The sequence below is a fragment of the Rhodococcus sp. P3_B8 genome, from assembly GCF_056402775.1.
In genome coordinates, this window is the sequence record NZ_JBFUGT010000024.1 from 1 (window position 1) to 57,671 (window position 57,671).

Consider the following 57,671-nt stretch of genomic DNA (forward strand, 5'->3'; position numbering starts at 1 on the left):
CCCGAAGCAGAATGCCGCTACCGACGACAGTGGCACGAACGCCGCGACAGGATCTCCGGGTTCGAGGCCGACCGCCTCGATCGTGCACCGGCAGGCGTACCGGATTGCAGATTCGGACTGCACCACGCACTTGGGATGTCCGGTCGACCCGGACGTCATCGCGATCGCGATCCCGCCGTTCCACCGCTCGATGTCGCTGACCGGTGATCGCGACCAGCGCATCACCCAGCCTGCCGTCGCGACCGCCTCCTCGCAGAACCGGTCCTCCGGTACACCCCAGTGCGAGAGCGACTGCCGGTCGGCGATCACCACGTCGGGTGCGATGTCGTTCAGGGCCACGGCGAACTCCGACGGGGTGGCATGTCGGCTGAACACCGCGATCAGGCCGCCGCGCAGTCCGACGGCGATGGCCGCGGCGAGTGTGCGCCACGTGTTGTCAGCCTGCACCAGCACCGTCGGTGAGCCACCCGTCGCGGCGTCCAGCTGGGCGGCGAGCCCGGTTGCCGCCGCGACAACCTCCGCCACCGTGTGCTCCCCCGTTGCATCGACGACTGCGATGTCATCCGGAGAATTCGCTGCGCGAGCAACGAATTCGCGTGCCAGCTCCCACATTCCGCCGACCTTTCATTGAAGTGAACTAGTTTCATTATTGACTACAATGCGCACCGCACCCAGCTTTTCGTCCGTTACGGGATCACGACGGCCCTCCCGGTGATCTCGCCGCGCCGCAACTTCGAATAGACGTCGAGAACGTCGTCCAACGGGTACGCGGTCGCTTCGACGGCCAGCAGGCCTCGGTTCGCGAGGTCGACCACGGCCTCGAGGTCTGCTCGCGTTCCCCAGAACGGCGCAGTCACCTGCCACCCCGTCGCGAGTCCCACGTCTTTGCCCACCGTGAGCCGACCGCCGGCGCTGCCGACGGTGACCAGTCGGCCGCCGGGGGCGAGCAACTGCGCCGCCGATTCCATCGTGTCCGGCGCTCCCACGAAATCGAAGACCACATCAGCGCAGTGACGCCGGGCGACACCGGACCGAGAGGCCGCAACCTCCGCGATGTCCGACACCGCCACGTCCGCCCCCAGTCGACGCGCGAGGTCGCGCGAACTCTCACGCGGATCGACCGCGATGATCGTTCCCGCGCCCAGTGCGCGAAGAACCTGGATCGCGATGTGGCCCAGTCCCCCGACCCCGACCACCACGGAAACGGAGTCGGCGTCGACGACGTCCCGGTTGGTACGGATTGCGTGATAGGCCGTCAGGGCGGCATCGGCGAGTGGGGCGGCGCTCTCGGGGGCGAGCCCGTGGGTACGGACCAGGCACCGCTCCGATGGAACGATCATGGTGTCGGCCAGACCGCCGTCATGGCCGATGCCGTTGCCGATCGCGGTGAGACGGCCGTCCTCGCGTGCGCTCAGTTCGAAGCAATAGTTCTCACGGTTTCGGCGGCAGTTGCGGCATTGCCCGCACGACCAGACACCATGGACGACGACGGACTCGCCGATCCAGGACGTGTCCGCCGCCGGGCCCGCACCGACGACGGTTCCCGCCACCTCGTGTCCGAGCGTGAACGGGAGGGGATAGTCGAATACTCCCGCGGGTGCGTCCATCACGTGCAGATCGGATCTGCACAGCCCGGCGGCCTCGACTCGGAGGAGCAGCTGATGCCCCTGTGGTTCGGGAACCGGGATGCGCACAACCCGTGCACCGTCGCCCCAGCCGGTCAGGCGTACTGCGCGCATTGTCGGAACTGCCATGAGTGTCACCTTTGCCTACCGGGCGGTCCAGCCGCCATCGACCACCAGAGTCTGGCCTGTGACGTAGGACGACGCGTCCGACGCCAGAAAGAGCACGGCGCCGTCCACTTCGCCGGGACGTCCACCGCGGGCGAGCATCGTGTTGCGGCGCACCCAGTCCGCCGAACGCTGGTTGCTGAACAATCCATCGGTCATTTCCGTGTCGAACCAGCCCGGCACGATGGCGTTCACGCGGATCCCACGTCTGCCCCACTGCCCGGCCAGCTCACGGGTCAGCCCGAGCACGCCGGCTTTCGATGCCGCGTAGCTCGCCCCGCCGATGGGTGCCGTCGACACGAGCCCGACGACCGAGGAGATATTGATGATCGACGCGGCCTCGCCTGCCGGTGTGGTCGAGGCTACGGACGTGGCGAGATGAAATCCCGCGGCCAGATTGACGTCGAGAATCGAGGAGAATTCCTCCGGGCTCTCGTCCTCGGCGTTCGGCCTGCCGGGTCTGCCCGCGTTGTTGACGAGGACGTCGATCCGCCCGGCCTGCGCGAGTGCCCGATCCACGAGCGAGCGCCGGTCCGCGTCCACGGTGATGTCGCACTCGACGGGGACGACGCCATCGACCTCGCCTGCCAGCGCCGCGAGCCGCTCGACACGGCGGGCGGCCGCGAAGACCGTCGCGCCCGCCGACGCCAGTGTCCGCGCGAATCCCATTCCCAGTCCGGACGACGCACCCGTGACGACGGCGACGCGACCGCTCAACTGGAACAGCTCGGGTACCTGCATGTGGTTGGCTCCTACTCGTGTTCGTGGCACGCGCGCGTCAGTAGACGGCGGTGCGTCCGCCGTCGACCGGGATGACGGCACCCGTGGTGTAACCGGCACGGTCGCCCGCCAGATGCACGACGAGACCAGCGATTTCGTCCGGGTGCCCCAGGCGCCCGGCAGGGAGTCGGTCGATGATCTTGCCGACGAACTCGTCGTCCCAGTCCGCCGCCATGTCTGTCGCGAATCCGCCCGGCATGATGCAGTTCACCCGAACCCGGGGCGCGTATTCCTGGGCGAAGGCCATCGTCAGCGCGTTGAGGCCGTTCTTCGATGCCGCGTACATCGCCTCCGGCGGGCTGGGCCGCAGTGCGCCGATGCTCGAGATGTTGATGATCGAACCGCCTCCGGCCGCGCTCATCCTGGCGCCGGCTACCGCCATGAGCCGGAACGGGCCCTTGAGGTTGACCTCGATCGTCTTGTCGAAGAGCGACTCGGAGACCGACTCGAGGTTGGGCGACAGCGGTGCGATGCCTGCGTTGTTGACGACGATGTCGAGGCTCCCGAACTGCGCGAGAATGTGGTCGACGGCGAGTTCGATCGCGTCCCACTTGCCGACGTGCAGTGCGAGCGGTTCGGCGATGCCACCGGTGTCCCTCGTGATCGCGAGGGCCGCGGAGATGCATGCGTCCTCCTTGCGACTCGACACGATCACGGTGGCTCCCGCGGCGGCCAGTCCGCTGGCGATGGCGTATCCGAGCCCTCGGGTGGCCCCCGTGACGAGTGCGACCTTGCCTGTCAGTTCTCGCGGTGCGTTCATGCGTACTTCTTCAGTTCGAGGCGCGCGATGGTGCGCAGATGGACTTCGTTCGGACCGTCGGCGATCTGCAGTGCCCGGGTGATCGCATACAGCCGGGCCAGGATCGTGTCGTCACTCACCCCTGCCGCGCCGTAGGTCTGGACGGCATGGTCGACCACCCGATGAGCGACCTCCATGGCCGCGACCTTGATCGCGGCGACTTCCGAGCGGGCCGCGGCGTTGCCCCGGGTGTCCATCAGCCACGACGACTGGAGAACCAGCAGCCGGATCTGGTCGATCTCCATCCGGCTGCGCGCGATCCACTCCCGTACCACACCGCGGTCGGCGAGCGGCGCACCGAAGGCATTGCGCTGCAGAGCTCGTCGGCACATCAGCTCGAGGGCGCGCTCGGCCATGCCGATCGCGCGCATCGCGTAGTGCATGCGGCCCGGCCCCAGCCTGCCCTGCGCTATCGCGAAACCGTCGCCCTCGGCGCCGAGCATGTGATCGGCAGGCACCCGGACGTCGGTGAACTGGACCTCGCCGTGACCGAGCCGGTCGCGGTACCCGAACATGGGCAGATCGCGAAGGATTTCGATACCGGGAGAATCCGCCGGCACCAGGATCATGCTCTGCTGCCGGTAGGTCGGAGCGTCGGGATCGGACTTTCCCATGAAGATGACGAGCTTGCAGTCGGGGTCGAGAATGCCTGAGGTGTACCACTTCCGGCCGTTCAGGACGTATTCGTCGCCGTCCCGGCGGATGGTCGACGTGATATTGGTGGCGTCCGAGCTCGCCACATCCGGTTCCGTCATGGCGAACGCCGACCGGATCGTGCAGTCGAGGAGCGGCGCGAGCCACCGGGACTGCTGTTGCTCGGTGCCGTACATGGCGAGGATCTCCATGTTGCCGGTGTCGGGTGCCGAACAGTTGATGGCTTCGTTGCCGATCACCGAGCGTCCGACCAGCTCGGCGAGCGGGGCGTACTCGAGGTTGGTGAGACCGGCGCCCCACTCGCCGTGCGTCATGAAGAGATTCCACAGTCCGAGCTCGCGCGCCTTCGCCTGCAGGTCCAGCATGACCTTGGGCTGCTCGTGTGGGTTGTCGTTCGACTTGATCTGCTCGTCGTACACGGCCTCGGCCGGATAGACGTGCTCTTCCATGAAGTTCCGCAGCTGCTCGAGCAGTCGCTCGGTGCGCGCGGAGTATTCGAAGTCCACGTGAGGTCCTCTCTGTTCCGTCATCGCGTCACGCGGTGATCGGAGGTTGATCAGGCAAGTAGCGCGGTTCCGCTGCGGATGAGCTGCGAGATGGTGTCGGGCAGCCGTTCCTGGTCGGGGTCGTGGTGGCGGCCCTCACGGTGCCGGCGCAGGTTGTGGCCCATGATCGCCGCCATCTTCAGACGGCCGAGCGCGTTGAACCAGTTCATGTCCGGCAGCGCCGGGTGGTCCCCGGTGTAGAGGTCGATCAGTTCGTCCGCGGACGGCAGGTCCGGCACGGCGCGTCCAACCCCGGGAAAGTTCGCACCGTCGGCGAATACGAGGAACCAGCCCAATTCGACCCGCGGATCGCCCAGGCTCCAGATCTCCCAGTCGATCAACGCCGCCGGCTCGGTGTCACGCGCGATTATGTTGCCGAGCCGGTAGTCCCCGTGCACCAACGTCGGTGGCAGCGCGTCGGGGAGATCGGCGGCGAGGAGGCGCAGGAGTTCGTCGCCGCCGCTGACGAGGTCGGGGGGAACGGCGTCCAGGGTTCGTTTCCACCGCGCCAGCTCCGCAGCGGGTGACAACGGCTCCCCGGCAGCCGGGATCGTGTCGACCGGCACCGCGTGCAGCCGCGGCAGCACCGCGGCCGCACGGCGCATCCGCGCCGCCGCGACGGCCGGTTCGACCGGAGGGGAATCGAGCACCGGCTCGAGTGATTCCCCGGCCACGCACTCCATCGCGAACCACGCCGGCCCGTCCTCGTCGACGGCGACGATCCGAGGCACGGGAACCTCTGTCGCACCGAGTGTTTCCATGATCCGCGCCTGACGCACCATGTCGTGCCGCCCGATGGGGCGTTGCCCCTCGGGAACCGCCTTGACCACGAGGTCGCCGTCGCTGGTCGGCACTTTGTACGTCAGCCCGGAATGCCCACCGAGGAGCGGCTCGAGTGCGCCGACATCGAGGCCGGGGCTCTGCTCGCGCAGGCGCTGGGCCACCCGGACGCCGAGCGCGCTGTTCGTGGTCATCGGCGCGGCTCCCTCGGCAGACCGAGAACACGCTCGGCGAGGATGTTGCGCTGGATCTCGTCGGTGCCGCCCGCGATCCGGTACCCGGGTGCGCCGAGCACATGCTCCGTCCACGCGAACGTTCCCCACTCGCCCGAGTCGGCAATCAGATCGCGTCCCAGCAACAGCCGGACCACCTCCGACGTGCGCGCCATGGTGTCCGTGGCAAGCAACTTGCCCACCGAAGCCTCGGGGCCGGGGTCCTTGTCGGCGACCACTGCCGCGGCCACCCGCATTCCGGTCACGCGCTGGACATAGCTGCGGGTCACGAGGTCCGCGACCTTGTCACGCTCGATCTCGGTGAGCGGCCGGTCGAGGTGACGGGCGAGTTCGACGGCGTGATCGGCGTTGGCCAGACCCAGGTTCCCGGCGTCGAGTCGTTCGGCCGCCAGCACCGTCAAGGCGACCGGCCACCCCTCCCCCACGGGCCCCAACCGGTGGTCGTCCGACAGTTCGACACCGTCCAGATAGACCTCATTGAAGGAACTGCCCCCGGTCATCTGGCGGATCGGGCGGACGGTGACCCCGGGAGCATCCATCGGGACCAGGAACACCGTGAGGCCTGCGTGTTTGGGCGCGTCGGGGTCGGTGCGGCACACCGCCACCCCCACGTCGGCGACGCGGGCGCCGGACGTCCAGACCTTGTGCCCGGTGATCGTCCAGCGGCCATTCCGTTCGACTGCCCTCGTCCGGACGGCGGCAAGGTCGGATCCGGCTTCGGTCTCCGAAAAAAGCTGACAGGCAATGATATCGGTCCGGAGCATCGAGCGCACATACCGCTCGCACTGTTCCGGTGTTCCCCACTGGGCGATCGCCGGGGCTACCAGTTGCTGAGTCACCGAGAACATTTCGGTCCGGCGCGGCACGTCGAATGCGTTCTCCTCCCGCCGGAACGCGAGGACGTAGGACATCGGCAGGCCGCGGCCACCGTACTCGGCCGGCCAGTTCATCGAGCCCCAGCCGGCGTCGAACTTCGTCTGCTCGTACGCGCGGATATGGTCGGTCTCGTCGCGCTCCTGCTCCGCTGTCCAATTCTCGAAGACGGCGACCGAGTCGGATCCCACTCCCCATTTGATCTGGGTGCGCGGTTCGGCGACAGTTCTCAGCCATGCCCGCGCTTCATCCACGAACTGGTCCAGGTCGGGCATCGTTGCTTGATTCATGGCTCTTCCTCAGACGGACAGGACGGTGCAGGCGCTGATTCCGGGCGCACCGTAGACATGGGTGAATCCGATGCGCGGGTGTCCGGGAACCTGTCGGGCACCGGCCTCCCCGCGTAACTGCGTGACGATCTCGTGTATCTGCCGGAGGCCGGAGGCGCCGATCGGTTCCCCGTTGGCGATGCATCCGCCGTCGGTGTTGATCGGGATCCGGCCGCCGATCTCCGTCTCGCCGGCCGCGATCAGTTTCTCCTGTTCGCCGTGCTCACAGAATCCGCACTCGGCCATGTGCATGATCTCGGCACCGCTCTCCGTGTCCTGGAGTTGCGCGACGTCCACATCCGAGGGACCGAGTCCGGCCTGCTCGAATGCGGCGGCGGCGGTGGACGTGCTCACGCTGGGTGGGGTTCCCCGGCCCTGTATCGACGGACCGAACACCTCGAAGGAACCGAACCGGCGGGTGCCCGCCGAGATTCCGCGCAAGTGCACCGGCCTTCCGCCGAGGCGCCGGGCGGCGGCCTCACTCGCCACGACGACGGCGGCACCGCCCTCACCGGGAGAGCAGAACATGTATCGCGTCAGCGGGTCGTTGACCATGTCGGCTGCGGCGATTGCCTCGGCGGACATCGGTTCGCGGCGCCAGGCATTCGGGTTCAGCGAGCCGTTGCGGTACGCCTTCTCCGCCACGGCGGTCAGAGTCGGTGCACTGATTGCGTGCTCGCGCATGTACCGCGCGATCTTGATGCCGAAGAACTGGGTGGTGACCATCAGGCCCGCCTCGCCGTAGCCGACGGGCAGACCCCAATCCTCCGGTGCCGGGTCGAAGGCGCCGCGCGGATGTTTGTCGAATCCGACCGCGAGTGCGATGTCGGCGGCACCCGCACGAATCGCGTTGACGGCCGACACCAGCGCGCTACCGCCGGTCGCGCAACCGTTCCTGACGTTGGTGAAGGGTATTCCCGTGAGCCCGAGTTCGGCGACGAGGGTGTCGGCGAGCCCGGAACCGTCACTGCCACCGAATGCGACCTGAACATCGGTCCACCCGATGCCGGCGTCCGTCAACGCGGACGCGATCGCATCCAGCGCCAGCCGGCGACCACTCCTGCCCGGCTGACGTCCGAACTTCGACAGTCCGGCCCCGATGATCGACACGGTGGACATCAGCGGATCTCCTTCAGATAGGCATCGGTGGCGAACCGGGGCACCGGCGCCGTGGCGATCAAGGTCACCGGCGCCCCGTCGTCCAACTCGTCGAAGTCGTGGCATTCGAGCACGGCTTCGATCTTGATTCCCTCGGGGAGTTCGACGTATCCGACGGCGAACGGCGCGAAACCGTTCGGCGGCGGGACGTACGGCGGGGATTTCGGGGCGAACCGCTGGACCGTGTACGCCCAGACCGTTCCGCGTGCGCTCAGGGTGAACGGCGACATCGCCGGTCGTGAGCACTGCGAGCACAGGCCGGTGGCCGGGAACGCGACAGTCGAGCAGTGGGAGCACCGGCTCGCGCCGAGCGCAGGCGCGGTATGTGTCTCGCCCATCCTCATTCTCTCCTCGGGATTCGTCGTCGGCGTCGGATCAGCGACCGACCCAGACCGGCTCACGCTTTTCGAGGAAGGCGTTCACGCCTTCTCGTGCGTCCTCGGACTGCAGCGCGTTGCCGACGGCGAGGTGCTCCATCACCATCAGCGACTGGATGTCTGCGTCGAGACCGCGGTCGATGCACATCTTGGTGAGCTTCATCATGAACGGGCTCTTGTCGACGATCGGGGCGATGAACTCGGCGAGAAGCTTGTCGAGGTCTTCGGCCGGCGCCGACGCGTTGATCAGGTCGAAGGCCTCCGCCTCCTTGCCGGTCAGGAGTTTGCCGGTCAGCATGAGCTCCTTGGTCTTTCGAATTCCGATCATCCGCGGGAGCCGGTAGATCGGGCCTGCCCCACCGAACAGCGCGCGACGGATGTGGAAGTCGCCGATCCGGGCGTCCTCGGCTGCGATGGCGAAGTCGCAGGAGATCATGAGCTCGAAACCGCCTGCGGTGACGAAGCCTTCGAGAACCGCGACGGACGGTGTGTTCATCGAGTACAGGCGGTCGCACACCTTGGCGGACAGCACGGCGACGTCCATCGCGGTGGTGGAGCCGACGTACTTCTCCCGCAGTTCGTCGAGATCGAAGCCCGAGCAGAAGGTGCCGTCACGTCCACGCAGGACGAGCACCTTGAGGCTGGGGTCGTTGTCGACCTCCACGATGATCTCGTCGAGGCGATGCAGCAGCTCGACGGTGACCGCGTTCTTCTTGTGCGGGCGGTTGAGCCACACACGGGCGACGTCGCCGTCCTTCTCGAGCACGATGTGGTCGGTGTCCACCATGTCGGTGTCCTTTCGAGGGAGAAACTGAACTGGATTCACTTCAGTTCTACTGGGTGGGAGATGGTCCGTCAATAGGCCGGGGCAAGAGGTTTCGATTCAGCCGCGGGCAGGCGCCAGGATTCAGAGCCCGACGAGATCCGCGACGCGACTGCGGTGTGCCCGTGAATCACCGAGAAGCGGTTCGTCGCCGAGCGCGCGGCGAACGTAGGAATGCGCCGCATGTTCCCAGGTGAAACCGACACCGCCATGCAATTGCACGGCCTCGAGGGCGGTGCCGATCGCCGCCTCGGTGCAGATCGCCCCCGCGACCGCGGCCGGGAGCGCCGCGGATTCCGGGTCTTCCGAGAACGCGGCGGCGGCATACCGCGCCGCCGATCGAGCCTTCTCCAACTCGACCAAAGTGTTCGCCAATCGATGCTTGACGGCCTGGAAGGAGCCGATCGCTCGCCCGAACTGGTGTCGCTGCATCGTGTATTCCGTTGTGCTTTCGAGTAAACGATCGACGATTCCCACATGTTCGCAGGCCAGCCCGATCACTCCCAGGCTGTGCAGCGATGCGACCGTCCGCAGTGCGTCGCCGGGTCCGACGAGACGCACCGCGGCCGCGTCGTCGAAGAGCAGATTCGCCTGCCGCCGACTGGGATCTATGACCGGAAGCTCCGTGCGCCGCACCGGGGCGGTACGCAGATCGACCACATAGAGGCCGGGCCCCTCGTCACAGCGTCCGAGTAACACGACGATATCGGCCGCGCCGCCCTGCACGACATTGGTCGAGCGGCCGGACACCGACCAGCGGTCTCCGGTTCGGGTGGCGTCGACGAAATCGGTCTCCGCGCTCAGAGCTGTCACGGTTGCGACGAGTTCGCCCTGGACGACTCGCCCCAGCAGTTCGTCGACCTGCGGGCACCTGTCGGCGGCGAGCAGGGCGTGCACTCCCAGCATCGCCGACGTGAGTACGGGTTCGCTGACCAGCGCGCGCCCGCATTCTTCGAGAACGATCCCGAGTTCGACCACGCCGTAACCCAGGCCGCCCCGATCCTCCGGCACCGTCAGGGCGGCGACGTTCATCTCCTTGACGAGAAGCGACCACAACTCGGGGGAATATCCGATTTCCGACTCGGCGGCGAGTCGGCCGGCCTCGAGCGTCGAGTGCCGATCCAGCAATTGGCGGACCACCGCCCGGATATCGTCGTGCTCGGCGACAGGCGTCATCGCCGGGGGTTCGGTCTCGGGCCAGGGATGGGAATGGGGGGTCGGCATGGAACTCTCCTCAAATTGACGTGAGTTCAGTTTAGTTTCGCCGGAGCCGTCGCGGCAAGGACTCTCGACAAGCGGCGTTGGGTTGAACTAAGTTCATTTCATGACCGATGCACTCGTGATCGAGCGGTACTACGCGATCCTCGACAGCGGCCGGATCGACGACGCAGTTGCCCTGCTCGACGAATCGATCGAGTTCGCCATAGTCCTCCCGGGTACCGTCCGCAGGGGGTACAGCCGCTCCGACATGCTCGACTACCTGAGGGGACGGCCCCCGGTCGATCGACGACACGTGCTTCTCCGAACGAGCAGCGCCGGCGACGTCCAGTTCGCCTACGGCTCCGTCGTCGAGAACGACGTGAAGACAACCGGCTACTTCCTCGCCGCGATGCACCTCGACAGCGATGGCGCCATCGACGCGTACGAGGTGTCCTTCGACACGGAATTCAGCATTCTCACAAAGGAGTTGGCCCATGGGAAGCGTGACTGACCTGACCGAGACGGCCTCTCCGACTCCCGTGCTGATCGCGTGGTTCGCGATCATGGATTCGGACGATCCCGATCGCGTCCTGAACATGATCACCGACGATTTCCGGATGTCGGTTCAATTCTCCACCGGCGGTGGGAATGCCGCCGAATTCGTCGGGGATCGCGCCGGACTCGTCGAGTACCTGCAGCAACGCGAGAAGAGTGTGCTCGTACACGAAATCCTCGCGGGATCTCGTGTGGGAGAGGTCGAGCTGGCGCTGGGACGCACCACACGGAACGGCGATTTCGAGGCCTCGTTCAACACCTCTGCGCAGCTCGACGGTTCGGGCCGCGTACGGAGGTTGCTGATCTGCCGCACACCCGAGATCTCGTTCCCCCTCTGAAACAGCTGTGAGTACTTGTTAACCGCGGGCGGTTAACAAGTACTCACAGCCGGTGTCGGTCAGGACGTGAGGTCGTACAGGGTCACGCCGTCGACGGTGGCGGCGGTGAAGTTCTCCTGCACCCAGGTGGAGATCTCCGATGCCGTTCCGTCTCCACCCATTCCGCCTCGACCGCCGGCGATGAAGTAGTGGATCTTGCCGTCCGCCACGTACTGCTGGAACTGCTCCAGCGTGGGTGACGGATCGCTGCCGTTGAATCCGCCGATCGGCATGACCGGATCCTCGGTGGCCAGCTGGTAGCCGGACGCACTGTTCGATCCGATGGCCGCTGCCACCCAGGTGTAGTTGCCGGAGTCCTGTTCGAGCAACGCCACCAGTTCCGCGCCCGGATCGCTGCCGGAGAGCAGCCCCCCGGCGGCGCCGCCGCCCATGGCACCCATACCGCCCATGCCGTCGGTGGCTCCTGCCGCCGCGCCGTCCGTTGCGCCGGCAACGGCACCGCCCGGCAAGGTGGGCGCCGCGGCACCGTCGGTGCGGCCGCCCATGCGTCCGGCACCGTCCATGCCGGCGGGGCCACCCATCCCGCCGGGGCCTCCGCGGGCGCCTTCGACGTTGGGTCCGGCCGAGACGATCGAACCGGTGTGCGGCGTCGCGATGGTGTCGACGGCGTAGGCCGTCGGACCGGCGAGCCCGGTGAACAGCGCGGCCAGCGTGACCACGGCAGCGATCCGGCCTCGGGTCAGCGCCGGGATCAGCACGGCAACCGCGGCGACGACGCCGACGACGACCACGGCCCACTTCAGCCACGGCACGAACGACGCGCTGCGTCCGAGCAGAACCCAGGACATGGCAGCGGTGGCCAGCAGTGTCACCGCGAGAACCGCCCGCACCCACAGCGTGTCCCGTCGACGCCACAGCGTCACCGAGCCGATCGCCACCAGCGCGGCCGCGGCCGGTGCGAGTGCCATGGTGTAGTACGCGTGGAAGATGCCCGCCATGAAGCTGAACGTCAGTCCGGTCACGAGCAGCCACAGACCCCACACGAGGAACGACGCACGCTGGGTGTCGACGCGAGGTGCCCTGCCGCGCAGTGCGAGACCGGCGGCCAGCAGGATCAGTGCGGCCGGGATGAGCCAGGCGATCTGACCGCCCTGTGCCGCCTCGAACATCCGCGTGATGCCGGTGCTACCCCACATACCGCCACCGCCGGGGGCGCCTCCTCCGGGGAAGCCGCCGCCCGCCATGGCCTCGCCGGCACCGCCCATGGCCGCTGCGGCATCCCCGCGACCACCGCCGCCGGGCGTGACACTGCCGGTCTCCTCACCGTTCAACCGGCCGAGACCGTTGTAGCCCAGCGTGAGTTCGAGGATCGAATTGTTCTGCGAACCGCCGATCCAGGGCCGCGACGACGCCGGCCACAGTTCGACGATCAGCAACCACCAGCCCGCGGAGACGATCATCGCGCCGAGCGCCGCGAAGCACTGGGCGAGGCGTTTGCCGAACTTCGGCGGTCCCGCGACGAGATAGGTCAAAGCAAGCGGCGGGACGACGAGCATCACCTGAAGCTGCTTGGTCAGGAACCCCAAACCGACGAACACGCCGGTCAGCACCATCCACCGGGTGCGTCCGTCCTCCACGGCCCGCAGCGTCGCCCACACGGAGGCGATCATCAGCAGCACCAGCAGGGCGTCGGGGTTGTTGAACCGGAACATCAGCACCGCGATCGGCGTCAGCGACAGCACGAGACCCGCGAGCAGACCCGCCGGGGCGCCGAACCACCGCTTCACCGTGGCGTACAGCAGCGCGACGGAACCGACCCCGAGCAGAGCCTGCGGTACCAGCATCGCCCACGAGCTGAGCCCGAAGACCCGGACCGACAACGCCATCAGCCACAGCGACATCGGAGGCTTGTCGACGGTGATGGAGTTGGCGGCATCGGAGGATCCGAAGAAGAACGCCTTCCACGACTCCGAACCCGCCTGGACCGCGGCGGCGTAGAACGAGTTGGCCCAGCCGGAGGCGCCGAGCCCCCAGATGTACGCGACCGCGGTCCCGACCAGGAGTGCGGCGAGCGCCCACGGCTCCCACCGCCTGCGGGCGGGAGGTGGTTCGGCCGCGTCGACCTTCGGTTGTTCGAGGGTCGTCGTCATGCGTGAGCTCCTTCGGGGCGTGCGTTCCTGAACACCCAGCGAAGGGCTATGAAACGACTAATGGTGGCAACGAGATTGGCGAGGACGAGGACGGCGAGTTCGACGTGCTTGGACACGTCCGGGGCCGCCGAGTGGAGGACGTACAGCGAACCGCTGGTGAGCAGCAGCCCGAAGGCGAACACGAGCAGGCCCTGCATCTGATGCCGGGCGGCACCCTCGGACCCGCGGACACCGAAGGTGAACGCGCGGTTCGCGGCCGTGTTGAGCACGGCGGTGACGAGCAGTGAGACGGCGTTGGCCCACTGCGCGCCCATGATCGGATGCAGGATCAGGTAGAGCAGCGCGTACGCGACGGTCGACGCGACGCCGATCACGGCGAACCGGGCCAGCTGCCCGACCATGCCGCGGGGAACTCCGGGCACCAGCGGCTCGCGGCCGAAACTGTCGCGCAGGCTGCCGATCGGCAGCGATCCGGTGGACAGGGCCCGGCCCACCCGCCACACGCCCTCGAGGTCGGCGACGGCGGTCGCGACGATGTCGACGCGACTGTCCGGGTCGTCGACCCAGTCGACGGGGACCTCGTGGATGCGGAGGCCTGCGCGTTCCGCGAGCACCAGCAACTCGGTGTCGAAGAACCACCCGGTGTCCTCGACCAGCGGCAGCAGGCGCTGCGCGACGTCCGCCCGCATCGCCTTGAACCCGCACTGCGCGTCGGAGAACCGCGCGTGCAGTGCGCTGCGGAGGATGAGGTTGTAGCTGCGGGAGATGAACTCGCGCTTCGGTCCCCGGACCACCCGCGACGAGCGGGCGAGGCGGGAGCCGATCGCGAGGTCCGAGTGTCCCGACAGCAAGGGCGCGATGAGCGGCATCAGGGCGTTGAGGTCCGTCGACAGGTCGACGTCCATGTACGCCACCACCTCGGCGTCGGAGGCACTCCACACCGCACGCAGAGCGCGGCCTCGCCCCTTCTCGTCGAGGTGCACGACGTGGACGCCGTCGATCTCGGCGGCCAGCCGGTGCGCCACTGCGAGGGTGGCGTCGACGCTGGCATTGTCGGCGATGGTGATCCGGGCGGAGTAGGGAACGTTCTCGTCGAGGTGCCGCCGCAGCCGGCGCACGCAACGTTCGAGTCCGGCTTCCTCGTTGTAGACCGGCACGACAACGTCGAGCACGGGCGCGGTCTCGGCGGTTTCGGGGGTCTCGAGTCGTCCCATGGCGCCCGGTGCGCGGGAGAGGGAATTCGTCGTCATGCGTCTTAGATTCGGCCCGTACGCTCCGATGACTCTGGACGGAGGCTGGGAGTTTCCTGTGCGCTTCGCCCCCGTGAGTACTTATTAACCGCGGGAGGTTAATAAGTACTCACGGGGGGCGAAGCCGCATAATAGCGGCCATGGGATCTGTATTCAGCGCCATCATCAACGGAGATCTGCCCGGACGTTTCGTGTGGGAGGACGAGGACGTCGTCGCGTTCCTCACCATCGCCCCGGTCACCCAGGGCCATGCGCTCGTCGTACCCCGCAAGGAGGTGGACCAGTGGCAGGACGTCGACGGTGAGATCTGGACGAAGGTCATGGACGTCGCCCGCACGATCGGGCAGGCCGTCCGCCCCGCTTTCGACGCACCGCGGGCAGGACTGCTGATCGCGGGCCTCGAGGTGCCGCACCTGCACGTGCACGTCTTCCCGGCCTACGACCTCGGCGATTTCAACATCAGCAACGCCGAGCAGAATCCGTCCCAGGAATCGCTCGACGAGGCGCAGGCGAAGCTCAAGGCTGCGCTGCGCGAACTCGGTCACGGGGAGAACGTCCCCGACTGACGGTCAGTTCGACCGCGGCAGTTCCACCCGGAACGTGGCGCCCTCGCCGGGCCGGCTGTCGACGGTCACCGACCCGCGGTGGGCGGCGACCAGGGCGGCCACGATCGACAGGCCGAGGCCGCTGCCACCGCTCTCCCGGGTGCGGGACGCGTCGGTGCGGTAGAACCTCTCGAACACCCGGGCCGCGTCCTCCTCGCTGAGTCCCGGTCCGGTATCGGCCACCTCGAGCACGACGCTGTGTTCGGTGGTGCTCAGCCGCACCGTCACGTCCGCGGTGGCGGGGGTGTGTTTGACGGCGTTGGCGAGCAGGTTGCCGAGGACCTGCCGCAGCCGGGCCTCGTCACCGATCACCTCAAGCGTCCCGGGTCCGGGGCGGACGTCGAGTGCGATGGACCGATCGGGGGCGACGGCGCGTGCCCCGTGCACGGCGTCCGACGCCACCGACAGCAGGTCGACGGGCCGGGTCTCGAGGGGACGCTGGGCATCGAGCCGGGCGAGCATGAGGAGATCCTCGACGAGGAGCCCCATCCGCGACGCCTCGCCTTCGATGCGACTCATCAGGGTTTCCGTGTCGGTCATCGCGCCTTGTCGATACAGCTCGGCGAAGCCGCGGATCGTGGTGAGCGGGGTGCGCAACTCGTGGCTCGCGTCGGCGACGAATCGCCGCATCTTCTCCTCGGAGCGGCGCGCCGATTCCTCCGACGCCTCGGTGGCGGCGAACGCGTGCTGGATCTGGGCGAGCATTCCGTTGAGCGCCACGGACAGTCGACCGATCTCGGTACGGTCGTCCCGTTCCGGGACACGCCGGTGCAAGTCACCCGATGCGATCGCCGCGGCGGTCTCCTCCACTTCGACGAGGGGACGCAGACTGCGCCGGACCACGAAGTACGCGACCACTCCGAGCGCTATCAGCACGACCACACCGATGATGAGTTGCAGCACGATCAGCCGGTTCACCGTTTCGTCGTTCTCGGTGAGTGTCATCGCGACGGTGGTCTCGGTTCCGTCCGGCGCGGTCGTCGTCAGCACCCGCCACCGCACGTCGGAGTTGTCGGTCGAGCCGACCGTCTCGGGCCCCGACGCGGGGTCCTCGGGCAGTGCGGGGGAGGCGGATTCGTCGTTGATCTCACGCAGGACCGTTCCGTTCGGCAGCGTCGTGCGGACGTAGAACGGGCTCGGTGGGCGGCCGAGGTTCGGTTCGACCGGCGGCGGCAGCGGGCGCAATTTGCCGGGCTTCGCCCACCCCTGAGCCGCGTCGTGCAGCTGGTGATCGACACGGTTGGTCAGCGAATTCTCCAGCGCCGACGTCACCGCGACACCGGACGCGAGGAGTCCGAGCGCAGAGAGCAGAAGCACGGCGCCGACGAGGGTGATGCGCAGCGGCATCGCGCGAATCCACCGTCGCGCAGGCCCGTTCGGGACAGCGGCGACCGCCTCGGCCGGCTCCCGCGGAGCCGCAGGCGCGGTCATCGCCGCGGTTCTCGCATCACGTAGCCGACTCCGCGGAGGGTGTGGATCAGCGGCGTCTCGCCCGTGTCGACCTTCCGGCGGAGGTAGGACACGTACGACTCGACCACCCCGACCTCACCGCCGAAGTCGTAGTTCCAGACGTGGTCGAGGATCCGCGGCTTGCTCAGCACGGTGCCGGCGTTGACCATGAAGTACCGCAGCAGGGTGAACTCCGTCGGCGACAGCGATACCAGGTCGCCCGCCTTCCAGACCTCCCGCGTGTCGTCGTCGAGTTCGATGTCGGCGAACTTGATGCGGGCGGACTGCTCCTCCACCGACACCTTGCCTGCCCGCCGCAGGATGACGCGCAGCCGGGTCACCACTTCTTCGAGGCTGAACGGCTTGGTGACGTAGTCGTCCGCACCGAGGGTGAGGCCGCTGATCTTGTCCTCCACCGCGTCCTTCGCGGTGAGGAACAGCACCGGAGCGTCCACACCGTCGGCGCGCAGCCGCTTGAGCAGGCCGAACCCGTCCATTCCCGGCATCATGACATCGAGGATCACGGCGTCGGGGCGGAACGTGCGCGCCGTGTCGAGTCCCTCGGCCCCGGTCGACGCCGTCGCCACCTCGAATCCCTGAAAACGCAGGCTCACGGAGAGCAACTCGACGATGTTCGGTTCGTCGTCGACGACGAGGACGCGGGCTTCGACAGGCTTCTCATTCACGCAACCCATCATCACTCGTGACGCTGGATCGTCGCTGCACGTTTCCTGCGAGGTTGCTGTGAGCCGGTACCGCCTGCTTGTGCGGGTGGGATTCCGGTCGTCAGTTCACCACGATGTTGAGGTTGAGTACTACTCCGCCGAACGTCAGGATCGTGTTGGCCAATCCGAGGGTGACACCGCTGTTGAGTGCCCCGAGCAGTCCGAGCATCATGACCTCCATCGTCGCCCCTGGGGAAGGGGTGGTTGCGCGCTGTCCGTGCGCGTTGCGGATGACACTAGGTCAACTCGGAAGAATTCGCGGCGACACACGCAAGCAAACTCGCTGAATAAAATCACCCATTCTTCTTTACCGAAAAAGGGGGAAATTCTCGGTACATGAGCAAGGATGGGAAAGTTGCGCTCCGCGTGCCGGCGCCTCCGGCCGTCGCACCCGAGACAACCCCGCCGTCGATCCGACAGCGGGGTTGCGGGAGCGGAGTTGTCTTGACAGGCAGGAAGTTCAGGCTACGACGTTCAGGTTGAACACCACTCCACCGAACGTCCCGATCGTGTTGGCGAGTCCGAGGGTGAAAGCGCTGTTGATTGCGGCGAGCAGTCCGAGCATCATGATGTGCCTCGTTATCTTCCGTGGTATATGCACAGAATTCACTGTTTCGCTCGACAATAAATGAGGCGACCTCGATCTGCGAGATAATCGGCGCATTCGCGACCCGTGCGCGTTCGAGGAGTGTGTGTACTCGCTCACCACTCACGGGCGCGGAGTGCCCCGTTGGGTACCGTGGAAATCGTCGACACGACATCCGGACGAGCGCACCGTACCCGGCCAGCGACAAGACGGTGCCCGGAGGTTTGTCATGGCGTGGATCGTGCTTGTGCTGTCGGGAATCCTGGAGGCCGTCTGGGCCACCGCCCTCGGCCGATCGGAAGGGTTCACCAAACTCGGACCCAGTGTCGTATTCGGCGTCGCGTTGATTCTCAGCATGGCGGGTCTGGCGTTCGCGATGCGCAGTCTCCCCATCGGAACGTCGTACGCGGTCTGGGTCGGCATCGGCGCAGCCCTCACGGTCGGGTTCGCGATGGTGACCGGCTCCGAGAGTTCCTCACTGGTGAAGATCCTGCTGATCCTGGGCATCGTGGGATGCGTCGTCGGGCTGAAGGTCCTGCACTGACCGGATCGTGACACTCGATGCTTGTGTGTCGCGGGTTACAGTAATTCCATGAACCTGGTGTCGTTGATGACCCTCCCGGTGCGCGTCGGCCTCGCGGCGGCCGATGTCGGTCTCGGAATCGCCGAAGCCAGCCTGATGACCGTCCGGACGGCGGTCGCCGGGACCGGTGTCGTCACGGGGATGGGCACCCAGGGCAGCCCGTTGCAGGTGATCAGCCAGCTGTCGTCGCTCGCGGCCAACGACCGCCCGCTCGGGCAGGCCCTCCAGCCGGGTGGTCCGCTCGACCGCCTCCTCGCTCCCGGCGGTCCCGTCGACCGTCTCACGTCGGAGGGCGGCACCCTCGAACGCCTGCTCGAGCCGGGCGGCCCGCTCGAGCGGGTGCTCGCCAAGGACGGCCCGCTCGACCGGGTGCTCGCCGAGGACGGCACCCTGGAACGGCTTCTCGCGAAGGACGGTCTCCTCGACCGCCTCACCGCGGAGCAGGGGCCGCTCGAACGACTGACCGCGCGGGACGGTGCGGTCGAGCGGCTCACGGCGCCGGGCGGAATCGTGGACCGGGCGCTCGCCGAGAACGGCATCCTCGAGACCCTGCTGTCGGAGGGCGGCGCGTTCGAACGGCTCATCGCCGAGGGTGGCCCGCTCGACCAGATCGTGGCGCTGTCCGAGACGTTGACGGCCCTGGCGCCCAACCTCGAGCGGATGAGCGCCAGCATCGACCTGTTGCAGGAAACCGTGGGCATTCTCAGCGCCGCGGTCGGGCCGCTCGGCGACCTCGCCGGCAAGTTGCCGGGACGCTGGCTCAAGGGCAAGGGCGACCGCCCGGGCGTCGACTACACACTCGGGCCCGCCTGACACTTGACCTGAACGCAACTCGAGGTTTTACGGTCGGGTCATGACTCGCATCGAAGGCCTCGGACCTGTCGGCATCACCCTGAACATCTCACCGGACGAGACGTACCTCGACGACGCGGCCCGGCTGGAATCCCTCGGCTATTCGGCGATCTGGCTGCGGGGCGGTCAGATCGACAGCCTGGACCGGATCTCGGCCGTCGTCCGGGCGACCGACTCGATCCCCGTCGCGACCGGCATCATCCCGGTCGGCGTGTACGACTCGGACGCCGTCGCTCAGCTCTTTGCGGATCTGCAGACCACGGCGCCGGACCGGTTCGTCGTCGGGCTGGGCGGCCCGCAGGTCCCCCGGCCGCTCCGGGCGTTGAACGAGTATCTCGACAGGCTCGACCGGTCCGATCCGCCGGTGCCTGCGGAGCGACGGATTCTGGCCGCGCTGGGCCCACGCAAGCTGGAACTCGCGCGGGACAGGACCGCGGGGGCCGTCGTGCTCCTCGTCACCCCCGACTACACCGCCGAGGCGCGGCGCATCCTCGGCCCGGACGCCACGCTGGTCGTCTCGCTGATGACAGTGCTCGGCACCGACGCCGCGCGGGCCCGCGACACCGCCCGCGTTCCGCTCCGATTCCTGTCCGGGGTGGGCGGCTATGCCACGAATTTCGAGCGGATGGGTTTCGGCGCCGACGACATCTCGGGGCTGAGCGACCGGCTCGTCGACGACCTGGTCGCCTGGGGTGATGCGGACGCGATCGTCGCGCGGGTACACAGCCACCTCGCGGCCGGCGCCGATCATGTCGTCGTGAGCGAACTGGGTGAGCGGCCGGGCGAGGTGGCCCGGCAGCTCGCGACACGGTTGCCACTTCGCGCATAGGACGACCGGCCGACAGCCCCCGACCCGTGCCTCTGGTATGTATTTCGCATGACACGAACCATCGTTGCGCTGTTGATCCCTGCCGCCCTGCTGCTCGGGGCGTGCAGTTCCGAATCGACCACCACCGAGGCCGAGTCCCCGGCGAGCGCAACGACCGAGGCCACCGAGGCATCCTCCGCAGACCTGCCCGCTGTCGCGGACCTGTGCAAGGGCCTGCTCCAGTACACGAACGGAGCGGAGGCTCGCGCGCAGCAGAGCGGCGAGACGTTCGACCGCACGAAGGCCCTCGACGACCTCTTCACCCAGTCGGCCGAGACGCCGGAGTGGAAGGACGCTCCGCAGGAGCGCAAGGATCAGATGATCCAGGCCTACGACGCCGCCAAGACCGGGGCCTGCTGACCCGGATTCGCAATCGAGGACCGAAACTGTCCTCAATTCTTCGTAGCGTGCCCGGTATGACCGACACGACCAAGTCCATCCGTCCGTTTCGCATCGACATCGCGCAGGAGCAACTCGACGATCTTGCCGATCGTCTCGCACGCACCCGGTTCGGCACACCCCTTCCGGGTGACGACTGGGCGAGCGGTGTGCCCACGTCCTACCTGGTCGAACTCGTCACGTACTGGCGCGACGAGTTCGACTGGCGGGCGCAGGAGAAATCGCTCAACACCATCCCGCAGTTCGTCACCGAGATCGACGGGCAGAACATCCACTTCCTCCACGTGCGCTCCCCCGAACCGAACGCACTGCCCCTCGTCCTCACCCATGGCTGGCCGGGTTCGTTCGTCGAGTTCCTCGACGTGATCGGCCCGCTCACCGATCCCGCAGGGCACGGGGGCGACCCCGCCGACGCGTTCGATGTGGTCGTGCCGTCGCTGCCCGGATTCGGATTCTCCGGACCGGTCCGCGAATCGGGCTGGGACACTACCCGTATCGCCGCGGCGTGGGCAGAGCTGATGACCCGGCTCGGCTACCACCGCTACGGGGTCCAGGGCGGGGACATCGGTGCGGACGTCTCACCCGAGGTCGCCCGCATCGCCCCGGACGCGGTGGTCGGGGTGCATCTCAACGGCAACGTCGGGGTTCCGTTCCACGAGCTGGACGAGGCGGAGCAGGCGAGCCTGTCACCGCTGGAACAGGACCGACGCGACCGGGTGTCACGGTTCATGTCCGAGGAGTTCGGCTACATCGCCATCCAGTCCACCAGGCCCGCGACTCTCGGTGCCGCCCTTGCCGATTCGCCGGTGGGTCAGCTCGCGTGGATCGTCGACAAGTTTCGCGAGTGGACACATCCCCGCGAGGCGCTCCCCCACGACGTCGTCGGCATCGACCGACTTCTCACCAACGTCATGCTGTACTGGCTCACCGACACCGCGTCTTCGTCCGCGTATGTCGGCTACATGCAATCATCCTGGGGCGCCGTCAAATCCGCGTCCGGGGTTCCGACCGCGGTCATCGTGTTCGCCCACGACGTCGGTATCCGCCGCTACGCCGAACAGGAACACGCGATCACGCGGTGGACCGACGTCGAGGACAGTGGCGGTCACTTCGCCGCACTCGAAGAACCCGAGACCCTGACCGCGGACATCCGGGAGTTCTTCGCCGGACTCCGCTGAGCGCGATACGACGAACCACCGGCCCGGGCGGGGGTCCGGCGGTTCGTCGACGGCGTTGCGTCAGTTGCCGATACCGGCAACCTCCTGGGCGATACCGGCCAGTCGCGTCTGGGCCGCGGAGACCACGCCCTGGCGATCCTTGTGGGCTTCCTCGTAGGCGACGACGGTGCGCACGTCGGAGGGATCGGTCAGTTCCTTGACCGCGGCGACCGCCTGGGACACGTTGAGGTCGTCGTAGTCGGCGATCGGGAGTTCGCCCGCCTCCAGGACGCCACCGGCGGCGCGTGCGGAATGGATCGCGTCGGCGATTCCGTCGGCGCCTTCGTTGCGAGTGACCTGCTCCGCCGTTTCGAGGGCGGCATCACGCGAGGCGGCAAGCGTCTTCACGGCGACATCGCCCGCGTGGGCGCCTCGACCGAGCAACGCGCTCAGCATCGGCGGGGTGGTGCGGGCCGTGTCGAGAGCACGGTCGATGCCACGCGCGGACCACGAGACCGGGACGTTGATCAGCCGGATCGTGGCACCGGTCGCCGCCTGGAACGGGGTGCGTCGCAGGGCCGCCGGCCCACCGAGCGCCTCCTCCGCGAGCACCGTGGTCAACCAGTCGACGGTCGCGGCGTGCGCGGTGACCAGTCGATCGGCCAACCGGACGACGTCCTGCTTCCCGGCCGCGGTCGCGAGGGCCTTCACGTACCGCGCCCGGTCGAGCAACTGGTGTTCGAGGGCGAGGTCGCCGAGCAGGGCCTCGTCGAACGGCTGCGCCTGCTCCGCCATCGCCTTCAGCGCCGCTGCCAGCCTGCCGAACAGCGGGCCGACGATCTCGGGCACTCCCCCGAGATCGCGGATGGCGCGTTCGACCGCCTCTGCGCGGAGGCGTCCGTTCTCGGCGTTCTCGGTGAGCTCTCGGCGCACGGCCTCGGTGCGCGCTTGCGCGACGCGGGTTTCGGCGACCTGGATCTCGGTGTTGGTCAGATCGAGTACGGCGTGCAGCTGGGTGATCAGTGTGGGGACGGTCATGTTGTGTCCTTTCCCGTTCTTGGGTGCGGTCAGATCAGGCGTGCGGTCAGATCAGGCTGGAGATGAGATACGCCGCGAGTAGGACACCGGCGAGAACGGCCGCGGCGGTGACGGCCGCGAGGACCGCCGATCCGGTCACGGACATCGCGGGCACGGCGGCGACGAGCGCAGCGACGAGAGCGGTCCCGAGCGAGAAACGACGGTCGGGCTCGTCCTGCTGGTTCTTCGCGTGCCGGGGTGTGCTTGTGCGGAGTGCATGGTGGGCAAGGGTCATGGTTCGATTTCCCGTCTGGAGTCGAATGCGGACCAGAGTCGGGACCACACGAGAGGGCGTTCGCCGGACGACGCTGTCGGCGCCTTCATGCAGATCCCGGGTTTCGCGATTTACAGCGTCAGTTCGCTGACGACATCGACTGCACGGGCAGTGTGGGGTTCGGCCATTGCGTGTTCTCTCCCTACCGCAACGTCACATGCTCGAATGCGTGCGGCTCGTTCGGATCGTCAACTTATCTGCTCTGGCTGATACAGATTTCATCTTATCTACTTGGCAGTAAAGTTCAACCCATCCGAGCAAGAGAATCGGCCGATGCCGGGATGGCGGCACCAAAAAACCGCCGGGACCAGCACAGATGACACACACAGAATCTTCAGTGCGCGAGAAGACCGGGGGCGGACACCGACCTCAACCCGACGATCGGTCGAATCCTGGCAACCCGATCACCCTCCGGCTGCGCCACTTTCCGGCCCTTCCAACCGTGACGCCAGATCCGCGTTCTCGGATTCGAGCGCGAGGATCCTCTGAATGCCCGGGACGTTCACTCCGTCGTCCATGAGCTGCGCTATGCGCGCCAACCTGACCAGATCGTCGTCGCTGTATCTACGGGTGCCGCCGCTTGTCCGTGCAGGGGTCAGCAATCCGCGACGCTCGTACAACCGCAGGGTCTGCGGGCCGATGCCCGTCAACTCCGACGTCACCGCAATTCCGTAGACCCCGCGACACGAGCGGGGTAAGGCGTCGATGGTCACAACAGGCTCCCTTCTGCTTAAGGAACACCCGATGTTAACAAACCGATGAAATCAATCTGCAACACCAGATATAGATTTTGCATATTCCACTCAGCATGCACCCTCGGCTGCGGCGAGAGCCAGGGCAGGGTGACGTAATCTCGGAGCCGAACCGAACGCGAACCGAGGCCGCCCGGGCAGGGTTCGCGGAGGTGTCGTGGCCGCGAGTGCCACGGCCGCTGCGCCAGAGACGAGAAGACGGTGCCCCGCACTCAGGAACACGCAGATCGTTACCGCGACGCCCTCACTGCGCTCGCGGCGGCTACCCAGCGACCGGCAAATGTGGTCAACACCGGGGCGGGCTATGCGATCCGGGTCGATTTCGAGTACAACCGCTACCTTCTCGCGTCCAACGCTGCCGACGGACTGACCGACGCCGCCGAGGACACGTCCGAATGGCGGGTGAGCCTCTATCAGGGAGTCACCGACGGAACTTCGGACGAACTGCTGGCAGCCGCCGAGCACGCATGGCTCGTCGACGCGTTCGACCTCGCGTTCGCCGATATCCGGGCCGAGGGCAAATGGCAGTCGGCCGACGCCTCGTTCGACGCGTTCAACTCCACTAACGACCAGTCCACCAGCTGAGCCGGTAGGCGCGACTCAGGCCCGACCCGGGACCTCGGACTTCACGAGCTGCTCCAGCTCGGCGTTGCGGGCCGCCAGGATCGCGTTCTCGGCTTCGAGCTGAAGAATCTGACCGATTCCGATCAGATTGACACCGGCCGCGACGAGTTCGGTGATCTTCTGGAGGCGCGCGACATCGTCCTCGCTGTACCGGCGTGTTCCACCGCCGGTGCGAGTCGGTGTGATCAACCCTCGCCGCTCGTACAAGCGCAGCGTCTGCGGGCCGATACCCGTCAGCTCCGACGTTACCGAGATCCCGTACACACCCCGCTGCGATCGAAGCGGCACATGAGAGGACGTCACCGGATCTCCCTTCTTCTCAGGGCGCATCAATCCTATCAAGGTCCGGAAGACACAATGTGCCGCAGGGGGTGCAGGTTCGCTCTAGCCTTCGCGGACCGCGCTTCCGCGCTCCTGCATCGCAGTTCCCGGTAGCCCCGCGGTCCACCCTGCCTCATCTGATTCCTTCCCGGTTCGGTTCTCCGTCCGCGCTCGCCCTCTCGAGCAGCAATCTTGCTCATTCCGCTTGAACTTCCTGCCCCATGACTGTAGAACAAATCTATATTCTTGAACGCAGATAAGTTCTCACCACGAGGTGGGCACCAAGGAGAACCGATGACCACACACAACCCGCAGAACGCTCCCCACGACGGAGATGTCCTCGTTCTCGGCGCAGGCAGCGGCGGAGCGATCGCCGGCGGCCTGATCGCCACGCTGGCCCTCAGCGCGCTCACTCTCCTCTCCTCCCTGCCGACCTGACGGCCTGCCCGCCCCACCCTTTCCACACCGACCCTTCACACCCGACAGGACACAGCGCTCATGCCCGCCAGCTCCACATCCCACGCTTCCGCCACCACTACTGCCTCGCGAGGCGGAGCAACGATGAGCACCGAGGAAATCAAGGCCCGGATCGAGGCGATGTTCGCCGACGAGGCCACCGACACCTCCCCCGCACTCGTCGAATAGTGACGCCATCGCCGATGCCGGCAGGTCAGAGAAGGGCAGAGCCATGAACGTGTCCACCCAGCTCGTCGCACCATCCTGCGAAATCCGTCGCATCCCCTCCAGGACGACGCCGACGCATCGCACGAAGCCTGCGGCAGAGGTCGCAACAGACGACCGACGGCGGGAACGCCCGGAGCCCGCGCGACGCGAGCGCGACCAGTACCGCGACGTGCCCGCGCAGTGCGAGGCCATCGGCCGGCTCGCCGCCTCCGACCCCCGCCGCGAAGTGTTGCGCCAGCGGCTGATCGAACGTTGCCTGCCGCTCGCCGAACACATCGCCCGGCGTTTCCACGGTCGCGGAGAACCACTCGACGACCTGATCCAGGTCGCCCGCCTCGGACTGGTCAAGGCCGTCGACCGCTTCGACGCCCGCTGCGGAGCGAACTTCGTGTCCTACGCCGTCCCGACCATCACCGGCGAAGTCCGCAGGCACTTCCGTGACACGGGGTGGGCCATGCGCGTCCCGCGCAGCATGCAGGAACTGCACCTCTCCCTCACCAACGCGACGACCGAACTGACCACCACACTCGGACGCGCCCCGACGGCGAGCGAACTGGCCGAGGCCGTCGGGATCGACAAGGACGAAGTAGTGCAGGGCCTCCGGGTCGCCGACGCGTACAGCACCCTCTCCACCGATTTCCCGCTCGGCGAGAACGAACGCCCGCTGTCGGAGACGATCGGCGACGTCGACCCGGCCCTCGCCCACGTCGAGGACCACGTGGTCCTCGCACCACTGCTGGAATCACTTCCCGACCTCGAACGCACCGTGCTGGTCCTGCGCTTCTTCGGCAACATGACCCAGTCGCAGATCGCCGCGCGGGTGGGTGTCTCGCAGATGCAGGTGTCCCGGCTCCTGACCAAGACGCTGGCGGACCTGCGCGGGAAACTCGCCGACGTGGGCGGTCAGATGCTCTCGTAGGCGGCGAGGAAGTCCTCCCACGTCCGCTTGCCCGTCGCTGCGACGTCGAGTGACAGGTTCGCGCCCTCCCGATACGCGCGGCCGGCCTTTCCCGGCATCCGCACCGGCATCATCAGCCGATGCCGTCCGGTCGCCTTCAGGTATCCGCGCATCAGCTCGGCCAACCCGTACACGGTCGGCCCGGGCAGGTCGGGCACCAGGCCGGCCGGCGCCCCGAGGGTCAGTTCCACCAGACGCGCCGCGACCTCCGCCGAGTCGACCGGCTGGAACCGCAGTCCGCCCGGAACCGGAATCACCGGCAGTTTCACCATCTTCTGCAGCATGGTCAGCACCAGGTCGTGGAACTGGGCCGCGCGCAGCGTCGTCCACGGCACACCCGAGTCGGCCACCGCTCGTTCCGCGGCCAGCTTGGATCCGAACCAGCCGAGCGGAACTCCGTCGGCGCCGATCACCGAGATGTACACCAGGTGCTGCACCCCGGCGCGCGAGGCGGCGTCCACCAGGTTCCGCGTCGCGACCTCGTCGCCCTTGGGTCCGCCCGCCAGGTGCAGAACGGTCTCGACGCCCTCCAGTGCGGGCTCTATTCCCTTGCCCTCGAACAGGTCACCGGCCACATACTCGACGCCGTCGCCCGGCTCGCGGCCGTGCCGGCTGAGAACGCGCACGTCCCGTCCCGCCGCCCGCAGCAGTGGGACGACCTGACGTCCGAGCGTGCCCGTGCCGCCGGTGATCAGAATGGGTGATGTCATGATCTCTCCAGATTCGTTGGGTGCGGGACTCGGTTTCCCGGTCTCGACAGCTGGTTTTCGGTGGATCTACTGCTAAGACACGCGGCGAGGAAGGAATGTGACACGGTGGACGACCGCGATCGGCTGACGGAGCGTTTCGAGGAACACCGGCCCCGGCTGCGGGCTGTCGCGTACCTGATGCTGGGCTCGGTGAGCGAGGCCGACGACGCCGTCCAGGAGGCGTGGCTGCGCATGAGCCGCGCCGACACCGACGACGTGGACAATCTCGAGGCGTGGCTGATCACGGTGGTGTCGCGGGTGTGCCTGAACGTGCTGCGCTCACGCGAGCAGCGGCGCGAGGAACCTCTCGACGTCCAGGCACACGACCCGGTCGTCGCTCACGAAGACGGCGGCGACCCCGAACACGAAGCGATGCTGGCGGACTCGGTCGGCCTGGCACTGCTCGTGGTGCTCGACACGCTGACCCCGGCCGAGCGGCTCGCGTTCGTCCTGCACGACATGTTCGACGTGCCCTTCGACGACGTCGCCCCCATCGTGGGCCGCTCCTCCCCAGCGGTGCGGCAACTCGCCAGCCGCGCCCGCCGACGGGTGAAAGGAGCCTCCCCGGCGCCGGACACTGCGGATCTGGACCGCCAGCGCCGTGTCGTCGACGCCTATCTGGCCGCGACCCGCGGCGGCGACTTCGACGCTCTGGTCGCCCTGCTCGATCCGGACGTGGTGCTCCGGGCGGATCCGGCGGTCGGACCCACCCCGGCACCTCTCCTGATCCGGGGTGCCCGGGTCGTGGCCAGGGGCGCGCTCGCCTCCTCGGAACGGGCCCGGTCCACGCAGGTCGCCCTGGTGAACGGGGCAGCCGGGCTCGTGATGGCTCTCCACGGTCGGCTGCACCTGGTGTTGGCGTTCACGATCGCGGACGGCAGGATCACCGAGATCGATGTCATCGCAGAACCCGATCGGGTCCGCCGACTCGATCTCGCGGTTCTCGATGACTGACGGGACGCCGGTCACCCGTACAGGGTGATGACCCTGCGCGCCCCGACCCCCAGCATGGAGGTGGTCGACACTGCCCGGAGAGGGGCGCGAACGTGACTACTGCCTCGGACGACGATGCCCCACCCCAGAGCGCGGCCGCGCCGTCCCCGTTCCCGCCGATCGCCGACTACGCCTTCCTCTCGAACTGCCACACGGGGGCGCTGATCGCGCCGGACGGTTCCGTCGACTGGCTGTGCGTGCCCCGGTTCGACTCACCCAGCGTGTTCGGGTCCCTCCTCGACCGCGAAGCGGGGATGTTCCGGATCGGCCCGTTCGGGCTCAACGTTCCGGCGTCCCGGCAGTACGAGCCGGGAAGCAACACCATCTCGGCGGTGTGGAACACGCCGACCGGCTGGGTGACCGTGCGCAGCGCGCTGACGATGGGTCCGAGCCGCGGCGAGGACACCGTCACGCCCCACACACGGCCGCCGGCAGACGAGGACGCCGATCACATGCTGGTCCGCACGGTCACCTGCCTCGACGGCAGTGTGGAGGTGGAGTTGGTGTGCGAGCCCGTGTTCGACTACGGGCGCACACCGGCGGAGTGGGTTCTGGTGGACGGCGATCGGCACACCGCCGACGCGATCGGCGCGGGTCGGACCCTCCGACTGCGGACGGACATGGCGCTCGGCATCGAGGGTGGGCGGGTTCGCGCCCGCCACGTGCTGGAGAAGGGTGAAACCCTCTACTGCGCACTGTCCTGGGCGGCGGAGCTCGCCGCACCGGAAACGGCGGAAGAGGCCGTCGCGCAACTCGATGCAACCTCTACGTTCTGGCGGCGCTGGTTCAGCCACGCACGGTTTCCCGACCACCGGTGGCGGGAGGCGATCCAGCGGTCCGCCCTGACCATCAAGGGACTCACGTACATGCCGACCGGCGCCACCGTCGCGGCCCTCACCACATCGCTGCCGGAAACTCCCGGCGGCGAACGTAATTGGGACTACCGGTACACCTGGATGCGGGACTCCACGTTCACCCTGCAGGCTCTGCACTATCTGAACCTGGACTGGGAGGCCGACGAGTTCATGCAGTTCATCGCCGATCTCGAGTCGAACGGCGATGGCGCACTGCAGATCATGTACGGAATCGACGGCACCCGCGACCTGACGGAGTCGACCCGCGACGACCTGTCCGGCTACGCGGGCGCGCGACCGGTGCGCATCGGCAACGGAGCGTTCGACCAGCGGCAGAACGACGTGTTCGGCGCCGTCCTCGACTCGATCCTGTTGCACACCGTGCGCAGCAAGCGCCTCCCCCGCCGGCTGTGGCCGCTCGTGCAGCAGCAGGCGACGTGCGCGTCCGCGGTGTGGCGCAACCCCGATCAGGGGATCTGGGAGGCCCGCGGCGCACCGCAGCACTACGTGTCGTCGAAGCTGATGTGCTGGGTGGCACTCGACCGGGCGTCGAAGATCGCGGGCATCCGCGGCGATCGCTCGGCCGAGGAAACCTGGCGTGCCACAGCCGAAGAGATCCGTGCCGACATCCTCGAGCACGGGGTGAAGAACGGGGTGCTGCGCCAGCACTACGACACCGAGGCGCTGGACGCGTCGACCCTGCTCGCCGCGGTCTTCGGATTCCTTCCCCGCGGGGACCAGCTCCTGCGTGCCACGGTCGACGCCATCGCAACCGATCTCACCGAAGACGGATTCGTCCTGCGCTACCGCACCGGCGAAACCGACGACGGACTGTCGGGGAAGGAAGGTAGTTTCCTGATCTGCTCCTTCTGGCTGGTGTCGGCACTGACCGTGGTCGAACAGGTACAGGAGGCAACCGATTTGATGGAGCGGTTGCTCAGCGTGTCCTCGCCCCTGGGGTTGTACGCCGAGGAGTTCGACACGAGCACCGGCCGTCATCTCGGCAATTTCCCGCAGGCGTTCTCCCACCTCGCACTGATCGAGGCCGCGGGGCGCATCATCCTGCACGAGCGGATGCGGGAACTGATGTGAGCCCAGGCGGGCCCCGACGTCCCGTCACCGTAGGCTGAGATCGTGTCCCGAGCAGAGTCGAATCGGACGTACAGCGGCCAACCGGTTGCGGAACGTCGCGTAGCCCGCCGGGCGCGGTTCCTCGACTCCGCCCTGTCGGTCTTCGCGGAGAAGACGTACGCCCACAGTTCGATCAGCGACATCTGTGCCCACGCCGGACTGTCACGTCGCCAGTTCTACGAGGAGTTCGGCAGCCGCGAGGACATCCTCCTCGCGCTCTACGACACGATTCAGGACGAGGCCCGGGACGCGGTGCTCGCCGCGAACGACCGGGCTCCCTCGCGGGATCCCCGGACTGTCGCCGGCACCGTCATGACGGCGTACATCGAATCGGTCGGCACGGACGAGCGGCGGGCCAGGATCATCTTCGTGGAGGTGGTCGGGGCGGGCCCCCGGGTCGAGCAGTATCGCCTCGCGCGCCGCACGCAGTGGGCGCAACTCTTCGAAACCGTCACCCGCACGATCGACGGCGGCATCGTCGACCCGCCCGAGCGGTTCGCGATGGTGTCGATCGCCTTCATCGGGGCGGTCAACGATCTCGCCCACCACTGGAGCACCGCCTCCCCCCGGCCGTCCGCGTCGGTGCTGGTGGACGTCCTGAGCACGATGCTCATCGCGCTGGTCACCGATCAGACCTGAACCGAACTTACTCGCGAGTATTGCGATACCCGTCACACCTGTTCTAAGGTCTGCTCACAAAGTGAGACATAGACGTCTCACTTCGGCCGGGGAGGACCACATGATCGGACCGAGAGCACGACGACGCCGAATGCTGCTGGTGGGAGCGATGGTGGTGGGCGCACAGCTCGCCGTCGCCGCGCCGTCCGTCGGGGCTCCCGCCGACGACGGAACGCCGGTCGACGTGCAGCCGGCCCCTACCGTCCCCGCCTGGCCCGAGGCCGACCGGGGCTTCTACGAACCACCGGCCTCCGTGGTCGCGGCGGCCGAGCCGGGCGAGATCATCGCCGCCCGCGAAGTACACCTGGCGAACCTGTCGGTGCTTCCGGTGAACGTCGACGCGTGGCAGCTGTCGTATCGCTCCACCAACTCGCGGGACGAGCCGATCCCGGCGGTCGCGACTGTCGTCAAGCCCCGGGGCACGATCGACGGCGTCCGCAATCTGCTCTCGCTCCAGCCGGCGGAAGACTCCCTCGGCAAGTACTGTGCCGCCTCGTACGCACTGCAGCAGTGGTCCGTGCCCGCGCCGCTGACCGGTCAGGTCGTCGCGCCGCTGCAGTTCCTCGAGGCGCAGGCCGCCCTCGCCCAGGGATGGGCCGTCGTGATGCCGGATCACCAGGGTCCGAACGCCGCGTATGCGGCCGGGCCCCTCGCGGGCCGCATCACCCTGGACGGGATCCGGGCGGCGGAGAACTTCGAACCCCTGGGCCTGACAGGCAGGCAGACCCCTGTCGGGTTGATGGGCTATTCCGGAGGCGCGATCGCGACGGGTCACGCCGCCGAACTCCATGCGAGCTACGCACCGGACCTGAACATCGTCGGTGCTGCCGAGGGCGGCATCCCGGCCGATCTCGGCGCCCTCGTCGATCTGGCCGACAACAACCTGGGCGCCGGAATCGTGCTGGGCGGCGTGTTCGGCGTGAGCCGTGACTATCCCGAACTCGCGGAGTATCTCGACACGCACCTGAATCCACTCGGCAAACAGCTCCTTGCCGCCAAGAGCAACCTCTGCGTCAGCTACCAGTCGGCGCTGCTGCCGTTCGCGAACCTGCGGGGCCTGTTCGACAGCCCGAGCGGCGACCCACTCCGCGATCCGGTGGTCGAGTCGGTACTCGACCGGACGAAGATGGGTCACCGGGTCCCGGACGTCCCGATGTTCATGTACCAGGCGAACCCGGACTGGCTTGTGCCGGTCGGGCCCGTCGACGCACTGGTGGACACCTACTGTCAGGACCCGAACGCCCGGGTGACGTACACCCGCGACCACGCCAGCGAGCACTTGTCCCTCGAACCGGTCGCGGCGGCGAGCGCCCTGATGTGGCTGCGGGACCGGTTCGCCGGGGTCCCGGCCGAGACCGGATGCAGCACCCACGACGTGGGATCGATGGCCCTCGACCAGGCGACGTGGCCGGTGTGGTCGTCGATCGTCGGCGACACGATCGCGAGCCTGCTCGGTCAGCCGATCGGCACGTGAGGGCGCGGTCCGATCAGAGGCCGCCGACCTGCACGAATTCACGTGCATGAAAGACCGAGGGCCACCTTCCCGGGGGAAGGTGGCCCTCTGTGTGCGGAGGTAATTCCGCGGCGGAGCCTCCTGTCAGGATTGAACTGACGACCGCTCGCTTACAAGGCGAGTGCTCTACCACTGAGCTAAGGAGGCGGACACGCGCGCCCATCATATCCATTGCAGGAACGTCGGCCACTTCCGCCCACATTGGATAGCGTTGGAGCCATGAGTACCTCGGAGATCGCCACTGTCCTCGCTTGGCACGACGCCCTCAACTCCGGCGACATCGACACTCTGCTGTCGCTGTCGAGCGACGACATCGAGATGGGTGGGCCGAAAGGCGCCACCCAGGGCCTGGCGGCGCTGCGGGAATGGGCGTCTACCGCGGGCATCACGCTGATTCCGCAGCGAATGTATTACTACGACGGGGTGCTGGTGGTCGAACAGCAGGCCACGTGGGCGGACCCCGAGGAGACGCGTATCCTGGCCTCTGCATTCCGTGTCGTCCACGATCAGGTCATCTCCACGTTCCGCCACGAGACACTCGAGTCTGCACTCTCCGCTACCGATTTGACCGAGAAAGACCTTGTCTCCGACACGTAGTATGGCCAAGCTCACAGAAACCCTCCAACGTCTCACAGGCGACCGTCGCGCAACGGTCGATGCGGTCACCGCTGCACCCACACCGCTGCAGCCGATCGACCTCACCGACGATGCGGTGGTCGCCGAAGTACTCGACCTCGCCGTGCGTGTCGGTGAAGTGCTCCTCGCGTCGGGCACCGGTGCGATGGACACCGCCGAGCAGGTGCAGTTCATCGCCGCCACGTACGGCCTCGCCCAGTGCGATGTGGATGTCACGTACAACTCCATCGTGCTGTCCGCGTACCGCGGGCCGACCCTCCCGCCGGCGAGCACGATGCGGATAGTGCACTACCGCTCGATGGACTTCACCCGTCTCGCGGCGGTCGACCGGCTCACGCGGCGGATCCGCCGTGAGGCCGTCACCCCCAGCGAGGCGCACGAGGCCCTGACCGCGGTCACCACGGCGCCGCACCCGTACAACCGCTGGATCGCGACGCTCGCCTGGGCGTCCATGGCCGCGTCGGTCTCCGTGCTGATGGGCGGTGGGGTGCTGGTCGCATCGGTCGCCTTCCTGACGACGATGGTGATCTACCGGGTCAACCGCGTCCTCAACCGCATCGGCCTGCCGTTCTTCTTCCAGCAGGTGGCCGGTGGTCTGGTGGCCGCGACCCCGGCGGCGACGCTCTACACGTTCCAGGATCAGCTGGGTGTCGAGATCAGACCCTCGCAGATCATTTCGGCCGGTGTGGTGGTGCTGTTGTCCGGGCTGTCGCTGGTCGGTTCGGTGCAGGACGCCATCACGGGGGCACCGATCACGGCGGCGGCGCGATTCTTCGAAGTGGTCATGATGACCGGCGGCATCATCGCCGGTGTGGCCATCTCGTTGCGGCTGACCGGCGTGCTGGGTTCGACGCTGCCACCGGTCAACGTCGAGATCACGGAACTCGTGCAACTACCCGTGCTGGTGATGTCGGGCGCGTTCGCGTCGATGTTCTATGCGCTGGCCTGTTACGCCGAGCAGCGCGCGCTCACGGCCGCGTGGTTCGGTGGTGCGGCCGGCGCCCTGGTCTACATGGTGGCGCACCAGTTCGGCATCGGCCCCATCATCGGTTCGGCACTCGCGGCCACCGTGGTTGGGTTCGCCGGTGGTCTGATGGCCCGCCGCGCGCTCACGCCGCCGCTGGTCGTCGTGGTGGCGGGTATCACGCCACTGCTGCCGGGTCTGTCTCTGTACCGGGGTCTGTACGCCCTGCTCAACAACGAAGTGGTGATCGGACTGAGCTCGCTGCTGGCGGCGTTCGGTATCGGTTGCGCGCTCGCGGCGGGCGTCACGCTCGGCGAATGGATCGCTCGGACCATGCGGAGGCCGCGCATCCTGCGTCGCACAGACGACATCCGCCGCCCCGTCTTCAAGACGAGGCGGCGGAAGCCGGTCGAAACACACACACAGAAGGCGGCCTGAGGCAGTTTCAGGTGACGGCCTCTCGGCCGTCTGCCGGGTACGACCGCCGGTGTCTCACCGGACGGTCGTCCCGGCACATCGTCGCCGAAACGCGGCGCCGGGGAGGTCAGCTCTTGTCGACGCTGTGCCGTCCGCCCGACTTCTCGTCGGCCTCCATGGCCTCACGCAGGCTCTTCGGCCGCATGTCGGTCCAGTTCTTCTCCACGTACTCGAGGCACGCGGCCCGGCTTTCCTCGCCGAAAACTACGCGCCAGCCTGCCGGCACCTCAGAGAACGTGGGCCACAGTGAGTGCTGGTCCTCATCGTTCACCAGCACGTAGAAGCGGCCTTCTTCGTCATCGAATGGATTGGTGCTCATCTCGCCTCGCTTGTCGCATACGTGTCCTGTGCGTTCACACTAGCAAGCGTGCCGTTGCGGCCACGCCTTGTTACGACAGATGTAACGATCTCTCCCGCCCGCACGGCAACATTCGACAGGAGCGACGACGTGATTCCGTGCGTTTTCTCCGTGCCGCCCTGCAGATAGATTCCCGCTGTGACGTCCGGTGAAACCGCCAATCTGTAATCTCGGCCCACTTCGCGCGGCGGGTGGGTTTTCGGCGCGAGATCGCCGAGCAGAGGCTCGAGGGGTGCGGGGGTGAAACCGGTGGCCAGAATCAGTGCGTCGCAAGCGAGAGTGTCGGTGAGGCCGTCCACCCCGCTGCGGACAGCCACCTCGATTCCGTCCGAAGTCTCGTCGACGGCAATGATCTCCGACGCACGGCGCATGAACAGGCGGCGACGCCCACGCACGCGTTCCTGGTATTCGGTCGCGTAGAGCTCGTTGATGAGCTCGATGTCGACCACCGAATAGTTAGTACTCCTATGGACATCCAGCAATCGCAGACGCTCCGCCTCCGGGGCACCGTGCAGATCGTTCACTGCCTCCGGATCGAAGATGCGGTTGGCGTACGGACTGTCGTCGGCCGGGCTGTACCCGTACCGCGAGAAGACGCTGTGGACTTCGGCTTCGGGGTAGTTTCCGTGCAGGTACTGCACGATCTCGGCGGCGCTCTGGCCTGCCCCGAGGACGACGAACCGATGGTGGACCGGGGCCGGCATCTCGCCGAGCCGGAACAGGAACTGGTGGTTGTGGAAGCACCGCGCAGAGGGGTTGGCCCACTCCGGGATTCGCTCCCGCAGACCGGCGCCCATCACGACGTTGCGCGCGATGACCGTGCTGCCGTCGGCGGTGCGGACCTCGAAACGGTCGATCACCCCGTCGTCGCCGCGGATTCCGCGTACGGTCTCCACTGCGGTGCCGTATCGCACGTCGGCGTCCACTCGGCGTGCCGCCCACTGCAGGTAGTCGTGAAACTCGTGACGAGTCGGAAAGAAGGTCTGGTGATTGACGAAGTCGACGAGGCGACCCTGATCGAAGAGGTAATTGAAGAAGGTGAATGCGCTACGCGGATTCCGGAACGTCACCAGGTCCTTCGGAAACGCGATCTGCATCGTCGCGCCGTCGAGAAGCATCCCGGGATGCCAGCCGAATCGATCCTGCTTCTCGAAGAACTGCGCGCTGATCCGCTCACGCGGGGGGCACTCCGCATTGTGTTCCTCGATGGCAATGGCCAGGGCGAGGTTAGCGGGACCGAATCCGACACCCACGACATCTCGCACTGGGAGATCTGTACCGACCGTTTCCGGCGATTCACTCATAGCTCGTCCGTCCTCGACGCCGCGCCGCACCCGACCCAGCCGCCGTCTGCCTTCCGAAAAGATAGTGAAGCCTATCCTTATTTCCAGCACAGTACCAAGTACTTCCGGCCCTCGCGGCGGCGAACTCCGCCCCGGAACTGCGATCTAGATCACTCTTGATCACCGGGCTCCTTCCGCCCATGCGGTGACCAGCGACGACAGTTCCGACGCCCAGCCACGGACCTCCTCGGCGTCCAGCACATCCGAGGAGAACGAGAAATACGCGTGGACAGGTCCGTCACCGATCGGCTCGTAGAAACTCAGCGTCAGGTCCGAATCCGGAACCCCCACCGGCACCGGCATCAACCCACCCAGCGCGTCGAGATGACCGAGCCTGGCCTGCTCGTGATGAACGAGCATGACCTGCGGACGGAGCACCGGCGTCTCGCCGACCGCCTCCACGACGTCGGCGAACGCCACGTCCTGGTTGTCCAGCGCGTCGAGATTCGCGGTGCGGATACGCCGCAGCAACTCCACGGGATCGGGATCACCGCTCGTATCCGTTCGCAACAGAACGATATTGAAGAAGCAGCCGACCAGCGCGTCCAGCGCCTCCTCCGTGCGTCCCGCGACGAGCGACCCCAGCGGAATGTCCGTGCCGGCGCCGTGCCGTGTCAACACGGTGGCGAGTGCGGCCTGCAACACCATGAACAGGCTGGTGCCCGTCTCGCTCGCGAACTTCCGGGCCGCGCTGTGGAGTTCCGCGTCGATCTCGACCGGCACGATCTCCGCCGTCCGCGGTCCGCGTACGGCCGGGGCGGGCAGTTCGAGCCGGGACGGCATGCCGTCCAGCGTCTCCCGCCAGTAGTCGAGCTGACGCGACCGACGGCTGTCCGGGTCCTCGGGATCGCCGACGAGCGCCTGCGACCACACGACGTAGTCGGCGTATCCGATGGGCAGCGGTTCCCATGCGGGTTCCTCGCCGTGCGAGCGCGCGGCGTATGCGCCCATCAGATCACCGAGCAACGGCACCACGGACCACTCGTCGACGGCGATGTAGTGCATCGCGAGAAGCAGTGCCTGGGTGCCGTCGCCGCCGGTCACGAGATGCACCCGGAGCGGTGCGTGCTCGGTGAGATCGAGGGGCTCCTGCGCCAATTCGAAGACCGTGCGGTGGACGTCTCCATCTCCGACGTCGACGAGTTCGAGGGCGGGCCGCACCGCTTCCTGCGCTACGACGCTGTCCCCGGCCTCCACGTACACGGTCCGCAGCGGTTCGTGCCGGGACGTGACGTCGTCGAGGGCCTGCGCCAGGATCTCGGGGTCGACGGCGTCGCGAAGCTGCAGCGACAGTGCGTGACTGGCCCGCGCCTCGGCGCCTGCCGCCCGGAACTGCTTCCAGAACCGGCGTTGCGGCCCGGACAGCGGCAGCACCCCCGCTCTCGGGTCCGCCGCCGTGAGCACCGGTCTGCCGATGGACGAGGCCCCCGCGACCATCGCGGCGAGTTCGGCCACCGTGGAACTGTCGAACACGTCCCGGATACCGATGTCGACGGCGAACCGCCCGCGGATACGTCCCACCAACCGCATCGATGCCATGGAGTTGCCGCCGAGGTCGAAGAAGTTGTCGTGGATGCCCACCGACGGCAGATGCAGGATGTCGGCGAACGCTGCGGCGATCTCCTTCTGCTCCGGCGTCTGCGGCGTGCCGTCCCCGGTCAGGGCCGACCAATCCGGCAGCGGCAGCGCCTTGCGGTCGAGTTTGCCGTTGGGTGTCAACGGGAGATCCCCGTCCAGCACGACCACGCGAGTCGGCACCATGTAGTCGGGCAGCCGCGCGGCGGCGTGTTCCCGCACGGCCTGCGGATCGATCCGCCCGGCTGCGTGACCGTCGGCCGGTGTCACATAGCCCACGAGCCGGACGATGTCACCGGACCGGTCCGCGACGACCGCCGACTGCTTCACCGCAGGATGACTTCCGAGGGCCGCGATGATCTCGCCGAGTTCGATGCGGAATCCACGGATCTTCACCTGGTCGTCGACGCGTCCGAGGAAGTCGATGTTGCCGTCTTCCCGCCAGCGCGCCCGGTCACCGGTCCGGTACATCCGGGAGCCCGCGTCGCCGAAGGGGCTGGGCACGAACCGGGCCGACGTGAGGTCGGGCCGGCCGAGGTATCCGCGGGCCAGTCCGCGTCCGGCGATGTACAACTCGCCCGCCACCCCCGGCGGCACCGGCTGCAGGCGGTCGTCGAGGACGTACGCCTGCTCGTTGGGATCGGGGATGCCGATCGGCACAGCCGAGTTCCATCCGGGCCGTGCCTGCCACAGCGTGTTGTTGACGGTGGCCTCGGTGAGACCGTACGCGGCCAGCAGGTTGAGCCGTTCCGCCCAGCGTCCGATCAGTTCCGGCGGCACGGTCTCGGTGCCCACCAGCACGGTGCAGCCCTCGGGGACGTCGCAACCCGACGGCAGCGCCGCCAGCAGGGACGGCGGAATGATCGCGTGCGTCACGGCGTGTGCGGCCATGAAATCGGTGAGTTCCGGTCCGGCGACACGGGACTCGTCGGGCACGATGACCAGGCGGGACCCCGTGCACAGTGCCATCGACAACTCGAAGACCGCGACGTCGAATCCGATCGACGCGAACTGCATCACCACTGAACCCGGGACGAGCTTCATCCGCTGTTCGGCGGTCGCGACGAGACTGGGAATCCCGTCGTGAGTGAGGATCGCACCCTTGGGTTTACCGGTGGAGCCCGACGTGTAGATGACGTACGCGGCGTGGTCCAGACCCTGCGGGGGCCGCGGCACCTGCAGGGCGGGCCCGGTCTCGAGTTCCGTGACGACGGACTCGTCGTCGAGGAGAACGCGAGTGAGGGCGTCGACGTCCGCGATGCGCGGGCTCTCCCCCACCGTGGTCACCAGCACCCGCGCGGCGGAGTCGGCGAGCATGTAGGAGATGCGGTCGGACGGGTGGTTCAGGTCGAGCGGAAGGTATGCCGCCCCGAGCCTCAACACCCCGAGCACGACCGCGACCATCTGCGCCGATCTCGGTACCGCCAGTCCCACAACGTCTTCGACGGAGACGCCGCGACGATGCAGCAGTGCGGCGACTCGGTCGGCGCGCACACTCAGGTCCGCGTACGTCACCTCGCCGTGGCCGTCGACGACGGCCACGGCGTCGGGGGTCGCCGCCACGTGGCGCGCGAACGCCTCGTAGAACGTCTCCTCCGCCACCGGCTGTGACGTGTCGTTGAACCCGTGCACCACGAGTTCGCGTTCGTCGCCGAGGAACACGTCGAGGTCGCCGACCGCGCGACCCGAGTCGGATGCGAGGGCGTCCAGAACCACGACCTGCCTGCGCGCGATCTTCTCCGCGGTGGCCCGGTCGAACAGGTCGGAGCCGTACTCGAGGCGCAGGTCGACCCGGTCGTCGTCGAGGTACTCCGTGAAGTTGAACACCAGGTCGAACTTGGCGGTGCGTTCCTCGAACGCCACCGGGGTGAGGGCCGAGCCGGGTGCGAGCGCCGAATCGGACGTCCGGCTGTGATAGCCGACCATCACCTGGAACAGCGGGTTCCGGGCCAGGGTTCGCGCCGGATTCACCTTCTCCACAACCGTTTCGAACGGAACGTCCGCATGCGAGAAGGCCGCCAGGTCGGCGTCACGGATCCGTGCCAGCAGCTGGTCGAACGTGGGGTTGCCCGACACGTCCGTCCGCAGCACCACGGTATTGACGAAGAACCCGATCAGGTCGTCGAGACCCTGTTCGCTGCGGCCGGCGACCGGCGCGCCGATCGGCAGGTCGTCGCCCGCACCGAGACGGTGCAGCAACGCCGCCGACGCCGCGTGCAGCACCATGAACATGCTGGTTCCCGACGTCCGGGCGAGCGCACGCAGGGCCCGCGTCGTCGCGGCGTCGAGCGTCGTCTCGATCGCACCGCCGGCGAAGCTGGGCCGCGCGGGACGGGTGCGGTCGGTGGGGAGCACCAGCTCCTCCGGCGCCCCGTCGAGAGTCTTCGCCCAGTAGTCGAGTTGACGGCTGACGAGGCTGGACGGGTCCTGTGGATCACCAAGGACGTCGCGCTGCCACAGCGTGTAGTCGGCGTACTGCACGTCGAGCGGTTCCCACGCCGGCGCCGAGCCCTGGACGCGAGCGGTGTACGCCGTCATCAGGTCCCGCAGGAACGGGCGGTCCGACCATTCGTCGGTGGCGATGTGGTGCAGCACGATGGCCAGCACCTGCTGGTCCGCGACCCGGATGAGGCTCGCGCGCACCGGGATCTCCGTCGCCAGGTCGAACGGGCGGCCGACGGTCTCGGTGACGAGCCGCACCAGATCGGCCTCGGTGCCGTCCAGCACCGCGACGTCGGGCCGGGCGTTTTCGAGGATCACCTGCACCGGTTCGCCGTCGTGCTCCCCGAACACCGTTCGCAGCGATTCGTGCCGCGACACGACGTCGGTCAGCGCCTGCTCGAACACCCCGGGGTCCAGTGCACCCTGCAGTCGGAGGACGATCGGGAAGTTGTAGGCGACGGCGGGGCCCGCCCCATCCCGAACCGAGGTGCCTTCCATCTGCTGCAGGAGCCACAGACGTTGCTGCGCAGCGGAGAGCGGCAGATGCTCGGGCCGCGGCCCGGCAACCAGCACCGGACGGGTCGAACCGGTGTCGTCGCCGATCCGGGCGGCGAGTTCGGCGACCGTCGGTGCTTCGAACAGGTCGCGCAGGGTGAGGTCGGTGTCGAGCGCGGCCCGCGCCCGGCTGATCAGCCTGGTGGCCAGCAGCGAGTGACCGCCGAGGTTGAAGAAGTCGTCGTCGACCCCGGGGGCGGGGACGCCGAGGATCTCCCCGAACAAGGCGGACAGCACCCGTTCGGTGTCGGTGCGGGGTTCCGTGCGCGCGCCGCCGCTGCGGCCGAGCACGTCGTCCGCCGACGGCAGCGCCTTGACGTCGAGTTTGCCGTTGACCGTCATCGGCAGGCTGTCGACCTCGATGACCGCGGCGGGCACCATGTAGTCCGGCAACGTTGCGCGCAGCGCCTGTGAGTACTTGTTAACGTCCCGCGGTTGATAAGTACTCACGGGTACGGCGTAGCCGACGAGCCGCTTGAACCCACCCGGGCCCGAATCGACGACGACGGCGGCCTGACGGACGTCGTCCAGAGCTTCGAGCGCGGACGCGATTTCGCCGAGTTCCACCCGGTGACCGCGGATCTTCACCTGATCGTCGGTCCGGCCGAGGAAGTCGAGGTTCCCGTCCTCACGTCTCCGGACGAGATCGCCCGTCCGATACATACGTACGGATTCATCGAACGGGTCGGCGACGAAACGTTCCGCCGTCAGCGCGAACCGGTCGAGGTAGCCGCGCGCCAACCCGACCCCGGAGATGTACAGCTCGCCGGGAACGCCGTCCGGAACCGGACGCAACCACGCGTCCAGCACGTAGGCGGACGTGTTCCAGATCGGGGTGCCGACGGTGGGTGTCACGCTGTCGGCAGTACCGGCGCCGAGGGTGTTGATCGTGTACTCGGTGGGACCGTACAGGTTGTACCCGACCGTTCCGTCCTTGTCGCGCAACCGGTTCCATACCGAATCCGACACTGCCTCGCCGCCGAGGAGTACGAGTGGCGGCCGGTGCCGCCCCGGGCCGTCGTCGAGCAGACCCTCTTCGACGAGGTGCTGCGCGTACGTCGGCGTCACGTTGACGACGTCGATCGCATGGGTGTCGCAGTAGGCCACGAGCGCCTCGGCATCACGCCGCAGGTTCTCGTCGCAGATGTGGACCTCGTGGCCTTCCACCAGCCACAGCAGTTCCTCCCACGACATGTCGAACGCGAACGACACGGTGTGCGCGATGCGCAGCCGCCGACCGCCCGCGGCAGTCACGACGGGTTCGAAGATAGCCTCACGATGGTTGAACTGCATGTTGGTCAGACCGCGGTACGGGGTGACGACGCCCTTCGGCTTGCCCGTGGACCCGGACGTGTAGATGACGTACGCCGGATGGTCCAGGCGCCCGGGGGTTCCGGGCGCGAAACCGCCGAGTTCGGCCTCCGACAGCGGTCCGGACGCGACCGCGCCGAAGTCCACGGTGTCGACGGCCAGCGTGTCGACCATCGCAGCGGCGAGCGTTCCGGCGACCTCCGACGTGGTGACCAGGACCGTCGGACGCGCGTCGTCGAGCATCGCGACGAGTCGCTCGGCGGGGTGGTCCAGTTCGAGCGGCAGGTACGCGGATCCGGTGCGCAGCACGGCGAACAGCGCGACCACCATCTCCACCGTCCGCGGCAGTGCGAGCGCGACGATCCGCTCCGGGCCCGCGCCGTGGCCGAGCAGGACCCGGGCCATCCGGTTCACGTCGGCGTCGAGTTCGGCGTAGCTCACGGCGCGGTCGCCGAACACCAGGGCCGTGTCTTCGGGCCGGCCGCGGGCCGCGTCGGCGAACAGATCGGCGATGGTTCTGTCGGGCAGGGCCTTCCGCTCGACCGGCACGGGCATTGCGGCACCGGCGATTCCGCCGACCACGCCGGACAGGTCGGTGGACCACTCCTCGAGCACGGTCAGGTACCGCGACAGCATGCGTTCGACCCGCGACTTCGAGATCTTATCGGGGTGGAACTCGAACTTCACCTTCACGCTCGCGCCCGGGGTCACGACGACCGTGACCGGGTAGTGCGTGTGATCGATGCTGTCGCCGCCGCTGATGTCGTGCGCCGCATTGAGCGCCGACACCTGCTTCTCGTCGACAAAGTTCTGCAGCACATACAGCACGTCGAACAGCTGCCGGTGCTCGGACACCCGCTGGATGGAGGCGAGCCCGAGGTAGTCGTACGGGGTCAGCGCCAGCCGCTCCGACTGGATTCGCCGGAGCAGGTCGGTGACGGTCTCGTCGGCCCGCAGCGTCGTCCGGACGGGGACGGTGTTGAGGAACATTCCGGCCACCGCGTCGATGCCCGGGACTTCCGGTGGGCGTCCGGCCACGGTGGTGCCGAACACGAGGTCCCGGCGCCCGGTCTCGATTCCGAGTACGACGGCCAGCGCGGCGCTCAGCACCGCGTTGAACGTGACACCGGCGCCGCGGGCACCTGCACGGAGCCGTTCGCTCAGTTCCTCGGACAGCACCGCGTCCCGGCGCTGCGGCGGCTGCGGCTCCCCCGCGACCGTCGCGGCGAGCAGGGTCGGTTCGTCGAGCCCGCCGAGCGCGTCGGTCCACGCCGACTGCGCGGCATCCGCGTCCCGCGTGGCCAGCCACTGTAGGTAGTCCTCGAAAGATCCCTCCGGGGCGGCGAATCCGGAGTCGTCACCGCCCGACTCGTAGAGGGCGAGCAGCTGGCTGACGACGAGGCCGTTGGACCATCCGTCCCACAGCAGGAACTGCCGGTTGATCACCAGTCGGTCGTGGGAGTCGCCGAGCCGCAACACCATTGCCCGCCACAACGGCGGGGAGGTGAGGTCGAACGGTGTCAGCCGGTCCTGCGCGGTCAGCTGTTCGGCGTAGGCCGCGCGTTCGGGCTCGTCGAGTTCCCTGAGGTCGAACTCGGCGATGGGCACGTCCAGGCCGGCGCCGAAGAACTGCACCGGCGCGGGCAGGCCTGCACTGACGAATCCCGCTCGCAGCGTGGGATTGCGTCGCTGCAGGGTGCGCAGCGCGGCGGCGAGCCTGTCGGTGTCGAGGCGGTGCGCGAAGTCGAGTGAGAACTGTGCCGTGTAGATGTCGGCGCCGGAGTCGAACCCGGCCTGGAAGTAGAGACCCTCCTGCAGCGGCGACAGCGGCAGCACCGTGTCGACCCCGCTCGGGCTCGCCTCGACGATCCGGTCGATCTCCTCCTGCGTCAACGCCACGAGGGGAAGGTCGGACGGGGTGATCATCGCCGGTCCGTCGTGCTCTCCTGCGGCGTCGGCCAGTTCACGAAGAGCGGCCACCCAGCCGTCGCTCAACGCGAGGACGTCGGCCTCGCCCAGGTCGGCGTCCGACCAGGCAAAGACGGCCTGCAGTTCGGTGCCCCGCTCGGACTCCTCGCACAGGGCGTTGATCACCAGCCGGTAGGGCCCACCGAGATCGGCATCGGGATCTGTTGCCAGCGAGTCGGATTCGACCGCGGGAGTCCACGGTCCGGGCACCGCGTGCGGCATGCGCCCCAGGTAGTTGAACAGCACCTGCGATTCCGCCCGTGCCGCAAGAAGGCCCGCGGTGCGCCCATTGACGTACCGCAGCATGCCGTAGCCGATGCCGCCGTCGGGGGCGCCGCGCAGCTGCTCCTTGACGTCCTTCAGCGTCTCGAGTGCGCCCGTCCGGCTGCGCAACCGGACGGGGGTGACGTTGGTGATCCAGCCGACGGTCCGGGACAGATCCACGCCCTCGGCGAGTTCTTCGCGGCCGTGCCGCTCGAGGTCCACCAGCAGGTCGTTCTCGCGCCCACGGCCGGCGAGCCACCGATCGGCCGACAGCCGCAGGGCCGCCAGCAATACATCGGTGACGTCGGCGCCGACCACGGCGGGAACGGTGGTCAGCAGCGCCGTCGTGAGTTGCGGGTCCAGCAGCACCGTCCGTCGTGCGCCGCTGCTCACGACCGCGTGCCCGTCGGTGCCGGGCACCAGATCGGCACCGGGTTCGGTGACGCGCAACCAGTGGTCGAGTTCGGCGAGCCGGGCAGGGGCCTGCGCCTGCTCGGTGACGATGCGGGCGAATCCGCGCAGCGACGTGGGCACCGGGTCGAGCGCCGCGTCCTGGCCGCTGTCGGCCGCCACCCACGCCATGGCCAGATCTTCGATCAGCGTCCGCCACGACACCCCGTCGATCACCAGATGATGCGCGACGAGGAGGAGCCTGCCCAGCTCCTGCGGGCCGGCGTCGAACCACACCGCCGACAGCATGGTGCCGTCGTCGGGGTCGAGCCGGTCGGTCGCGGCGTCGGATTCTGCTGCCACGATTTCGCGCAGCGCGGCGGCGTCGAGTCCGGTGACGTCGACGCGACGCAGTTCCAGGTCTGCGGATTCGGTGATCTCGAGCGACCACACACCCGGCGCGTGCCGGGTGAGCTTCTGCCGCAGGCCGTCGTGGTGACCGATCACCGAGTGCAGGGCGGCCGTCAGGACGGTGGCGCTGGTGCCCGCCGGTGTGTGGAGCAGAACGGCCTGGTTGAAGCGATTCTTTCCGCCACTCCATTCGGACAGCCGATGGACCACCGGCAGGGGCGGCAGGACACCGGTGCCCGACTCCTCCACGCGCGGGGCCGACGCGACGACGGTGGCCGCGACGAGTCGCGCGAGCGCGGCCGGCGTCCGCTGTTCGAAGATCTGCCGCGGGGTGACGGTGATTCCCTCCCGGCGAGCGAGATTCACCAGGCGGATGGCGAGGATGCTGTCGCCACCGAGCGCGAAGAAGTCGTCGTCCACGCCGACGGTCCCGACACCGAGAACCTCGGCGTAGTGGGCGGCCAGCACCGCTGCCGGTCCGCTCTCCAGGACCGGCGCGGACGTCGCCTGCGCGGAGAAGTCCGGTGCGGGGAGGGCTTTACGGTTCAGCTTGCCGCTGGGGCCGACCGGAAACTCGTCCAGCGTCACGAACGCGACGGGCACCATGAACTCCGGCAGGGCCGCAGTCAGGCGCGCACGAACATCGTCGACGTCGGCGTCCCCGACGACGTACCCGACCAGTTGTTGCCGACCGGGCCGGTCCGTGCGCACGACGGCGGCGGCCTGCCGCACTCCGGGGCACGCCGCCATCTGTGCTTCGATCTCGCCCAGTTCGATGCGGAAGCCGCGCAACTTCACCTGATCGTCGACCCTGCCGAGGTATTCGACCACGCCGTCGGTGTTGACCCGGGCGACGTCACCGGTGCGGTACATGCGGGATCCGCTGTGGGAGAACGGGTCGGCGACGAAGCGCTCGGCACTCAACCCGGGCCTGCCCAGGTAGCCACGGGCCAGCTGTGGCCCCGACAGGTACAGCTCACCGGCGGCGCCCGCGGGCACCGGCTGCAGGTACCGATCGAGCACGTAGAGGCCGGTGTTGGACGTCGGCAGGCCGATCGGCACGGAGGGCGCGGACACGTCGATTCCCTGAACGGACGCGGCGTAGCTGACGTCGACCGACGCCTCGGTCGGACCGTAGAGGTTGTCGAGTTCCACTCCCGGCAGGAGTTCGGCGACGCGCCGGGCGGAGGCCACGGGAAGCGCCTCACCGCTGCAGGAGATGATCCGGAGTCCGGTGCACCGGGCGGCGGCGGGCTCGGCGAGGAACACCTCGAGCATCGAGGGCACGAAATGCACACGCGTGATCGACCGCCGGACGATGACGTCGGCGAGGTACGCCGGGTCCTTGTGTCCGTCCGGCCGCGCCAGCACGAGGGTCGCCCCGGCGAGGAGCGGTCCGAAGAACTCCAGCACCGACACGTCGAAGCTGGACGGAGTCTTCTGGAACACGTTGTCTGTCGGGGTGATCGGCCGGAACCGCTGAACCCACAGCAGACGGTTGACGATGCCGGCGTGCGGCACGACGACCCCCTTGGGCCGTCCCGTCGAGCCCGACGTGTAGATCACGTAGGCGGGGTGCTGCGGCGCGAGCGCGACACCGGTCAGCGGCTCGGGCGAGTACCGCTCGGCGTCCGATACCCGGACCTGCGGAACACCGGACCCGGACCCGGAGAACGGCACGGTGCCGTCGGTGAGGACGCATACCGGTTCCGCGTCATCCAGCATGAACGCCAGCCGGTCGGCGGGGTAACCGGTGTCGAGCGGAACGTAGGCGCCGCCCGCCTTCCCGACCGCGAGGAGCGCCACCATCAGGTCCAGCGAACGGGGCAGCGCCACCGCCACCTTCGACTCGGGTGCCACCCCGCGGTCGACGAGCAGTCGGGCGAGGCGGTTCGCGCGCGCATGCAATTCGGCGTAGGTGAGGTGTTCGTCCTCGAACACGACGGCCACCGCGTCGGGTGTCCGCTCCGCCTGCTCCTCGAGCAGCGCCGTCACCGTCGTGTCGGGGAACTCCACCTCGACGTCGCGCAGTGCCGCGTCGATCGGCTCGCGCGACGCCAGCGCGACGGAAGACACGTTCTGGTCGACGTCCCGGGTCAGCTCCGCGAGATACGCCACCATCGACTCCGCGAACCGGGTCGCGGTCGCCGCATCGATGCGGGCGTCGTCGTATTTCAGCTCGAGTGTCAGCGCGTCGCCGGGCATGACGATCAGCGTCATCGGGTACGGCGGGTGCTCGTCGAACCGGATGCCGGTCAACTGCACCGCACCGGTGGGATCCGCCACCGCGCCGTCGCCGAGCGGATAGTTCTCGAACACGACGAGCGTCTCGAACAGGTTCTGCAGTCCCGCTTCCCGGCGCAACTCGGGCAGGCCCAGGTACTGGTGGTCGAGCAGCGTCGACTGCTCGTGCTGCCACCGCGCGAGGGTCTCGGCCACCGTGTCGGTGGGCCGGTACCGCAGCCGGGTGGGCACGGTGTTGATGAACAGGCCCACCATGGTCTCGATTCCGGGCAGGTCCCCGCCGCGGCCCGACACCGTCGAACCGAACACCACGTCCTCCCGGCCGGTGAGGCGGCCGAGGACCAGACCCCAAGTGCCGTGCACGAGCGTGCTGAGTGTCAACCCCCGGGCCCGGCCCACCGCGGACAGCGCGGCGGTGTCGGCCGACGGCAGTGTCACCCGGACACTGTGTATCCCGGACTCCCCCTTCGACGACGGCGTCGGCAGGTCCACCGGCTCGGGGGCGTCGGCGAGCGCCTCCCGCCACACGGCGAGCGACGCCTGACGGTCCCGGCCCCCCAGCCATTCGAGGTAGCTCCGGTACGGCGTGGGCGTCGGCAGCGCCAGCGGCGTCCCCTCGACGCTGTACAGATTCATCAATTCCCGCAACATCACCGGCACCGACCACCCGTCGGCGACGATGTGGTGAATCGACTGCAGCAGAAGAAACCTTTGATGTTTCACCTGCGCGAGCGTGTAGCGCAGCAGGGGGCCGCGCTCGAAGTCGAAACCCCGGGCCCGGTCCGCCGCCAGCACCTGTTCCACGCGCTGCTCCGGATCCGCGACGCCGGTGAAATCGAGCACCTCCATCGGCACCTGCACGTTTTCGCCGACCACCTGCACGACCCGGCCGTCCGATACCGCTCGCACGCCGACGCGGAGGGCCGCGTGCCGGTCGACGACCGCCTGCAGCCCGCGGTGCAACGCCGCAGCGTCGACGGGACCGGTCAGTTCGATCACCTGCTGCACCACGTACGGGTCGGTGCCGGTGTCCTCGAACGCCGACTGGAAGTAGATGCCCTCCTGCAGCGGTGTCAGCGGAAGCACGTCGGCCGCCCCCGCCAGCGCGTCCACGTCCGGCTGCGTCAGCGACACCAGCGGGAAGTCCGACGGCGTGTGACCGCCGAGACGGTCGATTCCGGCCAGCACCCGCAGCACCGCGGTCCACTCGTCGGCGAGCGCCACGACGGCATCACGATCGAGCACACCGGGCGCCCACGTCAACGTCGTGCGCAGGACGGTGCCGTCGGCTCCGTCCTCGGCAATCACGTCGAACGCCAGCGCGTGCCCGAGCGGCATCCGCGGGTCGTCCGCGCCACCCATGGCGCGGGGCAGCCAGTCGACGCCCTCCGCGGACGTCACCCGTCCGAGGTAGTTGAACAGCACCTGCGGGGTCGGCGCGTGCGCGAGTTCCGGCTTCGGGACACCGAGGTAGCGCAACGCGCCGTACCCGAACCCGGACCCCGGGATGCGGCGCAACTGGTCCTTCACCGCCTTCAGCCCGTCGGCGATTCCCGTCTCGTCCACCGCCGCACCGGGGTCGAGCACCACCGGGAAGACGGTGGTGAACCAGCCGACGGTCCGGGCGAGGTCGAGGTCGGGTCCGTCGCTGCGGCGCACGAGGTCTTCCTCGCGTCCGTGCCCCTCGAGGTCGAGGAGCACCGGGCCCGGCCCTCCGTCTCGCCACCTCTGCAACGCAACCGCGACACCGGTGAGGAGCGCGTCGTTGACGTGTCCGTGGAACGCCGCGGGCACGGTGGAGAGCAGCGGTCGGGTGAACTCCGGAGGCAATGTCACCGTGAGGGTTTCGGCGTCGCCGGCGAGGTCGAGGGCGGGATCGAGCGCACGCGAACCGAGGAGCGGGTCTTCTGTGGTCGCCGCGTCCACCCAGAAGGACAGTTCGTGGTCGAAGGCACCCGACCGCGTCTGCTCGTCGAGCAGCTCGGACCAGCGGCGCAGCGACGTCCCGACCGGAGCGAGTTCGGGGACGCCCCCGGCCGCCACGGCTGTGCCCGCGCGGGCGAGGTCTTCGAGGATGATGCGCCAGGACACCCCGTCGACCACCAAGTGGTGTCCGATCAGCAGCAACCGGCCGGGACCCTCGGCCGCGGAGAAGAGGACGGCCTGCACCATGGTGCCCGCATCCGGGTCGAGCCTTCCGACGGCCGCCCGTGCCTCGATGTCGAGTTGCTCGGCGCTGCCGTCGAATTCGACGACCCGCAGGATTCCGTCGAGCGTCGCCGGGGACGGTTCCGGCACGGACAGCGTCCAGCGGTCGCCCCCGCGGCGGAGGCCGCTTCCGTTACCACGGACGAGCGTCGCGCGCAGGGCGTCGTGCCGCTCGAGCACCGCGGCGAGTGCCGCCTTCGCGGCATGCTCGTCGAGGGCGGCCGGAGTCTGCACGAGCACCGACTGGTGGAACGCGGCGATCTCGCCACCCCGCTCCGCGATGCGGGCGACGATCGGGGTGCTGCGGACCTCACCGACGGCGACGTCGTCGGGGTCCACGGCGGCCGCGGTCCGGCCGTCCTGGACCCGGGCGAGCGCCTCGGCGGTGCGGAGCTGGAAGATCTCCCGCGGGCTGATCGAAAGACCTTCCCGCCGAGCATGGTTGACCAGCTGGATCGCGACGATACTGTCGCCACCCAACGCGAAGAAGTCGTCGGTGACGCCCACCGACTCCACCCCGAGGACACCCGCCATCAGCGCACACAGGGTTTCCTCGGCAGCGGTGCGGGGCGCGACGTTCTCGCCGGCCGCGCCGAGGTCCGGCTCGGGCAGCGCACGCCTATCCAACTTTCCGTTGGGGGTGAGCGGGAACCGATCGAGGACGACGAACGACGACGGCACCATGTACTCCGGCAGCTTCGACGACGCCCAGACCCGCAGTTCGGCGACGTCCGGAACCGAATCCTGCTTCGTCACGACGTAGGCCGCGAGATACTTTGCTCCCGAGGGCGTCTCCCGAACGACGACGGCACTGTGCCGAACGTCGGGATGCGACACGATGCCCGCCTCGACGTCCTCGAGTTCGAGTCGCATGCCCCGGATCTTCACCTGATTGTCGGCGCGGCCGAGGAAGTCGAGGGACCCGTCCGGCGCCCACCGCGCGAGGTCACCGGTTCGATACAACCGGGAGCCGTCGTTCGCGAACGGGTTGGCGACGAAACGGGACGCCGTCAGCCCCGGAGCGTCCACGTAACCGCGGCCGAGGAGGAATCCGCCGGCGTACAGCTCACCGCCGGTGCCGAGCGGCACCGGGTTCAGGTGTTCGTCCAGCACGTACAGCTGGGTGTTGGGGTTCGGGCGACCGATCGACGTCGCGATCCGCGCCGCATCCTCCCGATAGATCACGTGCGACACCCCGATCGTCGCCTCCGCCGGGCCGTAGCCGTGGTACAGCGTGATGGCGAGCTGCGACCGGAACCTCTCGAACAGGCGCGGCGTGAGAACCTCGCCACCACACCACACGTGCTTCAGCGCCGCCAGCCGATCCGTGCCCCGCGACAGGTCGAGCAGCACGTCCAGCATCGACGACACGAGGTAGACGAACGTCACCGACTCGCCGGCGATCAGGTCCAGCAGATACTGCGGGTCCCGCTCCCCGCCGGGCTCGGCCACCACCAGCCGGCCACCCGCCACCAGAGGCAGTAGAATCTCGTTCACGGAGATGTCGAACGACAGCGGCGCCTTGAACAGCGACGCGTCCGCGGGCCCGAAGCCCAGGATCTCGTCGCGCTGCCACAGCAGTCGCGCGCAGACGGCCTCGTGACGGATCATGGCGCCCTTGGGCCTGCCCGTGGAACCCGACGTGAAGATGACATACGCCAGCCGCGAACCCTGCACGGTCACCGCGGGCGGCTCGGTGGGCTCCTCGGCGTACGCCCACGCCGCGAGGTCGATCGGCACGGCCCGCTCCCCCGCGTCGGCAACTCCACCGGGCCCGGTGAGCACGAGCGCGGCCCCGGCGTCGGCGAGGACCGACGTCCGGCGGTCCTCCGGCCACGACGGGTCGAGGGGCACGAACGCCCCACCCGCACACATGACGGCGAGCAGTCCGATGACCATGTCCGCCGATCGCGGAAGACCGACCGCCACAACTGTTTCCGCCTCGACACCGCGGGCGCGCAGGTGATGGGACAGCTGCGCCACGCGTTCCCCGAGTTCGCGGTAGGTGAGCCGGGTGTCGCCGGCGATCAGGGCCTCGGCATCCGGCGTCCGCGACACCTGAGCGTGGAAGAGGTCGGGAACCGTCACCGATTCCTGCGGGGACGCCGTGTCGTTGAACTCCACCAGCAACTGCCTGCGCTCGGCCTCGGTCATCGGATCGAGCGAGGCGATGGGCTGTGACGGGTCGGCGACGAACTGCCCGACGAAGTGCTCGAGCCTGCGACGATGCTCCTCGAGCTCGGCGCCGAGACCGGCCGGGGCCCGGAGATCGATCTGGATGGGCTCCGAATCCTGCCCACCGCGGATGGAGAAATCGAGGTCGCGGACCGGTCCGGTGGCCGAACCCCGCACCCACGCCGGGAACCCGCCGAACGTCAGCGAATGCTCGAACATCATGGAATTGATTCCGGGACCGAGGATCTGACGGTCCGGATCGATCGACCGCAGGTCGCGGGCGAGGTCCTCGCCGCGGTAACGCCCGTGCCGCAGCACCGAGATCAGCGTCGTGTCGATGCGGGTGGCGAGCTCACCCACCGTCATCTCGGGATCCACCTGCACCCGGAGCGGCAGGATCGTCGAGCACATTCCGGGGATGCGGCGCAGTTCGCGTCCGACCCGCGCCGTCATCGGCAGCGACACCGTGAGGTCGCGGCGGCCGGTGAACCGGTGGATGTACGCCACGATCGCGGCGAGCGGCAGCCGGGTGCGCCTGATCCCGGCGTCGGAGGCGAAGGTGTAGATCGCGTCGGCGTCGTCCCCGTCGATCTCGACGACGGCGGAGATCGGCGCCCCGGTGTGGTCGACGACCTGCGGGAGCAGCCGAGGCGGCTCCGGCGCATCGATCACCTGCTCGATCCAGAAGTCGCGGTCGGACGCGAAGCGCGTCGACGCACGGTAGTCGCGGTCGGACGCCACGAGCGTGTCGAGGGGCCACGGTGCCGTGGACGTCTCGAGTTCCGGGTGTTCGTATCGATCGACGACGTCGGCCACGAGCAGAGTGATGCCGTATCCGTCGATGAGGCTGTGGTGGTAGCGCTGGTACCAGATCACCGACTCGTCCCCGGTGCGCAGCAGGGCGTGCCGGAACAGCGGTTCGTCGCCCTCGACGTCGACCACGGTCTCCATGTCGCGGTCCATCCACACGCGCGCACGTGCTTCGGGATCCTCGTCGCCGCGCAGGTCCACGACCGCAAGGGTCCACCCGTCGGGGGCTGTCGGCACCTGCAGCAGTTCGTTGCCGTCGCCTCGCTCGAAACGCACGTGCAGGGCTTCGGCCCGTTCGACGGTCTTCCGGATCGTCTCGGCGGCACGGTCCAGGTCGATCCGGCCGGCGACCTCGACGACGAGCGAGAGGTTGTAGACCGGGCTGCCCGGGTTCAACTGCTGCCCGACCCACACCTCGGACTGCGCGGCCGTCACCGGCAACGCGACAGGCGCCGAACCGACGCGAGCCGAGGAAGAAGTGCGCTCAGCCGAAGTGCGCTGGGGGCGAGCAGCCGCCGAGTGGTCCGGAGACATGGTGATCCGATCGTCCGTCGAGAGCGCCCGTCCAACGACGGGCACCCGAGGGAGTTTAGGTTAGGCTACCCACCAGCAACAAGCCGGTTGCCGGCAAGTTCACAGGTGCCAGTTATCACAGCGGCAATTCGAGTTCAATCACCACGAACGCGTGTCCCCCGCACCGCCGCCGGCATTCACCCCGCCGAAGCGGTCCCGACGTCGCCTTCGACCGCGTAAACATACCGCGCGTTCGCGGGTTCGGCACGCTGGTGGTGGCGGCTACCGCCGGGGGCAGCCGCCCAGCAACCTAGTGGTGCCAGACCGCCGTGTTCCCACCGCGACGCTTGGCGGCGTAGAGGGCGATGTCCGCATGATGCAGCAGTTCGTCGACCGTGCGCGCCGACGTGCTGCGCGCCATCCCCACGCTGAGGGTCACGACGAGGAGTTCGTCGCCGACGTCGATCGGTGTCGTGATCGACGCGAGCATCCGGGTCACCACGTCGTCGACGTCGCATTCGTCGACGTCGGGAAGGATGGCGACGAACTCGTCGCCGCCGAGCCTGCCGACCGCGGCCGGCGCGCGCATCGCGAGGCGCAAATGCTCGGACACCCCCTGCAGGATGCGATCTCCGACGCGATGCCCACGGGTGTCGTTGACGTCCTTGAAACCGTCGACGTCGAGGAACAACGCGACAGCAGGTCCCGCGCCACGCTCGAACAGACGCTGCAGATGCTCCGTGATAGCGGCGCGATTGAGCAGTCCGGTGAGACTGTCGTGCGTGGCAGCGTGCAGAAGAAGCGCGTGCGCCTCCTCCGCCTGCTGCTGAGCGGTAATCTCCGCGGTGACGTCCCGGAAATGCACGACCAGCGCGCCGGAATCGGCTGCGGCGGTCACCTCGATCGTCATCCCCGGCGAGTACAGCGAGTCCACCCGGGTCTGCTGCTCGCGGCCCGTGGCGAGAACCTTGCGGCACAGTGCGTCGAAGTAGCTGCCCTGCGTTTCGGGAAGAACCTCGGTGACGACACGGCCGAGCAGTTCGTCCCGCGACCGCCGCACGTGCCGCAGGCAGCCGGAATTGACGTAGATGATCCGCAGGTCCTCGTCGAGCGCCATGAACCCCAGGCCCACCCGGTCGAGCAACGACGCGAGCTGCACGTCCCGGCCGGCCACGTGTCCGAGTTCGATGACCACTCCCGTCAGCTCGACAGGGGCACCGGACGCGTCGGTGGTGACGTCGATGCTGCGGGTGAGGATGTACCGGGTCGACCGATCCGCCAGCACGATGCGGAACACGCATTCCGCGCCGACGGACCCGGCGGTGTCACCGAACATGCGACGCACCGCGCCGATGTCTTCGGAATGGACCCGCTCCCGCCACAATTCGAGCGGTGGCCGGGAACCGTCGTCCTCGAAGATGGCGGCGGCCTTTTCATCCCACCACAAGGCCCCGTTCACGACGTCGTACCGGACGATGCCCACCCCGAGGCGCGGAATACCCAACGCCATCAGAACCTCGCCGTCACCGTGATCGCCCCAGCCGCTCGGAATTGTCAGTTGGCGAGGAACTCGAGCAGCACCTTGTTCACCACTTCGGGCTGTTCGAGGTAGCCGTAATGCCCCACGTCGGGGATCTCGTAGTACCGGGCCGACGGGATCGCCTCGGCCACCTCACGCGAGAGATACGGCGGGATCATCCTGTCGTCGGCGAACCCGATGGACAGGCACGGTGTCGTGATTGCCCGGTAGGCCTGCCTGCGATCGAAGCTGCGGTCCATCTCCATCTGCGCGCGCACGCCGTCCGACGTCCGGCCGCCGCTGAACTCGAACAGGTCGAGCCAGTCGCGGGCCGTGTGCGGGTCGACGAGCGACGCGGGCGACAGATTCATCACGGCAGTCACCGCGGCCCGGTACTTGGCCGGGAGTTCGACACCACTGTCGTGGAGGGCGCGCTCGCCCTCGGTGAGGGTTTGCTGGAAGTAGTCCATGCGGGCGTGACCGGCGAGGAACGCCGCCTTGTGCACGAGGTCGGGCCGGGTCAGGGCCAGTTCCTGCGCGACGCGGGCACCCATCGAGGTGCCGACGACACGGGCCGGTCCGCCGCCGAGGTGCTCGATCAGTCCCGCAGTGTCGGCGACGAGGTCGTCCATGGTGATCCCGTCGACGCTCTCACCGGACGGCGCGATGCCTCGGTTGTCGAACGTGCAGACGCGGTAGCCGGCGTCGATGAGCGCAGGGGTCTGATGCAGATCCCACACCCGTCCCGGGCTGCCGGTTCCCATGATGAGCACCACTAAATCGCCGGATCCCTTGACCTGGTAATTCAGGGGGATCCCGTTGATCGTGGCGATCGTCATGTTGCCTTCCTTCCATGGGCGGTCTCACCGTTTTAGATTGGATAGCCTAAGCTGGCTTGGCGGCCGCTTGCATGCGGCGCTGACCGACAAGCTCGTCCAGGAGGACCGCGTTGAGAGTCGCCACACTCGGATATCAAACCTGGGGTCACCGTACCCTGCAGGCCCTGCTCCAGTCCGACCATGAGGTCGTCCTCGCGATCACCCACCCCAAGAGCGACCACGTCTACGAACAGATGTGGGCGGACTCCGTCGCCGACCTGGCCACCGAGCACGGGGTGCCCGTGCACATCGCCACCAAGCCGGACGAAAACTTCAAGTCCGCGCTGAAGCAGGCCGACCCCGACATCGTCGTCGCCAACAACTGGCGCACCTGGCTGCCACGGGACGTCTTCGACTCTCCCCGCTACGGCACCCTCAATATTCACGACTCGCTCCTGCCCAAGTACACAGGATTCTCCCCGCTCATCTGGGCGCTCATCAACGGTGAAGAAGAAGTAGGCCTCACCGCGCACCTGATGGACGAGGAACTCGACGCCGGCGACATCGTTTTGCAGAGGTCGACGCCCGTCGGGCCGACGGACACCGTCACCGATCTGTTCCACCGCACCGTCGACATGATCGGCCCGATCACCCTCGACGCACTCGAGCTGATCGCGTCCGGTCGCACGGACTGGACGCCACAGGACCGCTCGCAGGCCACGTTCTTCCACAAGCGTGCCCCCGAGGACAGCCTCATCGACTGGACGTGGCCCGCCGACGCGATCGAACGACTCGTCCGCGCGCAGTCCGACCCGTACCCGAACGCCTTCACCCATTACAAGGGACAGCGTGTCCGGGTTCTGAAGGCCGCCGTGTCCGAAGGAAATTACGGTGGAACGCCCGGGCGTGTCTTCATCCACGAAGGCGACGGAATGGTCATCGTCGCCGGGCCCGACGCTCGCACGGGTCAGAACAAGGGCCTCAAGATCCAGCGCGTCCGGCTCGACGACGGCACCGAACTCGCCGGCACCGAATTCTTCCCCCACGGCGGCGGCTACCTCAGCTGACGCCCGTGCGCCTTTCTGGTAGCGGGAGCTACCAGAAAGGCGCACGGGGCGGAACGCCCTACCGCCCCTCCCACGCCGACCAGAGTTCGGCGTAGCGCCCACCCGCGGCGACGAGATCGGCATGTGGACCCTGCTCGACGATCCGGCCGTGTTCGAGGACGACGACCCGATCGGCGGCGGCCGCCTGCGTCAACCGGTGGGCCACCACCAGCGTCGTGCGACCACGGGTCGCGGCCTCGGCCGACGCCTCGAGTTCCCGCGCACCCGCGCTGCCTGCTTCGGCGGTCGCCTCGTCCAGGATCGCGACCGACGGGTTCGCGAGGACGAGTCGCGCCAGAGCCAATTGCTGTGCCTGGGCGGCGGTCAGCTCGTGGCCGCCCTCCCCGACCACGGTCTGGACGCCGTCGTCCAGTGCGTTCACCCAGCCGTCGGCGCCGACGGCCTTCAGTGCCATCGCCGCGTCTTCCTCGGAGGCGTCGGGTGCGGCGAGCCGAAGGTCGTCGATCAGCGGTCCGGCGAACACGTGGACTTCCTGGCTGACGATGGCGACCCGGCGGCGGAGACCCCCCGGCTCCAGATCGGGCAGCGCGGTGCCGCCGATGCGCACCGACCCGGACGTCGGGACGATCGAACCGGCCGCGATCGCCGCGACCGTCGTCTTGCCCGCTCCGGTCGAGCCGACGAGGGCGACACGTTCACCGGACTTCACGTGCAGGCTGATGCCGTGCACCACTTCGTGGCTGCCGTCGTAGGTGTGCCGGACGTCGGCGAGTTCGAGCGTCGAATCGGCGGCCTCCCGGACGGCGGCGGTCCCGGTGCCCGACTCGTCGTCGAGGTCGACGACGCCGACGAGCCGGGCCAGGCTCGCACCCGCCGACTGCACCTCGTCGAACGTGTACATCAGCATGCCGATCGGATTGAACAACCGGTGGAAGAGCAGTGCCGCGGTTGTGGTTTGGCCGACGGTGACGATGTCCGCGTTCACCAGCGCGAATCCGGCGGCGAGGATGGTGGCGAGCCCCACGAACTCGGCCCGGTTGCCGCGCCCAGCGAACCGGGTGAACAGTGCGAAGACGCCGACGGACAGGTCGCGGGCCTGTTCCGACGCACCGTTGATCTGCGCCAGATGGCTGTCTTCCAGACCGTAGGCGCGCACC

At 68.1% G+C, this 57,671-nt stretch carries 45 protein-coding genes, 1 tRNA gene and 1 riboswitch (1 of these 47 running past the window's edge); of the genes, 19 read left to right on the forward strand and 27 right to left on the reverse strand.

What is annotated here, in order from left to right:
* The 11 genes from AC1D1G_RS12055 to AC1D1G_RS12105 all read right to left on the reverse strand — a co-directional run.
* On the reverse strand, positions 1-612 hold a 612-nt coding region (locus tag AC1D1G_RS12055), incomplete at its 3' end, for an AMP-binding protein (protein WP_477952281.1).
* A 74-nt stretch (positions 613-686) separates the two neighbouring features.
* The gene (locus AC1D1G_RS12060) at positions 687-1,754 is read right to left on the reverse strand and encodes an NAD(P)-dependent alcohol dehydrogenase (protein ID WP_477952283.1); all 1,068 of its coding nucleotides are present in this window, start codon (positions 1,752-1,754) and stop codon (positions 687-689) included.
* Between the two features lie 15 nt (positions 1,755-1,769).
* Positions 1,770-2,531, reverse strand: coding sequence for an SDR family NAD(P)-dependent oxidoreductase (locus AC1D1G_RS12065; RefSeq protein ID WP_280778807.1), 762 nt, complete (start codon positions 2,529-2,531; stop codon positions 1,770-1,772).
* 37 nt (positions 2,532-2,568) lie between these two features.
* Positions 2,569-3,330 carry an SDR family NAD(P)-dependent oxidoreductase gene (locus AC1D1G_RS12070; protein WP_009477826.1) on the reverse strand — a complete coding sequence of 254 codons (762 nt, stop codon included), beginning with the start codon at positions 3,328-3,330 and terminating at the stop codon, positions 2,569-2,571.
* Positions 3,327-4,529 (reverse strand): acyl-CoA dehydrogenase family protein, encoded by a 1,203-nt coding sequence (locus tag AC1D1G_RS12075; protein WP_317569867.1) that lies wholly within the window; start codon positions 4,527-4,529, stop codon positions 3,327-3,329. The genes AC1D1G_RS12070 and AC1D1G_RS12075 overlap by 4 nt, the downstream gene beginning before the upstream one ends.
* Before the next feature lie 50 nt (positions 4,530-4,579).
* Entirely contained in the window at positions 4,580-5,542 is a 963-nt protein-coding gene (locus tag AC1D1G_RS12080; protein ID WP_280778811.1) for a phosphotransferase family protein, read from the reverse strand.
* Positions 5,539-6,744, reverse strand: a complete 1,206-nt coding sequence (locus tag AC1D1G_RS12085; RefSeq protein WP_477952285.1) for an acyl-CoA dehydrogenase family protein — start codon at positions 6,742-6,744, stop codon at positions 5,539-5,541. Before AC1D1G_RS12085 ends, AC1D1G_RS12080 begins: the two co-directional genes overlap by 4 nt.
* A gap of 9 nt (positions 6,745-6,753) precedes the next feature.
* A complete protein-coding gene (locus AC1D1G_RS12090; RefSeq protein ID WP_317569864.1) occupies positions 6,754-7,902 on the reverse strand; it encodes a thiolase family protein in 1,149 nt (382 codons plus the stop codon).
* Positions 7,902-8,279, reverse strand: a complete 378-nt coding sequence (locus AC1D1G_RS12095; RefSeq protein ID WP_280778814.1) for a Zn-ribbon domain-containing OB-fold protein — start codon at positions 8,277-8,279, stop codon at positions 7,902-7,904. The genes AC1D1G_RS12090 and AC1D1G_RS12095 overlap by 1 nt, the downstream gene beginning before the upstream one ends.
* Positions 8,280-8,316: 37 nt before the next feature.
* Entirely contained in the window at positions 8,317-9,105 is a 789-nt protein-coding gene (locus tag AC1D1G_RS12100; RefSeq protein ID WP_105412871.1) for an enoyl-CoA hydratase/isomerase family protein, read from the reverse strand.
* A gap of 120 nt (positions 9,106-9,225) precedes the next feature.
* Positions 9,226-10,365, reverse strand: coding sequence for an acyl-CoA dehydrogenase family protein (locus tag AC1D1G_RS12105; RefSeq protein ID WP_317569861.1), 1,140 nt, complete (start codon positions 10,363-10,365; stop codon positions 9,226-9,228).
* Positions 10,366-10,465: 100 nt separating this feature from the next.
* Between AC1D1G_RS12105 and AC1D1G_RS12110 the strand changes: the two genes are divergently transcribed.
* Both AC1D1G_RS12110 and AC1D1G_RS12115 read left to right on the forward strand, forming a co-directional pair.
* Positions 10,466-10,852, forward strand: coding sequence for a hypothetical protein (locus AC1D1G_RS12110; RefSeq protein WP_105412869.1), 387 nt, complete (start codon positions 10,466-10,468; stop codon positions 10,850-10,852).
* On the forward strand, positions 10,836-11,234 hold the full coding sequence (locus tag AC1D1G_RS12115) for a hypothetical protein (RefSeq protein ID WP_280778817.1): 399 nt from the start codon (positions 10,836-10,838) through the stop codon (positions 11,232-11,234). The genes AC1D1G_RS12110 and AC1D1G_RS12115 overlap by 17 nt, the downstream gene beginning before the upstream one ends.
* Before the next feature lie 59 nt (positions 11,235-11,293).
* On the opposite strand, the gene AC1D1G_RS12120 is transcribed toward AC1D1G_RS12115, so the two are convergent.
* Complete coding sequence (locus tag AC1D1G_RS12120) at positions 11,294-13,384, reverse strand: ArnT family glycosyltransferase (protein ID WP_477952286.1); 2,091 nt, start codon at positions 13,382-13,384, stop codon at positions 11,294-11,296.
* Positions 13,381-14,634 (reverse strand): bifunctional glycosyltransferase family 2/GtrA family protein, encoded by a 1,254-nt coding sequence (locus AC1D1G_RS12125; RefSeq protein WP_477952287.1) that lies wholly within the window; start codon positions 14,632-14,634, stop codon positions 13,381-13,383. Before AC1D1G_RS12125 ends, AC1D1G_RS12120 begins: the two co-directional genes overlap by 4 nt.
* Before the next feature lie 140 nt (positions 14,635-14,774).
* On the opposite strand from AC1D1G_RS12125, the gene AC1D1G_RS12130 reads away from it, so the two are divergent.
* The gene (locus tag AC1D1G_RS12130; protein ID WP_283330575.1) at positions 14,775-15,200 is read left to right on the forward strand and encodes an HIT family protein; all 426 of its coding nucleotides are present in this window, start codon (positions 14,775-14,777) and stop codon (positions 15,198-15,200) included.
* 3 nt (positions 15,201-15,203) lie between these two features.
* On the opposite strand, the gene AC1D1G_RS12135 is transcribed toward AC1D1G_RS12130, so the two are convergent.
* Together AC1D1G_RS12135 and AC1D1G_RS12140 are read right to left on the reverse strand one after the other, a co-directional pair.
* Complete coding sequence (locus tag AC1D1G_RS12135; protein WP_283353371.1) at positions 15,204-16,586, reverse strand: sensor histidine kinase; 1,383 nt, start codon at positions 16,584-16,586, stop codon at positions 15,204-15,206.
* 80 nt (positions 16,587-16,666) lie between these two features.
* Positions 16,667-17,383, reverse strand: coding sequence for a response regulator transcription factor (locus tag AC1D1G_RS12140; protein ID WP_283353337.1), 717 nt, complete (start codon positions 17,381-17,383; stop codon positions 16,667-16,669).
* A 773-nt stretch (positions 17,384-18,156) separates the two neighbouring features.
* Positions 18,157-18,218: riboswitch (guanidine-III (ykkC-III) riboswitch) on the forward strand.
* 10 nt (positions 18,219-18,228) lie between these two features.
* Here AC1D1G_RS12140 and AC1D1G_RS12145 point away from each other — a divergent pair.
* The 5 genes from AC1D1G_RS12145 to AC1D1G_RS12165 are packed head-to-tail and all read left to right on the forward strand — an operon-like array spanning position 18,229 to position 21,879.
* Complete coding sequence (locus AC1D1G_RS12145) at positions 18,229-18,543, forward strand: DMT family transporter (RefSeq protein ID WP_280778821.1); 315 nt, start codon at positions 18,229-18,231, stop codon at positions 18,541-18,543.
* Positions 18,544-18,591: 48 nt separating this feature from the next.
* Complete coding sequence (locus AC1D1G_RS12150) at positions 18,592-19,395, forward strand: ABC transporter (protein ID WP_280778822.1); 804 nt, start codon at positions 18,592-18,594, stop codon at positions 19,393-19,395.
* 40 nt (positions 19,396-19,435) lie between these two features.
* Positions 19,436-20,263 carry an LLM class F420-dependent oxidoreductase gene (locus AC1D1G_RS12155; protein WP_283353336.1) on the forward strand — a complete coding sequence of 276 codons (828 nt, stop codon included), beginning with the start codon at positions 19,436-19,438 and terminating at the stop codon, positions 20,261-20,263.
* A gap of 48 nt (positions 20,264-20,311) precedes the next feature.
* Positions 20,312-20,662, forward strand: a complete 351-nt coding sequence (locus AC1D1G_RS12160) for a hypothetical protein (protein WP_283330573.1) — start codon at positions 20,312-20,314, stop codon at positions 20,660-20,662.
* A 56-nt stretch (positions 20,663-20,718) separates the two neighbouring features.
* On the forward strand, positions 20,719-21,879 hold the full coding sequence (locus AC1D1G_RS12165) for an epoxide hydrolase family protein (RefSeq protein WP_477952290.1): 1,161 nt from the start codon (positions 20,719-20,721) through the stop codon (positions 21,877-21,879).
* Between the two features lie 60 nt (positions 21,880-21,939).
* On the opposite strand, the gene AC1D1G_RS12170 is transcribed toward AC1D1G_RS12165, so the two are convergent.
* From AC1D1G_RS12170 to AC1D1G_RS12180, 3 genes are all read right to left on the reverse strand, one after another.
* A complete protein-coding gene (locus AC1D1G_RS12170; RefSeq protein ID WP_283330571.1) occupies positions 21,940-22,896 on the reverse strand; it encodes a ferritin-like domain-containing protein in 957 nt (318 codons plus the stop codon).
* A 46-nt stretch (positions 22,897-22,942) separates the two neighbouring features.
* Positions 22,943-23,170: a hypothetical protein gene (locus AC1D1G_RS12175; protein ID WP_418339406.1), complete on the reverse strand. Its 228-nt coding sequence runs from the start codon at positions 23,168-23,170 to the stop codon at positions 22,943-22,945.
* A gap of 443 nt (positions 23,171-23,613) precedes the next feature.
* Positions 23,614-23,922, reverse strand: a complete 309-nt coding sequence (locus tag AC1D1G_RS12180) for a MerR family transcriptional regulator (RefSeq protein WP_283353333.1) — start codon at positions 23,920-23,922, stop codon at positions 23,614-23,616.
* A gap of 240 nt (positions 23,923-24,162) precedes the next feature.
* Here AC1D1G_RS12180 and AC1D1G_RS12185 point away from each other — a divergent pair, with 240 nt between their 5' ends.
* A complete protein-coding gene (locus AC1D1G_RS12185; protein ID WP_283353332.1) occupies positions 24,163-24,546 on the forward strand; it encodes a hypothetical protein in 384 nt (127 codons plus the stop codon).
* Between the two features lie 15 nt (positions 24,547-24,561).
* On the opposite strand, the gene AC1D1G_RS12190 is transcribed toward AC1D1G_RS12185, so the two are convergent.
* Positions 24,562-24,915: a MerR family transcriptional regulator gene (locus tag AC1D1G_RS12190; protein WP_016883982.1), complete on the reverse strand. Its 354-nt coding sequence runs from the start codon at positions 24,913-24,915 to the stop codon at positions 24,562-24,564.
* A 285-nt stretch (positions 24,916-25,200) separates the two neighbouring features.
* Between AC1D1G_RS12190 and AC1D1G_RS12195 the strand changes: the two genes are divergently transcribed.
* From AC1D1G_RS12195 to AC1D1G_RS12205, 3 genes are read left to right on the forward strand one after another with little or no spacing between them, the layout of a single operon-like run.
* Positions 25,201-25,344, forward strand: coding sequence for a hypothetical protein (locus AC1D1G_RS12195; protein WP_280778831.1), 144 nt, complete (start codon positions 25,201-25,203; stop codon positions 25,342-25,344).
* 60 nt (positions 25,345-25,404) lie between these two features.
* Complete coding sequence (locus AC1D1G_RS12200) at positions 25,405-25,551, forward strand: hypothetical protein (protein ID WP_167344068.1); 147 nt, start codon at positions 25,405-25,407, stop codon at positions 25,549-25,551.
* 43 nt (positions 25,552-25,594) lie between these two features.
* Positions 25,595-26,509 carry a SigB/SigF/SigG family RNA polymerase sigma factor gene (locus AC1D1G_RS12205; RefSeq protein ID WP_283353330.1) on the forward strand — a complete coding sequence of 305 codons (915 nt, stop codon included), beginning with the start codon at positions 25,595-25,597 and terminating at the stop codon, positions 26,507-26,509.
* On the opposite strand, the gene AC1D1G_RS12210 is transcribed toward AC1D1G_RS12205, so the two are convergent.
* Positions 26,494-27,258, reverse strand: coding sequence for an SDR family oxidoreductase (locus AC1D1G_RS12210; protein WP_477952292.1), 765 nt, complete (start codon positions 27,256-27,258; stop codon positions 26,494-26,496). The genes AC1D1G_RS12205 and AC1D1G_RS12210 overlap by 16 nt on opposite strands.
* Before the next feature lie 105 nt (positions 27,259-27,363).
* On the opposite strand from AC1D1G_RS12210, the gene AC1D1G_RS12215 reads away from it, so the two are divergent.
* The 4 genes from AC1D1G_RS12215 to AC1D1G_RS12230 all read left to right on the forward strand — a co-directional run bounded on the left by AC1D1G_RS12215 (position 27,364) and on the right by AC1D1G_RS12230 (position 32,427).
* Positions 27,364-28,251 (forward strand): sigma-70 family RNA polymerase sigma factor, encoded by an 888-nt coding sequence (locus AC1D1G_RS12215; protein WP_477952293.1) that lies wholly within the window; start codon positions 27,364-27,366, stop codon positions 28,249-28,251.
* 92 nt (positions 28,252-28,343) lie between these two features.
* The gene (locus AC1D1G_RS12220) at positions 28,344-30,236 is read left to right on the forward strand and encodes a glycoside hydrolase family 15 protein (RefSeq protein ID WP_477952294.1); all 1,893 of its coding nucleotides are present in this window, start codon (positions 28,344-28,346) and stop codon (positions 30,234-30,236) included.
* 42 nt (positions 30,237-30,278) lie between these two features.
* Positions 30,279-30,914 carry a TetR/AcrR family transcriptional regulator gene (locus AC1D1G_RS12225; RefSeq protein WP_283330564.1) on the forward strand — a complete coding sequence of 212 codons (636 nt, stop codon included), beginning with the start codon at positions 30,279-30,281 and terminating at the stop codon, positions 30,912-30,914.
* A gap of 100 nt (positions 30,915-31,014) precedes the next feature.
* Entirely contained in the window at positions 31,015-32,427 is a 1,413-nt protein-coding gene (locus AC1D1G_RS12230) for a lipase family protein (RefSeq protein ID WP_477952295.1), read from the forward strand.
* Positions 32,428-32,541: 114 nt separating this feature from the next.
* On the opposite strand, the gene AC1D1G_RS12235 is transcribed toward AC1D1G_RS12230, so the two are convergent.
* A tRNA-Thr gene (locus AC1D1G_RS12235) sits at positions 32,542-32,613 on the reverse strand.
* Between the two features lie 72 nt (positions 32,614-32,685).
* On the opposite strand from AC1D1G_RS12235, the gene AC1D1G_RS12240 reads away from it, so the two are divergent.
* Together AC1D1G_RS12240 and AC1D1G_RS12245 are read left to right on the forward strand one after the other, a co-directional pair.
* Positions 32,686-33,063: a nuclear transport factor 2 family protein gene (locus AC1D1G_RS12240; protein ID WP_009477786.1), complete on the forward strand. Its 378-nt coding sequence runs from the start codon at positions 32,686-32,688 to the stop codon at positions 33,061-33,063.
* Position 33,064: 1 nt separating this feature from the next.
* The gene (locus AC1D1G_RS12245) at positions 33,065-34,504 is read left to right on the forward strand and encodes a threonine/serine exporter family protein (protein WP_280778839.1); all 1,440 of its coding nucleotides are present in this window, start codon (positions 33,065-33,067) and stop codon (positions 34,502-34,504) included.
* 106 nt (positions 34,505-34,610) lie between these two features.
* Here AC1D1G_RS12245 and AC1D1G_RS12250 read toward each other — a convergent pair whose 3' ends face one another.
* The 5 genes from AC1D1G_RS12250 to AC1D1G_RS12270 form a co-directional block, all read right to left on the reverse strand.
* Positions 34,611-34,862, reverse strand: coding sequence for an MbtH family protein (locus tag AC1D1G_RS12250; RefSeq protein ID WP_005244517.1), 252 nt, complete (start codon positions 34,860-34,862; stop codon positions 34,611-34,613).
* Positions 34,859-36,205, reverse strand: a complete 1,347-nt coding sequence (locus tag AC1D1G_RS12255; RefSeq protein ID WP_477952297.1) for a lysine N(6)-hydroxylase/L-ornithine N(5)-oxygenase family protein — start codon at positions 36,203-36,205, stop codon at positions 34,859-34,861. Before AC1D1G_RS12255 ends, AC1D1G_RS12250 begins: the two co-directional genes overlap by 4 nt.
* Before the next feature lie 159 nt (positions 36,206-36,364).
* Positions 36,365-53,131: an amino acid adenylation domain-containing protein gene (locus tag AC1D1G_RS12260; RefSeq protein WP_477952298.1), complete on the reverse strand. Its 16,767-nt coding sequence runs from the start codon at positions 53,129-53,131 to the stop codon at positions 36,365-36,367.
* 289 nt (positions 53,132-53,420) lie between these two features.
* Positions 53,421-54,620, reverse strand: a complete 1,200-nt coding sequence (locus tag AC1D1G_RS12265) for a diguanylate cyclase domain-containing protein (protein WP_477952300.1) — start codon at positions 54,618-54,620, stop codon at positions 53,421-53,423.
* 44 nt (positions 54,621-54,664) lie between these two features.
* Entirely contained in the window at positions 54,665-55,468 is an 804-nt protein-coding gene (locus tag AC1D1G_RS12270) for an alpha/beta fold hydrolase (protein ID WP_105412845.1), read from the reverse strand.
* A 110-nt stretch (positions 55,469-55,578) separates the two neighbouring features.
* Here AC1D1G_RS12270 and AC1D1G_RS12275 point away from each other — a divergent pair, with 110 nt between their 5' ends.
* Entirely contained in the window at positions 55,579-56,514 is a 936-nt protein-coding gene (locus tag AC1D1G_RS12275) for a methionyl-tRNA formyltransferase (protein WP_105412844.1), read from the forward strand.
* A gap of 58 nt (positions 56,515-56,572) precedes the next feature.
* Here AC1D1G_RS12275 and AC1D1G_RS12280 read toward each other — a convergent pair whose 3' ends face one another.
* Positions 56,573-57,671, reverse strand: the 3' portion of a protein-coding gene (locus AC1D1G_RS12280) for an ABC transporter ATP-binding protein (RefSeq protein ID WP_477952301.1). Its footprint extends 650 nt past the window's final position; the window shows 1,099 of its 1,749 coding nt (coding positions 651-1,749); its start codon lies off the right edge, out of view — the gene reads right to left on this strand; it ends in the stop codon at positions 56,573-56,575.

Coding starts and splice junctions, on each gene's coding strand:
- AC1D1G_RS12065 (WP_280778807.1), bottom strand. CDS start 2,531: ATGCAGGTACCCGAGCTGTTCCAGTTGAGCGGTCGCGTCGCCGTCGTC.
- AC1D1G_RS12090 (WP_317569864.1), bottom strand. CDS start 7,902: ATGTCCACCGTGTCGATCATCGGGGCCGGACTGTCGAAGTTCGGACGT.
- AC1D1G_RS12255 (WP_477952297.1), bottom strand. CDS start 36,205: ATGAGTGAATCGCCGGAAACGGTCGGTACAGATCTCCCAGTGCGAGAT.
- AC1D1G_RS12140 (WP_283353337.1), bottom strand. CDS start 17,383: ATGGGTTGCGTGAATGAGAAGCCTGTCGAAGCCCGCGTCCTCGTCGTC.
- AC1D1G_RS12110 (WP_105412869.1), top strand. CDS start 10,466: ATGACCGATGCACTCGTGATCGAGCGGTACTACGCGATCCTCGACAGC.
- AC1D1G_RS12095 (WP_280778814.1), bottom strand. CDS start 8,279: ATGGGCGAGACACATACCGCGCCTGCGCTCGGCGCGAGCCGGTGCTCC.
- AC1D1G_RS12205 (WP_283353330.1), top strand. CDS start 25,595: ATGAACGTGTCCACCCAGCTCGTCGCACCATCCTGCGAAATCCGTCGC.
- AC1D1G_RS12135 (WP_283353371.1), bottom strand. CDS start 16,586: ATGCCGCTGCGCATCACCCTCGTCGGCGCCGTGCTTCTGCTCTCTGCG.
- AC1D1G_RS12195 (WP_280778831.1), top strand. CDS start 25,201: ATGACCACACACAACCCGCAGAACGCTCCCCACGACGGAGATGTCCTC.
- AC1D1G_RS12070 (WP_009477826.1), bottom strand. CDS start 3,330: ATGAACGCACCGCGAGAACTGACAGGCAAGGTCGCACTCGTCACGGGG.
- AC1D1G_RS12270 (WP_105412845.1), bottom strand. CDS start 55,468: ATGACGATCGCCACGATCAACGGGATCCCCCTGAATTACCAGGTCAAG.
- AC1D1G_RS12085 (WP_477952285.1), bottom strand. CDS start 6,744: ATGAATCAAGCAACGATGCCCGACCTGGACCAGTTCGTGGATGAAGCG.
- AC1D1G_RS12130 (WP_283330575.1), top strand. CDS start 14,775: ATGGGATCTGTATTCAGCGCCATCATCAACGGAGATCTGCCCGGACGT.
- AC1D1G_RS12265 (WP_477952300.1), bottom strand. CDS start 54,620: ATGGCGTTGGGTATTCCGCGCCTCGGGGTGGGCATCGTCCGGTACGAC.
- AC1D1G_RS12060 (WP_477952283.1), bottom strand. CDS start 1,754: ATGGCAGTTCCGACAATGCGCGCAGTACGCCTGACCGGCTGGGGCGAC.
- AC1D1G_RS12120 (WP_477952286.1), bottom strand. CDS start 13,384: ATGACGACGACCCTCGAACAACCGAAGGTCGACGCGGCCGAACCACCT.
- AC1D1G_RS12145 (WP_280778821.1), top strand. CDS start 18,229: ATGGCGTGGATCGTGCTTGTGCTGTCGGGAATCCTGGAGGCCGTCTGG.
- AC1D1G_RS12080 (WP_280778811.1), bottom strand. CDS start 5,542: ATGACCACGAACAGCGCGCTCGGCGTCCGGGTGGCCCAGCGCCTGCGC.
- AC1D1G_RS12200 (WP_167344068.1), top strand. CDS start 25,405: ATGCCCGCCAGCTCCACATCCCACGCTTCCGCCACCACTACTGCCTCG.
- AC1D1G_RS12260 (WP_477952298.1), bottom strand. CDS start 53,131: ATGTCTCCGGACCACTCGGCGGCTGCTCGCCCCCAGCGCACTTCGGCT.
- AC1D1G_RS12230 (WP_477952295.1), top strand. CDS start 31,015: ATGATCGGACCGAGAGCACGACGACGCCGAATGCTGCTGGTGGGAGCG.
- AC1D1G_RS12160 (WP_283330573.1), top strand. CDS start 20,312: ATGACACGAACCATCGTTGCGCTGTTGATCCCTGCCGCCCTGCTGCTC.
- AC1D1G_RS12115 (WP_280778817.1), top strand. CDS start 10,836: ATGGGAAGCGTGACTGACCTGACCGAGACGGCCTCTCCGACTCCCGTG.
- AC1D1G_RS12155 (WP_283353336.1), top strand. CDS start 19,436: ATGACTCGCATCGAAGGCCTCGGACCTGTCGGCATCACCCTGAACATC.
- AC1D1G_RS12210 (WP_477952292.1), bottom strand. CDS start 27,258: ATGACATCACCCATTCTGATCACCGGCGGCACGGGCACGCTCGGACGT.
- AC1D1G_RS12245 (WP_280778839.1), top strand. CDS start 33,065: ATGGCCAAGCTCACAGAAACCCTCCAACGTCTCACAGGCGACCGTCGC.
- AC1D1G_RS12150 (WP_280778822.1), top strand. CDS start 18,592: ATGAACCTGGTGTCGTTGATGACCCTCCCGGTGCGCGTCGGCCTCGCG.
- AC1D1G_RS12125 (WP_477952287.1), bottom strand. CDS start 14,634: ATGACGACGAATTCCCTCTCCCGCGCACCGGGCGCCATGGGACGACTC.
- AC1D1G_RS12105 (WP_317569861.1), bottom strand. CDS start 10,365: ATGCCGACCCCCCATTCCCATCCCTGGCCCGAGACCGAACCCCCGGCG.
- AC1D1G_RS12170 (WP_283330571.1), bottom strand. CDS start 22,896: ATGACCGTCCCCACACTGATCACCCAGCTGCACGCCGTACTCGATCTG.
- AC1D1G_RS12165 (WP_477952290.1), top strand. CDS start 20,719: ATGACCGACACGACCAAGTCCATCCGTCCGTTTCGCATCGACATCGCG.
- AC1D1G_RS12100 (WP_105412871.1), bottom strand. CDS start 9,105: ATGGTGGACACCGACCACATCGTGCTCGAGAAGGACGGCGACGTCGCC.
- AC1D1G_RS12190 (WP_016883982.1), bottom strand. CDS start 24,915: ATGCGCCCTGAGAAGAAGGGAGATCCGGTGACGTCCTCTCATGTGCCG.
- AC1D1G_RS12250 (WP_005244517.1), bottom strand. CDS start 34,862: ATGAGCACCAATCCATTCGATGACGAAGAAGGCCGCTTCTACGTGCTG.
- AC1D1G_RS12175 (WP_418339406.1), bottom strand. CDS start 23,170: ATGACCCTTGCCCACCATGCACTCCGCACAAGCACACCCCGGCACGCG.
- AC1D1G_RS12240 (WP_009477786.1), top strand. CDS start 32,686: ATGAGTACCTCGGAGATCGCCACTGTCCTCGCTTGGCACGACGCCCTC.